Raw genomic sequence first — 55,692 nt, 5'->3', positions numbered from 1 at the left:
TCGGTGTAGGGATCAGCCTTGCCAACGCGGGCGCCTTCGGTGAACGGGTCGAACTTGCCGGTGCGGGCGCCTTCCGTGAAGGTGTCGAACTTGCCGGTGCGGAAGGTGTAGCCGTACTTGTCGCCGGTGAAGGTGCTGTCCTGCACGCCGGCCGCTTGCGCAACACCGCCCGCGAGCGCGGCGGCAAGGGTGGCGGCGGTAATCAGGGTCTTGGTGATCTTGGTCATGATGGGCTCCAGGGTGCGAAGTTTTGGGATCGCGTCGATTCGGTATCAGTGGCTGTGGCAGGTTGTTCTTTCGATCCCGCATCTACTAGTAGATAGATTCTCAGTCTCGAAAAAATGACCGCCTCCGGTCATGCAATGGGATCGCCACGTTTTCGCCTTGTCTTGCTTGTTGCCGGCGGTGCAGCGCTTCCATGAGTCAAATACTATCTACTACTAGGTAGATAGTCAAGGAAAAACATTCCTATCGGCCCGATAGTCTTTCCCTTTCTGGGGCTATGCCTTTGTTTTCAAACGATTTTATGCGATGCCCACGCAGTGCGCGGGCATCGTCAGCCTGCAAACAGAAAAGCCGTCATGCAGCTTGCGCCACAAGACGGCTTCAAACGCGCCACTGATATCGCGCGAAAAACTCAGCCGGCGACGGCGGCCATCAGCGTATCGGCGGCGGCTTCCACGCGGTCAGAGGTCCCGAACAGGCGCGCCGCAATCAGCCCGCTCTGCAGCGAGCCAAACACCACCTGCGCCAGCCGCGCCGGCGGCACCGGGAACGGCGTGCTGCGCTGCGGCTGCGCGCGCTCCAACAGGCCGGCCAGCCATTGTTCGTTCATCAGGAAGAAGCCCTGCAGCAGCTTGTGCACGGACTCTGGCAGGCACAGCGTCTCGGTCGACAACATGCCGCACAGGCAGATCTGGTCTGAGCCGCAGCTGGCGCGGAACGGCGCCAGGTAGATGGCCGCTTGCTCGGTGACCGGCAGGCTGGTGTCGATGGAGCGCATGCGCTCGGCCAGGCGGGCGCTGTATTCCTTCACCGCCTCCAGGACCAGGTCCTCCTTGGCCGGGAAATAATAGTGGATGCTGGAGGTCTTGACCCCCACCAGTTCCGCCAGGTCGCGATAGCTGAAGCCGTTGAAGCCGCGGCGGCGGATCAGGACGAGGGTGTGCTCGAGCAGTTGCTCGCGTACCGATTGCGTTTTCATGAAAGCAGTTTATCTACGCGAAGATAGGCGCTCAAGCGGAAATGCCCCGGGGCTGGGGTAATTCCCTAGCCCTGGGGCATCTGCGGCATGTGCTTTAGCCAGGCAGGACCTGCGCGGCGAAGGTGATCATCGAGCCACTCGTCACGCAAAGCACCAGCCATCCGCCAAGCAGCAGGATACTGTCACGCAAACTCATGATGGACTCCATCGGACGGCAGTCAGCGCGACCGCCGCCGTAAAGTTGTTGGCCGCCGGCCTCACAGCCGGCAGCAATCAGGCGCGGGCGCCGTCGGTGTACGGGTCAAACTTGCCGACGCGCGCGCCGTCCGTGTACGGGTCGAAGCTGCGAGCCGGCTCGGCCGACACGCCACTACGGTCCAGTCCGGCCACGGTGCGGTAGCCGTCCGTGTAGGGATCGGTCTTGCCGACGCGTGCCCCGTCGGTGTACGGATCAAACTTGCCGGTGCGGGCACCTTCCGTGAACGGGTCGAACTTGCCGGTGCGGGCACCGTCGGTAAAGGCATCGGTCTTGCCGACGCGGTAGCTGTAGCCGTACTTGTCGCCAGCCGAGGTGCTGTCTTGCGCGCTGGCGGCTTGCGCCACGCCGCCAGCCAGTGCGGCGGCAAGGGTGGCGGCGGTGATCAGGGTCTTGGCGAACTTGGCATTCATGATGGGCTCCTGGGTGCGACGTTTCGGGATCGCGTCAATTCGGTATCAGTGGCTGTGGCAGGTCACTCTTCCAGACCGCATCTACCAGTAGATAGATATAACGTGCTGAAAAAATGACCGCGCCGGTCATGCGATGGGATCGCCACTTTTCCGCCCGTTCTTGCTTGCTTCCGGCGGTGCAGCGGTGCCATGGATTGAATGCTATCTACTACTAGGTAGATAGTCAAGGCAAAAGTTTTCTATCGGCCTGATAGGCGCAATCCGAGGCTGCGCGATATGGACGAAAATTCACTTGATGCACGCGCGCGAATGAACATTTCTTCACCCGGACGCCGGCGGCCTGCTAGCCTGAAGGGAACGCCCTCCCGAAACCTCGCCATGCCTGAAGGCTCCCGCCCCGCTCAGCCGGCATCCCGCCACCGCTGGCTCGCCACCGCCGCGGCACTCGCCGTGGCCGCGGGTGTTGCGCGCCACCTACTGTTTCGTGCGGTGGAACGCAAAGCCTTTGTCACGCTGACGGATGAAACAAAGGATGCGGCAGCACCCGACATTTCAGCCCTGACAGTGCGCCATGCCACGTTTGCCAGCGGCAACCGGATCCTGCACGCCGCCTTCATGCCGGCCGCGGACCCCGAAGCGCCGGCGCTGATGGTGTGCCACGGCGACAATGAGAGCCTGCCTGACTGGACACCAGTCCAGACCATGTTGGCCGGCGCGGGCATCGCCTCCTATGTCTTCGATTACAGCGGCTACGGCCGCAGCAGCGGGCGGCCAAGCGTGCGCCGTCTGCGCGAGGATGCGCTGGCCGCCTACCGGCAATTCCTGGCGGCCACGCCGCAGGCAAAACGGCGCGTGGTGCTGGGGCATTCGCTGGGATCGGGCATCCTGCTGGAGGTGGCACAGCGCTTCAATCCGCAGCCCGATGGCTATGTCATTGCGGCGGGCTTCAGTTCGGCGCGCCTGGCCGCGGTGCAGACCGGGCGCATCCCCGCATGGGCCGCGTGGCTGCTGCCGGATCCGTGGAACAACGCCGCGCGTGCCAGCCGGCTGGAGCGGCCACTGCTGGTGGTGCACAGCCGAGACGACGCGGTGATCGTCCCACCCCACGCTGAACGCGTGGCCCGTGCGGCCAGGCATCTGCATGCCCTGGTGATGCTGGAAGCCATGCCGCATGACGCAGCCATCCTGCCGGAACATATCGATGCATTCTGGCCGCCGATCCTGCGCTTTGTGCGCGCGCAGGACGGCGATGCCGTGCAGGCACTGTTGGCAGGAAACGACGCGAAATATGAGGGCGATCCACCTGGAAACACGGATCAGGCAGGCACACCGGGCAGTCGCACAGGCACGTTGGCGACAGCAAGCGGCAAGCGCGGGCAGTAGGGTTGCGGGACGGCCGGACCCTGGCCGGACAATCTACCGCAGACGTCCGCCACCGGCAATCATCCTTGTGGGCGAGGCGCCACGGCGAGGTGCCTGAGAGACTTTCTGCCGGATTCTTGTCTATATTGGACGCCATGGCACGAGCATCGCAATTTCGCCATTGACAGCACTGGAGGTACTGCCATGCGTAGGCTTGCAAACCTGTTCAGTCCGCCGACCCCGGAGAAAATCGCCGAGAGGGAACTGCAAGACATGAGGCTGACGCTGTTCCAGGCCGAAAGACGCTTGCTCGAAGCGCAGATGCAGGTGGCCTACTACCGCGACATGGTGGCCTTCCTGGAAGACGTCGCGGCCAAGGGCGTGGAAGACGTGGTCGACAAGCGCCGCGCCACGCCGCCTGCCGTGCCGGAGCTGCCGGCACGCACGCCCGGCCTCACCACGGTCCCGATCGTTCCGTCCGCGGCCTGACGCAGCCGGGGCTGGCCCCGACCTGTGCGATACTCGCGCTGCCTGGCGCCCGTGCGGCGCGCAGGCGCACTATCCACAGGAACCAGCCCCATGAGCGAACTGCTGCCCGCGATCGAATTCGAAACCGCGCCCAATCCCGCCTGCGCCGTCATCTGGATGCATGGGCTGGGCGCCGACGGCAGCGATTTCGCCCCGGTCGTGCCTGAGCTGCGCCTGCCCGCATCGCCCGGCGTGCGCTTTATCTTCCCGCATGCGCCGGCTATCCCCGTGACCTGCAACGGCGGTTATGTCATGCCGGCCTGGTATGACATTTATTCCCTCGATGAATCAGGCCGACGCGCCGACGAAGCCGGCATCCGTGCCTCATGCGAAGCCATTCGCGCACTGATCGCGCGCGAAAACGCCCGTGGCATCCCCACGCACCGCATCGTGCTGGCAGGCTTCTCGCAAGGTGGCGCGATTGCCTACACTGCCGGTCTGAGCCATGCCGAGACGCTGGCCGGCATCGTCGCGCTGTCCACCTACATCCCCGCGCCGGCAGCGCTGGCGGGCGAGGCCAACGCCGCCAACGCCACCACGCCCGTGTTTGCCGCCCATGGCACGCAGGACGATGTGGTACCGCTGCAGCTGGGCGTCGCCGCCCGCGATTTCGTGCAGGCGCGGCAGCACCCGGTGACGTGGCACACCTATCCGATGGGCCATTCGGTCTGCCTGGAAGAGATCGCCGCCATCGGCGCCTGGCTGGCAGCGCGCTTCGCGCAGGCAGCCACGGCGCAGTCCTGATCCGCTCCCTGACAAGATGATTGCCGGCCGCTGCGCCGCGCATCGCACCACGCCGCAAGCATGACCCTCGCCCCACCGCCCAGGATCGATTTCAATACCCGCAAGGCGCTGCTGTTCGCACTGGCCGCCGAACGGCTGTCGGCCTACTACGAACACCGCCAATGGATGACCGACGCCCAGGGTGCGACGCTGGCCGGCGAATGGCTGTCGCGCTCGAAGCTGCAGTTGCCGCTGTCCGAGCGGCGTCTGTTGTCCGAACTGAGCGACCAGTTTGCACGCCAGCTGGCTGAGACCCTGTCACGCGAGGCCGGCCTCTATGCTGCGCACGAGATGATGGAAGCCCTCGATCCCAACTACCAGTCCGCGTTTGCCTACGACATGCTGGAAGAATGCGAGCGGCTGCTGCATGAAAACGGCGTGACGGAATAGCGGGCCGGGCGGCGGGCGGCGTTTGCAAAGATTGACAGTTGCATTGCGCGCGGGCGCGTAAACTTCGCGCTCTGATAACGCCCCCTACCCGCCAATCATGGAACGCAAGCACTGCCTGGGCTGGATCGCACTGAGCATGATCGCGGCAGCCTTGCTGACGCTGCTGTGCCTGATCCTGAACGACCACGCCGAGGTCCAGGCCGTGCGGCGCGTCGAACAGATGGCGACCCGCGTGAGGCCGGCGGACCCATCCGTGCTTCCGGCAAGCGCCATGTCCCGGACAACGCCATCGCGGCAGCAACTGTCGCATGCCGCGGCCACGCAGCACTGAATCCGGCGCCCACCGGTACGTGTACCAGGACCGGCGCGCCCACCGTTGCCAGGTGCGCCCCGGCCCGTAACTTCAGAACGACGACCAGTGGTTGAGAAGAACAACAGCACGGGCCGGAGCGCGGGCTTGAGTGTAGGCGAGGTGCTCACCGACGACTGCAAAAAATTGATAAGAGCACGGTAGCCGCCTGCGCCGCTGCCGCCGCAGGGCGGCCTAAGCCCCGAGCGGGGCCGGCCACGCCGCGCCGGTCAGCGCGGCGAGCGCCGAGTAGGACGTCGCCAGGTGGTACGGCGAGGTCGACGGCATCTCGGCGCGCACCACGCTGCCCGAGCGCGCCAGGCATTCATGCCAGCCGTTGCCGTGCAGGAAGCGGCTGCGGAACTGCTGCGTCCAGGCTTCAAGCGCCGCGATCGACTCCGGCGCGCCATGCACGGCGAGCGCGCGCGCGTACTCGGTCTGCGCCCAGATGCGCTGGGTGTCGTCCAGCATGGAACCATCGGCGTCCAGTGCCGCGCTGACGCCCTGCGTCGACGGCTCCACGCCGTGGCGCCGGGCAAAGGCAAAGGCCTGGTGCAGCGTATCGGCCAGCGGCAGGTCCCCGAACAGCGCCGGCCGGCCTGCCACCAGCGAGAACCACTCGAACTGGTGGCCCGGTTCGATGCGGTTGCCGGGGCTGCCCTGTGGCAGCTCGGCAATGCAGCCGCTGGACGGGTCGACAAAGCGTTCATGCACGGCCATCGCGATCTCGCGCAGGCGCTCCGCATACCACTCGTCCCCGGTCGCATCCAGCGCGGCCAGGTAGGCCTCGGTCAGGTGCATGATGGGGTTCTGCAGCACGCCGGTGCCCTTGGGCCGGAAATGCTCGGTGAGCGCGGCCTGGTACAGGCCCTCGCCATCGGCGAAGCGGTCCTCGACGATATCGACGGTTTCATCGAGCACGTCGAGCGCATCGGGGTTGCCGCGCCGCGCGTGGTAAGTGGCGCAGGCAAAGATCACGAAGGCATGGGTGTAAAGGTCGCGCGTGGCATCGAGCGCCGTGCCGGCCGGGTCGACGCTGTATATCCACGCGCCCTCGCCATTGCCGAAGTAGGCCTGCAGCGAGCCGAAGAGCGTATCGGCATGCGCATGGTCGCCGGCCAGCGAGAACACATAGAGCTGGCGGGCGCACGCCATGGCGCGATAGCGGGCCGGCGGCAACGGCGCGGCGCTGGCGCCGTCGAGTGCCTCGTAGGGCAACAGCAGGTCGGCATTCCAGCCGCTGGCGGTCCACAGCGGCAGCACGGTGGCATCGTAATGTGCCGTCAGGGCGGCGACCCGTTGGCTGAGCTCAGGCGAGATGGGCATGATCTGGCGAGGAAGTACAGGCGCGGCGGAAGCCGCAAAGGCCGTATCTTGCCATGCCGCGGCCGCAAGACAGTCATGGCATTTGCGGCGTCCAGTTGCTAGCATCAATGGCGCCCCCCACGAATGGGAGACACCCATGTCGACTTTGCCCCTCACGCTGACTGACGATCACCGCACATTGGTGCTTCACATCCTTGAAGATGCACCCGGCCAGTTCACCTGGCGCATCGTCATGGAAGAGCGCTGCGGCGCCGCCGACGAGGATTGCACCGTCGCAGCGCCATCCACCTACGGTTCCCGTGCCGAGGCCGAGGCCGCCTGCTGGGCCGCCGGCAACGGCATACTGAACGGTCCGCGCGCCGCAGGCGAACTGCACGCCACCTGAAGCGTCGGCGGCATCGCGCAACACTTGCACTACTTGCCGCGTGTCCTAGTCTGAAGGCGTGGCAGTGGCAACGCGGGGTACGCATTACCCGCGGTTTTCCGTTCCGGCCACGCCCGGGCAACCTCTGCTGCCCGGGGCGCTTCCTGCCACCTGCCTGTCATATTCCTGGCCTTAACTGACCTGGTCGCCGTGCCGCCCCTAGAAACGGGCATGGTGGGCAAGGCCGCAGGAGCATGCAATGGATAAGCCGGTCGTCACTCCGCAGCGCTTCGTTGAACTGATGAACGAGCGCCTCAGCAAGCATCCGCTCTTCCGCGAGGGCATGCACGTCTATGCCATCCCGCAGCACACCGATCATCCGCGCAGCCTGGTCTGCGTGGGGCCGCGCGGCACCGAATGCGTATGTGCCACCATTGAGAACATCGTGCGGGGCGAGTGCGAGGTATTCCCCGACATCGAGCAGGACTGGCACCGCCCGCGCAAACCTGGCATCCCTGCCGAGATGCGGGCGCGCTGAACTGCACCGAAACGCCTGACGCCCATGCCCAGCGGATGGCTTGACCAGAACGTGACATACCGCGGCCACCGCATCCATGTCGCGGCGCTGCGCTATGGTGGCCAGCACGACGGCTGGTGGACGCTGCGCGCGGAAGTCTGGCATCACGGCAACAAGCTGGCGCTGCCCTGGCCGGCCGCACAGACGCACTTTGGCTGCGCGGCCGACGCCACGCGCGCCGGCGTCGCCTGGGGGCGCGAGGCCATCGACACGCACCTTGCCACCCTGCACGATGCCGATGACGCGGCACTGCACTAGCCCATCAAACGTCGATCGCCGAATCCGATTTCACCTTGCGTCGCAGTTCGAACTTCTGGATCTTGCCGGTCGAGGTCTTGGGCAGCGGCCCGAAGTAAACCGCCTTGGGCACCTTGAAACCCGCCAGCAGCGTGCGGCAATGCGCGATCAGTTCTTCCGCGCTGACGCTGGCGCCGTCTTTCAGTTCGACAAACGCGCATGGGGTCTCGCCCCACCTGGCATCGGGCTGCGCCACCACCGCCGCGGCCAGCACCGCGGGATGCCGGTAGAGTGCGTCCTCCACCTCCACGCTGGAGATGTTCTCGCCGCCGGAAATAATGATGTCCTTGCTGCGGTCCTTGATTTTGATATAGCCGTCGGGCATGCACACGCCCAGGTCGCCGGTATGGAACCAGCCGCCGGCAAAGGCTTCGCGCGTGGCCTTCTCGTTCTTGAGGTAGCCCTTCATGCAGATATTGCCGCGGAACATGATCTCGCCGATGGTCTCGCCATCGGCCGGCACGGGCTGCATTGAATCGGGATCGAGCACCGCCACCTGCGACTGCAGGTGATAGCGCACGCCCTGGCGCGCCTTCTTGACCGCGCGGTCCTGCTCGGACAGCGTGCTCCAGTCATCCTGCTCGGCGCAGACAGCGGCCGGGCCATAGACTTCGGTCAGGCCATAGACATGGGTCAGATCGAACCCCATCGCCTCCATCTGCGCCAGCACCGCGGCCGGCGGCGGTGCGCCGGCCACCATGCCGCGCACCGGGCCGCGCACGCCCTCGCGCCACGCGGCGGGCGCATTGACCAGCGCGGTATGCACGATCGGCGCGGCGCAGTAGTGCGTCACGCCCTCTTCGCGCATCAGGTCGAACACCAGCCTGGGCTCGAACTTGCGCAGGCACACGTTGACGCCCGCGCGCGCCGCAATGGTCCACGGGAAGCACCAGCCATTGCAGTGGAACATCGGCAGGGTCCACAGGTAGACCGGGTGCTTAGGCAGGTCCCATTCGAGGATATTCGATACGGCATTGATGGCCGCGCCGCGGTGGTGGTAGACCACGCCCTTGGGGTCGCCGGTGGTGCCCGAGGTGTAGTTCAGCGCGATGGCTTCCCACTCGTCGGCCGGCATGTGCCACGCGTAGTCCGGGTCGCCCGAGGCGAGGAACGCTTCGTAATCGGCGTCGCCGAACGGCGCCTCTTGCGGGCCGAGCACGTCATGCACGGCAATGACCTTCAAGCCGGGAATTTCCAGCGCCATCCGGCGCGCCAGGTCGGCAAACTCGGTATCGGCCAGCAGAACGCGCGCCTCGCCATGGCGCAGCATGAAGACCAGGTTGGCGGCGTCGAGGCGGATATTCAGCGCATTGAGCACGGCACCGGCCATCGGCACGCCGAAATGCGCCTCCACCATGGCCGGCGTATTGGGCAGCAGCGCGGCCACGGTATCGCCCTTGCCGATGCCGGCACGCGCCAGCGCGCTGGCCAGGCGCCGTGCGCGCGCATAGGTGTCGCGCCAGTTCTGGCGCAGCGGGCCGTGCACGATGGCCAGGCGCTCGCCGTACACCTCGGCGGCGCGGACCAGGAAGTCGATGGGCGTAAGCGGCACGAAGTTGGCCGCGTTGCGGGCCAGGCCGCTGTCGAAATCGGTGGGCATTGCTTGTGTCTCCGCGTATCTGGCGGCGCTGGCGGCGGGGCCGCGCAACAGGCCGCGTGATGCTGTCAATGCGCTGCATGGGTGCAGCGATGTCCGGGGCGAGGTGACCATTGTCCGCGCCATCCGGCGCTGTCACTTTTTCTGGCACAAGGCTATCATCGCACACGCTGGCGCACTGTCGCCCAGACGACAAACCTGCCGCAAACCCGCGCCAGGCAAGGCTTACACGATTCTTACAGGGACCCGGCCCGACCCGCGCGTCCATGCCATGAGCGAACCTGCAGACCCGATTTCCGTCCCTGCCGTAGTCCTTGGCGGCCATGCCTGGTTCGGCGCACTGGCGCCGGAACACCAGGCGCTGGCCGCGCGCGAAACGCTGCTGCAGTCTTTTGCCGCCGGCGCCTTCATCGCCCGGCGCGGCGAGCCGTCGCGCCACTGGATCGGCGTGGACAGCGGCCTGATCAAGCTGGCGGTGTACACCCCCGACGGGCGCGGCTGCACCTTCTCCGGCGTGCCCGCAGGCGGCTGGTGCGGCGAAGGCAGCGTGATCAAGCGCGAAGACCGCCGCTATGACGTGATCGCAATCCGCGACTCGCAGGTGTTGCTGGTGCCAGAGCCGGTGTTCAACACGCTGCTGGCGCAGAGCCTGCCGTTCGCCAGCTTTGTCGTGCGCCAGCTCAATGAGCGCATGGGCCAGTTCATCGCCACCGTGCAGAACGACCGCCTGCTGGGCGCCGATGCGCGCGTGGCGCAGGCGATCGCGCAACTGTTCCACCCGGACCTGTATCCGCGCACCAGCCCCGTGCTGGAGCTGTCGCAGGAAGAGATCGGACTGCTGACCGGGCTGTCGCGCCAACGGGTTAACCAGGCGTTGCGCCGGCTGGCCGATGCCGGCATGGTCCACCTGTCCTACCAGAGCATCCGCGTGACCGACCTGCCCCGGCTGCGCCACTTCGGGCTGTCCGAGCTGTAACGCCGCCGTCACCGGGGCGCCGTGAACGATCAAACGGACGATGTCCGTGGCCTTGCGCGGCCCGTGGAATCCTGCGACAGTTACCGGCCGCACCCCCCGCTCAGCTTTCGGGTTGTCTTCCGCATGCCGCTTGTCAGCCGTCACCACGTCCGCTTTGCCCGCCTGCGCTTTCCTTTTGCCGTGCACGTACAAGCCCTGCACGGCACGGCCAGCCTGCGCGACGCCAATGCGCGGCGCGAGGTGCGGCCCGGCGATCCGTTCGTGGTGCACGCTTTCGCCCACTTCGACTGCGACCTGCCGGGTACCTGGCAGCAACCCTGCGCCATCGTCCTGACGGCCGTCCCGGATAGCGAATGCCCCCGCCTGGCCGGCAAGCCGGCCGACAGGCCGTGGTCGCGCCAGTTTGCCGGCCTGGTCTTTTCCCGCCCCGACACCGACTGGAACGCCGAGCGCCTTGCGGCGCAATGGCAGGTGCCGGCGCGTGTGGTGCGAGCCCGGCTCTTTGCCGAGGGCGAGGCGCTGCATCCCCTGCTGCGCGAGCAACGTGCCGCCCATGCGCTGCACGCGCTGGCCGCCGCTGCGGGCCCGGTGCCCTCGCTGGACCTGCTGGCTGCGCATGCCGGCCTGCGCTCGGCCGGCGCGCTGGCGCGCGGCTGGCAGAACTGGTTCGGCATCGATGCCGCGCGGCTGGTGGACGATTGCGGGGCCGGCAGCCGTACCGCCTCACCGCCTGCAGCCTGGCCCGGCCTGGTTCCGGCAGCCGCCTGACGCCAACCCGGAAGCAACCTTTTCGCCACACGGCGAGGCTTTTGTCAATCACCTTCACGCGGGTTGGGCGCATTGGCGCGTTTCGCGCAAAATCGCGCCCGCAGGGCGGGTTCGCCACCCTGTGGGCGGGGTCCTGCATGAGCCAGGTGTTCCTTCACCGCAGCGCCCTGCCATAACAAGAAACCACAGAAAAGCAATACAGGGATGAAAGTAAAACATCTGTTTTTGACGGGTCTGGCTGCAGCAGTACTGACGGCATGCGGCGGCGGCGGTGGAGACTCACCGGCACCGGCCAGCACCAAGATCAGCGGCACGGCCGCAGTCGGCGCGGCGCTGGGCAATGCGGCCGTGCAGGCCAAGTGCGCATCGGGTAGCGGCACGGCCACCACCGCCGCGGACGGCACCTTCACCATCAGCATCCAGGGCGCCACGCGCCCCTGCGTGCTCAGCGTCAAGGCGCCCGACGGCACCACGCTGCATTCCGTGGTCGAAGCGGGTACCGGCACCACCGCCGTAGCCAATATCACGCCGCTGACCGAACTGGTTACCGCATCGCTGGCGCAGGGCAGCACCACCGCCTTCTTCGATCAGTTCGATGCCAGCGCACAGGCCAGGCTGAGCTCCGACAATCTCGCCAGCGCGATGCAGGCCGTGCGCCTGGTGCTGTCGGGCGTGGTTGACCTCACCGGCATCGACCCCGTCAAGGATCCGCTGGTAGCCGCCAACGGCGCCAACGCCGGCAATGCGCAGGACAAGCTGCTGGACCAGTTGGGCGATCGCCTGGAAGCAAGCAAGACCACAGTGAACGAGTTGTCCTCGGCAGTTGCCGCCAATGCCGGCGCCGCCGCGATCCAGACTGCGCTGCAACCGGCAGCGGCAAGCTGCGCAGGGCTGAAGACCGGCAAGTACCATGTGGTGGAGCTGGGCACCGAGGCGGCCGAAGCTGGCGACTTCGATGCTGACGCGCTGAAGCTCCAGATCGGCGCAGAGTCGATCCCCTTCACCGCCAGCACCTCCGAGACCTGCCGCTTCACCGTGCCGGGCGCAAACAGCACTACCGACACCGTACTGGTTTCGAAGTCGGGCGTAAGCGTGGCCCTGCCGCCCGCAGGCATCCTGCCTCACCTGCCCACCCTGCTGATGCCGGCGCAGGCCATTCCGCTTGCCGACCTGGCAGGCGACTGGAACGGCCTGGGCATGGAGCGTGACGACAGCGCATCGCCGTACATGCCGCGCCGCGTGGCCTTCAGCATCGACGCGGCAGGCAAGGTAACCGCCGGCAAGGACTGCTTCGGCGTCAACACTTGCCAGGCCTGGCTGCCCAGCGAACTGCCGACGGTCAGCGCCAACACCGATGGCAGCTTCAAGATCACCGACAGCTTCGGCTCCCAGTCCGCCTACGGCTTCAAGGGCACCGACGGGCAGCTGATGGTCGTCATCACGCACGCAGACGGCTTCATGATTGCCGCCAGGCAGATCGCACGCGCGCTGCCGGTGGCGGGCACGGGTGGCTCGTACTGGGATACGGTGTTCTACTCTGGCATGAACGCCCTGCTCGCCGGCCCGTCGGCGTGGACGACAATGACCCTCTCGGTTGACGCCCAGGCCGGTACTTATACCCGCAAGCGCCTGGAAGACAGCCGCCTGGACACGTGGAAGCAGAATTTCCCGGTGAATGGCCTGCGCTATCGCGCGGCAGCCACCGGTCTTTCCGAGATGATCTCCACGACCCTCGGCAATACCGGCCTGACCCTCGGCATCGCCGTGAACGGATCGTTCTACGATATCTCGGTCGGCCGCCCGTAACCCCGCCGCAAGTCGTCAATCCGGGCCCTCCGCGCCCGGGCACGAACCCGGCCGGTGCCGCCATGCGGTGCCGGCTTTTCTTTGGTCCTTCGGAGGAAGAAGCGCTCTCGGCGCTGGCATCCTTCACCGCGCGCTGGTCCTGGCGGATTACCGGCTGCCCAGCGCACACGCGTCCGGCACCGCGCTGCTGCACAAGCCGGTGGTACATCAGGAATTGCAGGCAGCGATCGATACGGTTGCGGCGCGACTCGGCCACGCAGGGCGAAGGCGACCCCGACCATCAGCCGGCGGCCGCGGTAAAGTCAGCAGCCCCCCGCTCAGCCGGGGGCCGGCGGCGTCAGCCGCCCGAGTGCAGCGGGGACAGCGAATAGGCAAGCACCAGTCCCGCCACGATCGCCGGAGAACCCAGCCGGATCGCGGTACTGCGGGACAGCACGCCCAGATACACATACAAACACACCAGCACCATCGCAGTCACATACAGCAGGCTGTCATAGACTTGCATGGATGTCTCCCTTGCCATTGTTCTTATTGCTTTACTTCGGTGGGCTGCCGACGGGGCGTAATACGGGGGTCTTGCGGGAATGCGTGGGGGCGCTCCGTCGCCAGCATGCTATGGCTGTCTGTTGAAATGATAGTCACCACTTTGACGGAGCGTGGCAATCATGGAAATCCCTTTGCGGCACCGCACCAGTCATGATGCGGCGCCGCAAAGCAATGTCTTGATACATGGGGTACGGGCGCGCGCAAGGCGCGCACCGCGCCGGTCTCAATCCGCGGGCAGCATCTCAGGATTCCACGCGATTTCCCACAGATGCCCCTCGGGATCCTGGAAATAGCCGGCGTACCCGCCCCAGAACGTATCCTGCGCCGGCTTGACCACGCTGGCGCCCGCGGCCAGCGCCTGGGCCATCACCGCATCCACTTCCGCCTTGTCGCCGACGTTATGCGCCAGCGAGAAATCCGTTTGCGCGCGCGGCGTCACCGGCAGTCCGGTGTCATGCGCAAGACTGGTGCGCGGCCAGACTGCCAGCTTCAATCCGGCCTGCAAGTCGAAGAAGGCCACAGCGCCGTGCTCGAACTGCTCGCCGACGATGCCGGCGGTGGGCAGGCCCAGGCCGTCGCGATAAAAGCGCACCGCGCGCTGCAGGTCATCGACACCCAGCGTGATCAGCGTAATACGGGGTTTCATGGCCGGTACCTCCTGTGTCGATCGGCAGCCTAGCGCTGCCCGAAAGCCGCATCGGCGAACAGGTCCTTCAGTTCGCGCGACTGCGACCGCCAGTATTGCTTCGGCGCCTGCACGCTTGCGCCCAGCCGCGCGGCCGCATGCCAGGGCCAGCGCGGGTCATACAGCATCGCACGGGCCAGCGACACAGCGTCGGCTTCATGGTTGGCGATAATGGCTTCGGCCTGCTCCGGCTCCGTGATCAGGCCCACCGCAATGGTCGGCAGGCCAACCTCGGCCTTCACGCGCTGCGCGTAGGGCACCTGGTAGCTCGGCCCGAGCTTGATTGCCTGCTGCGGCGACACGCCGCCGGTGGTCACATGAATCGCCGCACAGCCGCGCGCCTTCAGCGCCTTCGACAACGCCACCGTTCCTTCGATATCCCAGCCGCCCGGCACCCAGTCGGTTGCCGAAATACGCATCCACACAGGTCGCTCAGCCGGGAAAGCCTCACGCACCGCGTCGAATACCTCGATCGGGAAACGCATGCGGTTCTCCAGGCTGCCGCCGTATTCGTCGTCACGATGGTTGGCCAGCGGCGACAGGAACTGGTGCAGCAGATAGCCGTGCGCGGCATGGATCTCGATCCCATCCAGGCCCAGCCGCGCCGCACGCCTCGCCGCCGCGACAAAGTCATCGCGCACCTTATTCATGCCGGCGCGATCCAGTGCGACAGGCGGGGCTTCTTCCGCGCCATGCGGTACCGCAGAGGGCGCCACGGCACGCCACCCGCCGGGCGCATCCGGTGCGATCTGCTGCCCGCCATCCCACGGCGCCTGGCTCGACGCCTTGCGGCCGGCGTGCCCCAACTGGATCGCAATGGCGATCGGCGAATGCGCGCGCATCGCCTTGACCACGCGGCCAAGCGCCGCCTCGTTTTCATCCGAATACAGGCCCAGGTCCTGCGGCGTGATGCGCCCTTCAGGCGAGACTGCGGTGGCTTCCACGATCAGCATGCCGGCGCCGGACAATGCCAGCGAGCCGAGGTGAATTATGTGCCAGTCGCCCGCATTGCCGTCCTGCGCGGAATACTGGCACATCGGGGCGATGGTGATGCGGTTGGCGATCGTAAGCTTGCCGATGGCGAGCGGTTCAAACAGATGGCTCATGCGTGCTGCTCCTTGCTGGGACCGGACAGGAAGTATCGATTCTAGGCCGGCGCCGGAATTGCTGCCGGCCCGGCTACGCCGCTATGCCGCTATGCCGCAGCCAACGGATCGCGCGCTGCCAGTCGCAGCCAGCTCGCGATCGCGGCCAGCCCGGCGAAGCCCGCGCCCAGGGCCAGTGCCATGCCGGGCCCGTGATTCCCGGCAATGCCAAAACACAGCGCTACCAGCGCCGCACCAGTAGCCTGCCCCAGCAGCCGCGCCGTGGCCACCACGCCGCTGGCGCCACCACTGCGCTCGCGCGGGGCGCTCGTCATCAACGCCTTGAGGTTGGGCGACTGGAAGAAGCCGAAACCCGCGCCGCAGATACACATGCGGATCCCGATATCGAGCGCGCTGGGATCGGCCGGCAGCATTGCCAGCGACAGCATGCCGGCGCTAAGCACCGCCAGCCCCACGCCGCCGAGAACGGCCGGCGGATAGCGGTCAGACAGGCGCCCGGCAAGCGGCCCGATCAGCGCCACCACGACGGACCATGGGGTCAGCAGGAAACCGGTCTCGACCTGCCCGCGCCCGAGCACGTGCTGGAAGTAGAACGGCAGCGACACGAACGCCAGGCCCTGCGCGGCGAAGGAGCACACTGCGGTCAGCGTCGACAGCGCGAACATGGGCCGCCGGAACAGGTCCACCGGCAGCATCGGTGCCGGATGGCCGCGCTCGCGCCACAGCAGCAGGCCGAACGTCACCACGAAGAGGCCCGCCGCCGCCAGCGACAGGTGTAGCGGCGCGCGCTGCGCGCCTTCGCCCAGCGCAAGGACCAGCGCGGCAAAGGCAACCATGCTGAGCCCCGCCGCGACGCGGTCGAAGCCGTGCGTGCTGCGCGGCGTTTGCGGCAATGCGCCGCGTCCGATCGCCAGCGCCAGCAGGCCAATCGGCAGGTTGACAGCAAACAGCCACGGCCACGTGCCGAACGAGAGGATCACCGAGGCCACCGTCGGCCCCACCGCGAACGAAACGCCGACCACCAGCGCGTTCAGCCCCAGCCCGCGCCCGAGCCGGTGCGTGGGGAAGATCGCGCTGATCAGCGCCGTATTGACGCTCATGATGGCCGCCGCGCCGATGCCCTGCAGCACCCGCGCCGCCGCCAATGTCGGCAGCGACCACGCCAGCGCGCACACCACGGAGGCGGCGGTGAACAGCACCACACCGCCAAGGTAGATGCGCCGGTGGCCCGCCACGCCGCCCAGCGCCGCGAACGGCAGCAGCGTCGACACCATCGCCAGCTGGTAGGCATTGATCACCCACACCGACGCGGCCGGCGTGGCGCGCAGGTCTGCCGCGATCGACGGCAGCGCCGTGTTGGCGATCGCGGTATCCAGGGTGGCCAGGGCGACGGCGATGAGGATGGCGGCCATGCCGCGGCGTTCGCGCGAGATCATGGCGGCGTCCGCGGCGGAGGCGGACGCTGGCTGCAAGGGTGCTGTATTGGACACTGTCTTTACCGGTTGCCACCATGCCGGGACCAGTGGTGCAAGGGCTGCACGCAGGCATGGTGATCGTCAGGTCAAGACGATACGGGAAAACCCTTCAACGTGCTGAAGACGCGTTCATATGTATGCACATTGTCTGACCCTACCCGGCCGATGACGCGGCAGCGCTGCAATAGATGATTCTCGTCATCTATTGAATAAAGTATGGTTATCATCTAAACTCCAGTCCAGGCAGAAATCCCGAAGAGGTCTTCAGATGGCACGCGTATCCCGCGAACAAACCGACAAGAACCGCGAGGCGATCGAACAGGCGTCGTCGCGCCTGTTCCGCGAACGCGGCCTGAACGGCGTCAGCGTGGCGGAGTTGATGGCCGACGCGGGCCTGACCCATGGCGGCTTCTATGGCCACTTCGCCTCCAAGGACGCGCTGGCTGCGCAGGCCTGCAAGCGCGCGTTTGAAGAATCGACCGCCCGCTGGGAACGCCGCCTGGCCCGCGCCGGCGGCGACCGCAAGGTCATGCTGGCCAACCTGGTGGAGCCGTACCTGACCGCCGCCCATTGCGCCAACCCAGGCGTGGGCTGCGCCGCCGCGGCACTGGCGGTGGACGTGGCCCGTGAGGCCGCTGGCAAGCCCGTGCGCCAGGCCTATGCGGAAGGCTTGCGCGCGATGGTCGACGACATGGCGCAGACCGTTGAATCCGATGACCCGCAGGTGCGCCACGATGAAGCGCTGGCGCGCATGGCGCTGCTGGTCGGCGCCCTCACGCTGGCGCGTGCCACCGATGGCGATCCGCTCTCTGGCGAAATGCTGAACGCCGTGCGGAGCCGCCTGTTGGGCAGCACCGCCTAAACCCCGTTTTCCCCAAGCCTGAAACACCCCCGCCGCCGTCAGACACGGCGGAGATGGCTTCGCTTTGCCCTTTGCCAACGCCTCCCGGACCCTGACAACGAGACCCCCATGTTCGCGCAAGCCCTTTCCAGCCGGCTCGACCGGCGCGGCATCCACTACGCGTGGCTGGTCGCCGCCCTGACCTTCCTGGTGATGCTTACCACCTCGGCCGCGCTTGGCCTGCCCGGTGCCTTCCTGAAGCCGCTGACCAGGGAAATGGGCTGGAACACCGACCAGATCTCATCGATCCTGGCCTTCCGTTTTGCGCTGTTCGGATTGATGGCGCCATTCTCGGCGATATTGATGGACCGCTTCGGCGTGCGCAACGTGGTCTGCGCCGCGCTGGCGCTGATTGCCGGCGGCATGGCGCTGGCCACCGTGTCGACCGAGCTGTGGCAGCTGTTTGTGGCGTGGGGCCTGATGCTGGGCGTCGGCTCCGGGCTGACCGCGCTGGTGCTGGCGGCCGTGGTCGCCAACCGCTGGTTCAGCGCGCGGCGCGGCCTGGTGATCGGCATCCTGACGGCCAGCGCGGCCACCGGGCAACTGGCCTTCCTGCCGGTGGCCGCCTGGCTGATCGAGCATATGGGCTGGCGCGTGGCCGTGCTGCCGGTGCTGGCCGCCTGCGCGGCGCTGGCGCTGCTGGTATTCGGGCTGATGCGCAACCGGCCCGCCGACGTCGGCCTGACTGCGTTCGGCGAAGTTCCGGCCCATCCCGCCACGCCGCCCGCCGCACAACCCGTCACGCCGTTCACGCTGCGCGCGCCTTTCCGGATGCTGCGCGACGCTGCCCGTACCCAGACCTTCTGGGTGCTGGCGGGCACGTTCTTCATCTGCGGCCTGAGCACCAACGGGCTGATCCAGACGCATTTCATCGCCCTGTGCGGCGACTTCGGCATGGGGCCGGTGCCGGCTGCCTCTGCGCTGGCAATGATGGGCGCGTTCGACTTTGTCGGCACCATCCTGTCGGGCTGGCTTTCGGACCGCTACGACAGCCGCAAGCTGCTGTTCTGGTACTACGCGCTGCGCGGCCTGTCGCTGTTCTGGCTGCCGCATTCGACCTTCACGCTGTACGGCCTGTCGATCTTTGCAATGTTCTATGGGCTGGACTGGATTGCGACGGTGCCGCCCACGGTCAAGCTGGCGGCAACGGCATTCGGGCGCGAACGCGCGCCGATGGTGTTCGGCTGGATCTTCGCGGCCCACCAGATCGGCGCGGCCGCGGCGGCGTTCGGCGCGGGGCTGAGCCGCACGCTGCTGCTGACCTATACGCCGGCGCTGTACGCGGCCGGTGCAGCGTGCATGGTCGCGGCGTTGCTGGCGCTAATGGTCAGCCGGACACGCGCGGTGGCAGCAGAGGCGGCGCGCGCCTGACCCAGGGCCACACGGGGGCTCCGCAAGCAATGTTTCACCCCGGAACCTGAAAGCGCGGGTTCCGGCCCCTTCAGCCTTTGCCTTTTCCCCTGGTCGCGGCGGCTTTCGCCTTAGACCGCCCGACGGTCCGTTTCGGCACCGCTTCCGGCTTCGCCGCCTGGGCCGACTTCATGAAATTGCTTTCGCTGGTGGTCACGCCCACGATCCGGGCGAGCTGCCGGCTTACGCTGATGTAGGCGTGGCCCATGCGGGCATCGAAATACAGCGCGTCGCCCCGCGCCAGGTGCACTTTCTCGCCGTTATCGAAGTGGATTTCGACCTCGCCGCTGAGCACATAGACAAACTCCTCGCCGGGATGGCGCGAGAAGTCACCGGGGCCCTCGATGCGGCGCGCATGCACGGTGCCGACCACCGGGCTCATCTGCTTGCCGACGGCCTCTGTGCCGAGGAACTCATAGGTCAGCGACGACCCCCGGTAAGTCACGCCCTCGCCGGCCCGGGTCACCACAGGCCCGCGGAACGGCGACGTTTTCGCGCCGGCACCGGCGAACATCGAGCCCATGTCCATCTGCAGCGCCTGGCCCAGCGCAGCAAAATTCTCGTAGCCCAGGGCCAGTTGCCCGCGCTCCGCACGCGAGATGGTGGTGATCGAGACGCCCGACAATTCGGCGAGGTGGGCCAGCGTCCAGCCGAAGGCCTTGCGCGCAGAGCGCAGGCGCTTGCCGAAGGTCTCGCGGTCGAGCGAGCGCGACTCGTCGCCATCGATCCCGATGCCGCTGCCGCGCCCCGGGGCGGTGTGTGTTTTCAAGCCTGCGTCCTTTTTCCGTTGGACGGAATCCTAACAGAGGAGACCGCGCCAAGGCCCATCCCCTGCCGCACACCTTAGCGCAAAATTTGCGTATCCGCAATTTGCATATCCGCAAATTCTTGCCTACACTCACTCGCAATTCCGAATGCACGAGCGTTCCCAAGGCGCTCACTTGCCACCCGATCCATGTGCCCGACTCACGCTGACTCGCCAATTCCAGCCGACTACCTCATCATCGGGGGCGGCATTGCCGGTGCTTCCGTCGCGTACTGGCTCGCGCCCCATGGCCGCGTCATCCTGCTCGAACGCGAAGCACAGCCTGGCTACCACTCGACCGGCCGCTCGGCGGCGTTGTTCATGGAAAGCTACGGCACCACGCAGGTCCGCGCGCTGACGATGGCAAGCCGCGCCTTCCTGCAGGATCCGCCACCGGGCTTTGCCTCGCACCCGCTGCTGACGCCGCGCGGCGCGCTGATGGTCGCCGGCCCCGGGCAACAGCATCTGCTTGACGCGCACTGGGAGGTGGTGCGCGCCCTGGATCCCGACGCCCGCCTGCTGAGCGCCGCGCAAGCGTGCGAGCGCGTGCCGGCGCTGCGCGCGGAGCCACTGCTCGGCGGCGTTTATGAGCCCGGCGCCGCAGACATGGATGTGGACGCGATCCACCAGGGCTACCTGCGCGGCATGCGCCAGGCCGGCGGCAAGCTGGTTTGCGATGCCGAGATCACGGCCATGGCACGCGTGCGGGACCACTGGCGCGTGGAGGCTGGCGGGGCGGTATATGCGGCACCGGTGGTACTCAACGCCGCCGGCGCCTGGGCCGACGTCATCGCGCGGCTGGCCGGCGTGCAGCCGCTGGGGATTGAACCGCGCCGCCGCTCCGCCTTTGTGTTCGCGCCGCCCGTGGACATGGACACCAGCGCCTGGCCCATGGTCTTCGGCGCCGGCGAGGACTGGTACATCAAGCCCGATGCCGGCATGTTGCTGGGCTCCCCGGCCAATGCCGACCCGGTCGAGCCACAGGACGTCCAGCCCGAGGAAATGGATATCGCACTTGCCATCGACCGCATCGAGACCGCGACCTCGCTCAAGATCCGCCGCCCCGCGCGCACCTGGGCCGGGCTGCGCTCCTTCGTCGCCGACGGCGACCTGGTGGGCGGGTTCGACGACGCCGTGCCGGGTTTCTTCTGGGTGGCGGGCCAGGGCGGCTACGGCATCCAGACTTCCGCGGCCATGGGCGAGACCTGTGCCGCGCTGGCGCGCGGCCTGCCGGTGCCGGCGCATCCCGCGTCGTTCGGCCTGAGCGCCGGGATGCTTGGGCCGGCGCGCCTGCGCCGCCTGGCCGCTTCGGCCTGAATCGCGCCTTCCCCCAACCGCAAATCCCCCGACTGACCAGGAGCCAACCATCGTGCGTGTCTTCAGTGCCTCCCTCGCTACCGAAACCAACACCTTTGCGCCGATGCCCACCGGCCTGTCGTCCTTCAGGGATCGCGGCTACTTCGCGGCCGGCCAGCATCCTGACCAGATGACATTTTTCTCGGGCCCGCTGTGGGCCGCGCGGATCCGCGGCAAGGAGCGCGGCTGGCAGCTGTGCGAAGGCATGGTGGCCGGCGCGCAGCCCAGCGGCACCACCACCCGCCATGCCTACGAAACCCTGCGCGAGGAACTGCTGGCCGACCTGCGCGCGGCGCTGCCGGTGGACATGGTGCTGCTCGGCCTGCATGGCGCGATGGTGGCCGATGGCTATGACGACTGCGAGGGCGACCTGCTGCAGCGTGTGCGCGCCATCGTCGGCCCCGAGGTGGTGATCGGCGCGGAGCTGGATCCGCACTGCCACCTGACGCCCGAGATGATGGAGTACGCCGACGTGCTGGTCGCCTTCAAGGAATACCCGCATACCGACGTGCTGGAGCGCGCCCTGGAACTGGCCGACCTGTGCGCAGCCACGGTGGAAGGCAAGGTTCGCCCGGTGGCGGCGGTGGTCGACTGCGGGATGATCGTCACGGTCCACACCTCGCGCGAGCCGGCGCGCGGCTTCATCGACCGCATCCAGTCGCTGGAAGGGCGCGACGGCGTGCTGTCAATCTCGGTGGCGCATGGGTTTTCGTGGGGCGATGTGCCGGCGATGGGTACCAAGGTGCTGGTCTACGCCGATGGCAACCAGGCCAGGGCCGATGCGCTGGCGCGGCAACTGGCCGACGAACTGATCGCCATGCGCGACGGGCTCACGGTGCACTACCCGGACCTCGACACCGCTCTCGACGAGGCGCTGGCCTTCGACGGCGGGCCGGTGGTGCTGGCCGACGGCGCCGACAATCCCGGCGGCGGCGCGGCGAGCGACTCCACCTTCATCCTGCGCCGCATGATCGAACGCGGCATCGGCAATGCTGCGGTCGGCCCGATGTGGGACCCGGTCGCGGTGCGCATCGCCTTCGATGCCGGCGTGGGCGCGCACCTGCCGATGCGCATCGGCGGCAAGATCAGTCCGCTATCCGGCGACCCGTTGGACCTGGACTGCACGGTCAAGGCTCTGCTGCCCGACATGGTGATGACCGGGCTGTCCGGCGCGCCGGTGCAGATGGGCGACTGCGCACTGGTGGAAGCCAGCGGCATCGACATCGTGCTGATCACGCTGCGCAACCAGGCCATGGACACGGACATGTTCACCCAGCTGGGCTGTGACCTGGCGCGCAAGAAGATCATCGTGGTCAAGTCCTCGCAGCACTTCTACGCCTCCTTCTCGAAAGTGGCAAGGCACGTGATCTACGCAGGTGCCCCGGGTGCCGTCACGCTTGACCTCACGACCCTGCCCTATCGCAAGATTCAACGGCCTAAGTGGCCTCTGGACGGCACTGCGGGCTGAGCGTCAGCCGCCTGGCTGCGATCACAACAACAACGACAACGACGAAAACGGAGACTGCAGATGACATCAAATCGAGCCCTGTCCGCCGCGCTCGCGGCGGGTGCCCTGGTCCTGGCAGGCGCCAGCCTTCCCGTGCTGGCGCAGACCAAGACGCTCAAGGTCGTGGCGCATGCCGACCTGAAGATCCTCGATCCGACCTTCACCACGGCCTACATCACGCGCAACTTCGGCTACATGGTCTACGACACGCTGTTCGCGCAGGACGCCAAGGGCAAGCCGCAACCGCAGATGGTCGAGAAGTACAGCAGTTCGAAGGATGGCGGGCAGTGGAGCTTCACGCTGCGTCCCGGCCTGAAGTTCTCGGATGGCAGCGCGGTCACCTCGGCGGACGCGATCGCCTCGCTGCAGCGCTGGGGCGCGCGCGACAGCCTGGGCCGTGCCATGGGCGAAGCCGGCGCCGAGTGGAAGGCGGTCGACGCGCGCACGTTCACGCTGACGCTCAAAGAGCCCTTTGGCATGGTGCTCGATGCGCTGGCCAAGCCCTCTGGCTTTCCCCCGGTGATCCTGCCGGAGCGCCTGGCCAAAATGCCCGCCACCGCGCCGCTGCCCGAGGTGCTGGGCTCCGGCCCCTTCATCTTCAAGCGCGACGAATGGGTTCCGGGCAACAAGGCGGTATTCGTGCGCAACCCGCACTACGTGGCGCGCAGCGAGCCCGCGAGCGGTCTCGCCGGCAGCAAGCAGCCCCGCGTGGACCGCGTCGAATGGCTCTACCTGCCAGACGCCAACAGCGCCATCGCGGCGCTCAAGCGCGGCGAGGTCGACCTGATCGAACAGGTACCGCCGGATTACATCACCCCGCTGCGCGGCGACGCCAGCATCAAGATCGGCTCGGGTGGCGCCTACCAGGGCGTGCTGGTGATGAACCAGCTGCATCCGCCATTCAACAACCCGAAAGTGCGCCAGGCCTTCCTGCAGGCGGTCAGCCAGGAACGCTTCACCGCGGCCATGGGCTACCCGCTTGACATGCGCATCAACTACTGCGCCACCTTCTTCATCTGCGGCGGCCCCAACGATACCGCTGCTGGCGCCGACCCGTACCGCAAGGCCGATCCGGCCCGTGCCAGACAGTTGCTGGGCGCGGCGGGCTACAAGGGCGAAAAGGTGGTGCTGCTGGTGCCGACCGACGTTCCCCAGCTCAACGCCGAAGCCCTGATGGCGGCGCAGACCATGCGCAGCATGGGCATGAACGTCGACATGCAGAACATGGACTGGGCCTCCATCGGCGCGCGCCGCGCCAGGCGGGATGCGCCCGAGGCTGGCGGCTGGAATATGTACGTGACCGTGGCGGGCGAGTTCGATGCCAATTCCCCGATCGCAAATGCCTACCTCGGCGCCCCCTGCGGCACCAGCCTGCCCGGCTGGCCCTGCGACAAGCCGCTCGACGCACTGCGCACGGCCTGGATCCGCGAGACCGTGCCCGCCAAACGCAAGGAACTGCTCGATGCCTTCCAGAAGCGCGCCTATGAGGCGGTGCCCTATGTGAACGCCGGCCAGTACTCGGCGGCCTTCGCGGCGCGTGCCAGCCTCAAGGGCATCGACACGATGTGGGCCGGCATGCCCACGGTCTGGATGCTCGACAAATAACCACGAAGCACGAACCACCGGGGGAAACACGACAATGGGCTACCTGCTCCGACGCCTGGCCGCGACGCTGCCCGTGATGGCAGTGGTGGCCGTGGTGGTCTTCCTGCTGATCCACTTGTCGCCGGGCGATCCGGCGGCGCTGATCGCAGGCGACCTCGCGACCGTTGACGACATCGCCAGGCTGCGCGGCGTGCTGGGGCTGGACCAGCCGCTGTGGCATCAGTTCTTGCTGTGGCTCGGCCGGCTCGCCACCGGCGACCTCGGCACCTCCATCTTCACCCAGGTGCCGGTGGCCCAGTTGCTGGCGCAGCGGCTGGAGCCGACCATCTCCGTCGCCGCCCTGACGATGCTGCTGACCTTGCTGGTCGCGGTGCCAATGGGAACGCTGGCCGCGTACCGCGCCGGCAGCTGGGTCGACCGGCTGGTGATGCTGTTCGCGGTGCTGGCTTTCTCGCTGCCGGTGTTCCTGGTGGGCTACCTGCTGGTCTACGCCTTTGCCATCCAGTTGCCGTGGTTCCCGGTGCAGGGCTATGCGCGCCTCGCCGACGGCGCTGGCGCATGGCTGCACAGCCTGGTGCTGCCCTGCGTCAACCTGGCGCTGGTCTATATCGCGCTGGTGACGCGCATGACGCGCGCCACCGTGCTGGAAGTGCTGCATGAGGACTACATCCGCACCGCGCGTGCCAAGGGCCTGGGCGTGCTGCCGGTGCTGGGCCACGCGCTGCGCAACGCGGCGATCCCGATCGCCACCACGGTCGGCATGGGCATCGCGCTGCTGATCGGCGGCGTGGTCGTGACCGAGACCGTGTTTGCGATCCCGGGTGTCGGCCGCCTGGTGGTCGACTCGGTGCAGCGCCACGACTACCCGGTGATCCAGAGCGTACTGCTGGTCTCCGCCGGGGTCTATGTGCTGATCAACCTGATGATCGACCTCAGCTACCGGCTGTTCGATCCGCGCATCAAGTACTGATGGCTTTTGCCGCGAGACCTGCTGACATGACCACATCCCTGCCCGCGACCGAACCTGCCGTACCGGCTCCCGACGAAGCGCCTTTCGTGCTGCCACGCTGGCACTGGGCGCGCAAGCACCCTACCCTGATCCTGGGCGCGCTGCTGCTGGCGGTGATCGCCGTGCTCTCCCTCGGCGCGCCCTGGATTGCCACCGTCGACCCGCAGGACATCGACCCGCTGGCGCGCATGCAGCCGCCATCGGCCGAGCACTGGTTCGGCACCGACGCGCTGGGCCGCGACGTGTTCAGCCGCGCGGTCTGGGGCGGCCGCGTATCCATGATCGTGGGCCTGTCGGTCGGGCTGCTCGCAACCGTGTCCGGCGTACTGCTGGGCCTGGTCGCAGGCTTCGTGCGCCGGGCGGACTCCCTGGTGATGCGCGTGATGGACGGCCTGATGGCAATCCCGGGCATCCTGCTGGCGATCGCGCTGATGGCCGTTACGCAGGCCAGCCTGGGCGCGGTGATCATCGCCATCGCCATCCCCGAGGTCCCGCGCGTGGTGCGGCTGGTGCGCTCGCTGGCGCTGACCCTGCGCGAGCAGCTCTACGTCGAGGCGGCGCATGCGGTCGGCACCCGCCTGCCGGTGATCCTGGCGCGCCACGTGGTGCCCAATATGGTGGCGCCGCTGATCGTGCAGGCCACTTTCGTGGCCGCCACCGCCGTGCTCACGGAAGCCGCGCTATCCTTTCTCGGCGTCGGCGTGCCCGCCCAGATGCCGAGCTGGGGCAACATGATGGCCGAGGGGCGCAATTTCGTGGCCGTAGCCTTCCACATCATCCTGTACCCGGGCATCCTGCTGGCCGCGATGGTGCTGGCCATCAACCTGCTCGGCGACGGCCTGCGCGACGCGCTCGATCCGCGCCTGGCGCGGCAACTCTGAATCCGGGAGCGCAACTATGACCATCACGATGTCCCGCGCGATGTCCCGTGTTACGCCGGCCACGGGCGAGCCACTGCTCGAAGTGGAGGACCTCCATACGCATTTCGACACGCTCACCGGGCCGGCCCGCTCGGTCAACGGCGTCTCGTACACCGTGCGCGCCGGCCAGACGCTGGGCGTGGTGGGCGAGTCAGGCTGCGGCAAGAGCGTGACGGCGCTGTCCATCATGCGGCTGCTGCCCATGCCGCCGGCACGCATCCGCGGCGCTGTGCGGCTGCGCGGCACGGACCTGTTGCAGCTTAGCGAACGTGAGATGCGCCGCATCCGCGGCAACCGCGTCTCGATGATCTTCCAGGAGCCGATGACCTCGCTGAACCCGGTGCTGACGATTGGCCGACAGATTGCCGAGACAGTGCAGCTGCACCAGGGCGCGAGCCGCGCCGACGCGCTCAGGCGCGCAGTGGAAATGCTGCGGCTGGTGCAGATCCCCGAGCCCGAACGCCGCGTCAACGAATACCCGCACCAGCTTTCGGGCGGCATGCGCCAGCGCGTGATGATCGCGCTGGCGCTGGCCTGCAATCCCGAGGTGCTGATCGCCGACGAACCCACCACGGCGCTCGACGTGACCATCCAGGCCCAGATCCTGGACCTGATCCGCCGCCTGCAGCAGGAACTGGGCATGGGCGTGGTGATGATCACGCACGACCTGGGCGTAGTGGCTGAATGCTGCGACCGCGTGATCGTGATGTACGCCGGGCGCAAGGTCGAGGAAGCCGGCGTCGCCGAACTGTTCGACCGCCCGCTGCACCCCTACACCCGCGCCTTGATGGCATCGATGCCGTCGATGAACACCAGCAGCCGGCGCCTGGCCGAAATCCCCGGCCTGGTGCCATCGCCACAGGAGGCGCGCCGCGGTTGTGCCTTCGCGGCACGCTGCGCGCATGCGGACGCGCGCTGCGCGCGCGAACTCCCGCAGCTCACGCGCCACGGCGGCGACCATGCGGTGGCCTGCTTCGCCGTCGAGGAAGGCCGCATCGAATGCAACCCACAAGCCCAGGAAGCCATCGCATGAGCACCACCTCCGCCACGCTGACGCCCCTGCTCAAGGTCGACCGCCTCCGGAAACACTACCACGCACCGCGGCGCTGGCTGGCACCGTGCAAGCCGCCGATCCAGGCTGTGGACGACGTGTCCTTCACCGTGGAGCGCGGCGAGACGCTCTCGCTGGTCGGCGAATCCGGCTGCGGCAAGACCACCACTGCCAAGTCGGTGCTGCGCCTGATCGAGCCGACTTCAGGCTCGGTGCGGCTCGACGGCGAGGAACTGCTGGGCCTGCCCGCAAGCGCCATGCGGCAGCGCCGGCGCGACCTGCAGATCATCTTCCAGGACCCCTATGCCTCGCTCAGCCCGCGGCTGACGGCGGGCGAGATCGTCGGCGAGCCGCTGCGCAACTTCGGCCAGCGCTCCCGAGCCGAGCGCAACGAACGCGTGCAATGGCTGTTCAGCAAGGTCGGCCTGCGACCCGAAGCCGTGCGCAAGTTCCCGCACGAGTTCTCCGGCGGCCAGCGCCAGCGGCTGGGCATCGCGCGCGCGTTGGCACTCAACCCCAAGCTGATCGTCTGCGACGAGCCGGTATCGGCGCTCGATGTCTCCGTCCAGGCGCAGGTGGTCAACCTGCTGATGGACCTGCAGGCCGAGTTCGGCATCGCCTACCTGTTCGTCGCGCACGACCTGGCCGTGGTGCGCCATATCAGCCACCGGGTGGCCGTGATGTACCTCGGCCAGATCGTCGAACTGGCCGACCGCGACACCTTGTTCTCCGCGCCGCGCCACCCCTATACGGAGATCCTGCTGTCGGCCGTGCCGGTGCCCGACCCGCGCATGCCCGCCCGGCGCCTGCTGCTGCAGGGCGATCCGCCCAGCCCGGCCAATCCGCCATCGGGCTGCCGCTTCCACACGCGCTGCCCGCATGCGCAAGCCCGCTGCAAGGAACAGGCCCCCATGCTTACCGGGCGGCCTGCCGCCACCGGCATCCACCAGGTGGCATGCCATTTCCGCTGACCGCTACGCTCCAGTCCAGGAAAGGAATCCCATGTCCGACCCCACCCCTGCACACGCCACGCACTATGACCTGCTGATTGCCGGCGGTACCGTGATCGACGGCAGCAAGGCACCCCGCTTCAGCGCCGATATCGGCGTGCGCGACGGCTGCATCGCGGCGCTCGGCGACCTTGCCGGGCACACCGCCGACCGCGTGCTGGACGCAACCGGCCTGATCGTCGCCCCTGGCTTCATCGACGCGCACACGCATGATGACCAGGCGGTGCTGTCGCAACCCACCATGCCGTTCAAGGTGTCACAGGGCGTCACCACCGTGATCGCCGGCAACTGCGGCATCAGCGCCGCACCGCTGCGTGCCGGCATGGACCTGCCGATGCCGCTGAGCCTGATCGGCACGCCGGCCGAAGGCCGCTTCACCACCTTCGCGGCCTACCTCGACGCGCTGCGCGCCACGCCGAGCTCGGTCAACGTGGCCGCCATGGTCGGGCATTCGACCTTGCGCGCGGTCACCATGGCGGCACTGGACCGGCCAGCAGATGCCGCTGAGATCGCCGCCATGCAGGCGCTGGTAGAGGAGGCCATGCGAGCCGGCGCGATCGGCCTGTCGACCGGCACTTTCTACCCGCCCGCCGCCATGGCAACGACCGAGGAGATCATCGAAGTCTGCCGGCCGCTCAGTGTCCGCAAGGCGCTCTATGTCACGCATATGCGCGACGAGTCCGACCAGGTCATGGCCTCGCTCGACGAGACCTTCCGCATCGGCCGCGAGCTCGACGTGCCGGTGGTGGTGTCGCACCACAAGGTGCAGAGGCAGGCCAACTTTGGCAAGAGCCAGGTGACCTTGCCCTATATCCGCGAGGCCATGAAGCACCAGTGCGTATCGCTCGACTGCTACCCGTACACGGCCGGCTCCACCATGATCCGCACCGACCGCGGCATGCTCGACGGCCGGGTGCTGATCGCCGCCAGCGAGCCGCATCCCGAATGCGCGGGCCGCGATCTCGACGACATCGCCAGGGAATGGGGCGTGCCCAAGGACGAAGCCGCGCGCCGCCTGCAACCGGGCACCGCAATCTACTTCCAGATGGACGAGGACGACGTCCAGCGCATCCTTGCCTTTGACGAAACCATGATCGGCTCCGACGGCATCCCCGTCGGCGCCAGCCCCCATCCGCGCCTGTGGGGCACCTTCCCGCGCATACTGGGGCACTACTGCCGCGAGGTCGGCCTGTTCCCGCTGGAGACGGCGGTCTGGAAAATGACCGGGCTGACGGCGCGCAATTTCGGCCTGCACCGGCGCGGCACGCTCGCCGTGGGCAACCATGCCGATCTCGTCGTCTTCGATGCGGCCAACGTGCGCGATGCCGCCAGTTACGAGACCCCCACCCGGGCGGCCGAAGGCATCGACACCGTGATCGTCAACGGCGCCATTACCTGGCAGCATGGCGCGCACAGCGGGGCGCGCAACGGGCAGGTCATCACGCGGCCAGCAGGACCTGAGGCGGGAAACCCGGCGCCTACCTGAGGCCCGCGGCCTGGAGCCAGAAACGAAGCCTCCGGCCGATCAGAACTTGGGAATGCGCAGCGTCTTGCTGACCATCAGCGTGCCCGACAGCGCGAACAGCAGTACCAGCGGATGCAGCACCGCCGGGCCCAGCGCCCACGCGCCGCCCGGCAGTTCGCCGCCCAACTGGCCTTGCCACGCGCACCATGCCAGCACCGCGGTCAGCAGCACGCTGGTCGGGATCGGCGTGCCTTCGAAGTAGGCCACCTTGCCGCTGTCGCTGCCCTCGGCCAGCGATTCGGCGGTGACGTTGAAGCGCGCCAGCCGGCTGACGCCGCAGCAGACAAAGTAGATCAGCACGGCCAGGTCCCAGCCGCCGCGCATGCCGGCGGCAAAGGCCAGCGTGGCCGGCCCGACGCCGAACGAGATCACGTCGGCCAGCGAATCCAGCTCGCGCCCCAGCGCGGAATGCGCATGGCGCCAGCGCGCGATGCGGCCGTCGAGCACGTCGAAGATAAAGGCCAGCGGCGCCAGCGCCGCCGCCGTGAAGAAATGCGACAGCTGCTGGTCGGCCACGTAGAACATGGCGAAGAACACCGACCCCATGCCGCAGGCCGCATTGCCCAGCGTAAAGACATCGGCCAGCTGCAGCTCGCGCAGCATCGAGAAATGGCGGGGACGTTGCGGCCGGGTGCTCATGGTGCGCGCTTACAGGACCTTGGCCACGTGATGGACGTTCGGCGGCGCGGCAAAGGTGTCGCCGACCAGGGCGCGCCATTGCTGGAACTCGGGCGACTCGCGGAAATGGACCATATGGTCTTCCACCGTCTCCCATTCCACCACCAGCGTGTAATGGTCCGGCTGTTCGATCGAGCGGAACAGCTGCACGCCGTGGCAGCCGCGCGAGCGCAGGAACAGCGGCGTGGCCTGGCTCACGCCCTGCTCCAGCTGCTTGTCCATGCCGGGCTTGATGGTGAGTTGTGCGATTTCCTTGATCATGATGTTTTAGCGATGAAGTGAATGCCGGCGCGCCGGCGGGTCTCCACTACCTTAGCACGATCGCGGCACCACATGCCTTCTGCAAGCATTCCGTTACACGCCGGGGTTAGCATCGTCCACCCTGCCACTACTTGCCGATATCGCCATGCGATTGCCCCTGCGTAAGCGCCACCCAGCCCGGGCCGGGTTGCCCGCCCTCGCCCTTGCCTGCCTGGCTGGCGCCCTGCCAGGCGCGCATGCTGCATTGCAGCCATGCGGCGCGCCCGCGACACCGATCGCCGAGATCCAGGGTGCCGCGGCGGCATCGCCGCTCGCTGGCCGCGTGGTGGAGGTAGAGGCCATCGTCACCGCTGACTTCAGCGGCGACGGCGGCCTGCGCGGCTTCTTCCTGCAGACCGCGGACGCGCAGCGCCTGCACCGGCCTGGCGTGTCCGAAGGCCTGTTCGTCTACGCGCCACGCACGACGGCACGCGCCGGCGAGCTGGTGCGCATGTCCGGAAGCGTCGAGGAAAAATTCGGGCAAATGCAGCTGGTGCTGTCTGGCGCGCTGGCGGTCTGCGCGCGCGGCATGCCGGTAACTCCGCAAGCGCTGACCCTGCCGGTCGCCGGCGAATCCGATCTTGCCGCACGAGAAGGCATGCTGGTGCGCCTGCCGCAGACGCTGACGGTTGCCGACACCCATGAACTTGATCGCTATGGCACGCTGGCGCTGAGCGACGGCCGGCCCATCGCCCCGACGCAACAGGCACTGCCGGGCACTGCCGCGCAGCAAGCCGCTGCCGCCAACGCCCGCAACCGGCTATTGCTTGACGATGGCTCGACGCGCCAGTATCCCGCCGTGGTGCCCTACCCGCCACCGCGGCTGGGCGCGGACCATCCAGTGCGTGCCGGGGACACGGTCAGCGGCGTCCAGGGGGTGCTGGAAAAACGCCACGGGCAGTGGCGCCTGCAGCCGGTGCCCGGTGCCAGTGCGCCAGTGTTCCAGGCCACCAACCCGCGGCGCGGCGCGCCGCCACGACATCCGGCCACCACGCTGCGCGTGGCCGCCTTCAACCTGCAGAACTACTTCAACGGCGACGGCCAGGGCGGCGGTTTCGAGGCGCCTGGCAATCGCGGCGCTCAGAACGCCGAAGCACTGGCGCGCCAGGAGGCCAAGCTGGTTGCCGCGCTGCGCGGGCTGGACGCCGACGTGATCGGCGTGATGGAGGTAGAGAACGACGGCTACGGCCAGTACAGCGCGATCCGCCAGCTGGCCGCGCGGCTCGGGCCGGACTGGCGCGTGCTCGACCCCGGCACGCCGGCGCTTGGCGGTGATGCCATTGCGGTCGGGCTGCTGTACAACGCCCGCACCGCCGTGCCTGCCGGGCGCGCGGCCACCACATGGCTGGGCGAGCGCAGCCGCCAGCCGCTGGCCGGCACCTTCCGCGCGACGGCTGGCGGCACGCCGGTCACGGTCGTGGTCAATCACTTCAAATCCAAGACGTGCACCGAAGCCACCGGCGCGCAGGCCGACCAGGGCGATGGCCAGGGTTGCTGGAATCCCGCGCGCGTGCAGGCAGCCCAGGCGCTGGCCGAATGGCTGGGCGCAACGCCAACGGGCGTGTCCGGCGCGGGCGTACTGGTGATCGGCGACCTGAACAGCTATGCGATGGAAGACCCCGTGCGCGTGCTGGCGCGCCGCGGCTATGCCGACATGGTTGCGGAATTCGCCGGGAAGCCGGCCTACAGCTACGTCTATAACGGCCAGGCCGGCTATCTCGATCATGTGCTTGCCGATGCCGTCGCGGCCCGGCATGTGGTGGCCGTGCACGCCTGGCATATCAATGCCGACGAGCCCCCGGCCTTCTCCTACGCCCCGGCGCCGGGTGCGCCTGCGGTGCCGGGCCACTACGCCCCCGGCCCTTACCGTTCGTCAGATCACGACCCCTTGGTGGTCGACTTCGCCAGCAGCCCCCGCGCCAGGTAAAGCACCACCAGCAGGTTGGCTGCCGCCAGCGTGCCATGCAGCCAGCTGGGGTGGACCAGGGCCTCATACAGTTCCAGCGGAATGTAGATGCCGCCTGACCACACCCCGATCCAGTTGCCCCATACAAGCCCGCGCCAGAGCCCGTACGCTTCGGCAAAGCGCATCAGCGCATAGACCGCGGCAGAGCCGCCGATGGCCCACAGGCGGGCGTTGTCGGGATGCGCAAGCAAGGACTGGAAGATGGTGGGATAGCGGCTGGCCGGATTGACGTGCAGGCGCTGGATGATGGCTTCCGCCAGCGCCTGGGCGTCGCGGTGCAGCAGTGCCGCCAGGCCCAGGCCCGCCACGATCACCAGCAAGCCCTTGGCGGCCTCGAACAATGCGATGCCCCTCAGGCCCAGTGCGCCCTGCTTTGCCATGCGGTGTCTCCGGTCGATGCAAGAATTGCAAAGCCGGTATTGTGCAACACTGGCGGGCAATGCCGCGGCGTGCATGGCGCCGGTGCGCGCTTTCACCACCCGTATTCGCGCTCGCGCATCGGCCCGTCGGCATCGATGCCGCCGCTGGCGGCAATGGGGCCGTCCACGGTCAGCGGGCCGGCCACGCTCAGGTCGCCCTTGACCACCATGTCGCCATGCACCGTCACCGGGCCGTTGAAGACCTTGAGATAGCCGCCGCCGTACGGCAGCCCCCGCGCGCTGGCGGGTCCGGTGAAGTACGCCGCGGTGAGCGGGCCGCTGGCATAGACGTGTCCGGCGACAACCAGCTTGCCGTGCACGGTCAGCGGCCCCTGCACCTGCGCCGAACCGCCGATGGTGATCGGGCCGGATTCATGTGGCTGGGCGCGCAGCGGGCCGGCCACAGCCAGCAGTGCCAGCGCCCCGGCCGCCGCCAGCCGCCACCACGGCCCACGGGCATCGAGGCGAAGCATTCGGTGCGACATGATCTAGCCTCCGGCCGCACCGCGTCCTAGCGCTGCAGCTTCTGGTAAGTGCCGATCAACTCTGCGGTGGCCAGGATATGGCCTCGCATCGCCCGCTCCAGCGCCGCCTTGTCAGGCATCCCCAGGTCCTGCAACGCCACGTCCAGCGCATACAGCTTGAAGAAATAGCGGTGCCGGCCGATCGGCGGGCACGGGCCGCCATAGCCGGTGCGGTGCCAGTCGTTGAGCCCGTCGCGCGTGCCGGCGGGCAGCCCGGCCGTCGCGATATCGGCGGGCAGCGCTTCGGCGTGGGCCGGCAGGTTGTAGAGCAGCCAGTGTACCCAGGTCATTTTCGGCGCGGCGGGGTCGGGCGCATCGGGATCGTCGGCGATCAGCGCCAGGCTGGCCGTGCCGGGCGGCAGGCCGGTCCAGGCAAGCGGCGGGGAAATATCGGCGCCTTCGCAGGTGTGCTCTGCGGGGATCTCGCCACCCGGGGCGAATGCGGTCGATTGCAGCTGGAACGGCATACGGGCCTCGCTGGATGCACTGAGGGATGGCTCCAACTTAGGCGGATTCGGTGCCCCGCGCAAGGCGATGGCGGCAGCGGGCGCCTCCAGCATCGCCTTGAGCCGGCGCACGGCTTCGGTGGACTCGGCCCGGACGCGCTCGCGCAGCATCAGGCGGTTGATCAGCGCAAAGAGCAGCGTAGGCGACCGGTAGCGGAATTCCCGCTCAATGCGCGTGCGTTCGGCCGTCGGGGTCAGCGATGGCGTCATGGCGGGCGTAAGCCGGTAGGTGATGGTGGCGACCCTGCGCCCCTCGGCCACGCCTTCGATCGACCACGTGCGCGGCCGCTGGCTTTCGATGACGGTCCAGACCACCGTGCCACCGCGCTGCGCGACCATGAAAGTCTCGGTCACGCGCTCGCCCTGCCCCAGCGGATGGTCGGTCGCTCCCGCCACCCCAAGCGAGGCAGGATGCCATTTGGGCCAATGCTGCGGCGTGGAGATGTAGTCGAAGACCTGAGCCGGCGGGCGCGCGATCACCACCTCGTCATGGATGGCGGTGCGGTCGGACCAGGGCAGCGGCGCCAGCAGCATGCCCACGGTGAGCGCGGCGAAGATCAGTCCCCAGAACGGTTTCCTGTGTCGAACAAGCATGGCGGCGGGACAGGACGCATCCGGGGCGCACCCGTGCATCCCGTACGCATGGCGCGATGCTTCCAGTGTAGTGACTGGGAAGCATCGCGCCAGTCCCGCCCGGGCTTAGCGGGCCTGAGAGGCCGGCGCGCCCTCGGCCGCCGGCGCCGGCACAGCCGCCACCGTTTCCGGCAGCGGGCCCCAGCCGCCGCCCAGCCGGCGGATCAGCGACACCGTTGCGGCAGCCCGCAGGCCGGCCACCTGGTTGGCCTCGCGCTGCGACTGCAGCACGGTGCGGTCGGCATCGATCACCGTCAGGTAATCGACCGCGCCGGCGTCATAGCGGCTGCGCGAGATCCGCGCCGCGCGCCGGGCGCCGCCAAGTGCGCCGTCCAGCGCGCCGGCCTGCTGGCTGAGCCAGCGCACGTCCGCCAGGCTGTCTTCCACCTCGCGGAACGCCACCAGCACGGTCTGCCGGTAACCGGCCACGGTCTCCTCGTGCGCGGCACGGGCACCGGCGAGGTTGGCGCTGTTGCGGCCGCCATCGAACACGGTCTGTGCGATGGTGGAGCCGATCAGCGGCCCCAGCGCCCAGGTGCGCGACGACCACTTGAACAGGTTAGACAGGTCCGCTGATTCAAAGCCGAACAGCCCGGTCAACGTGATGCGCGGGAAGAACGCCGCCTTGGCCACGCCGATGCGCGCGTTGGCCGCGGCCATCTGCCGTTCCGCCGCGGCAATGTCGGGGCGGCGCTCCAGCAACTCGGACGGCAGCCCGGCGGGAATCGCGATCGGCGCGGCGTCAAACGGGCGCGCCGGCAGCGAGAATGCCGCCGGCGGCACGCCGGTCAGTACCGCCAGCGCGTGCTCCTGGTTGGCACGGCGGCGCTCGATGCCGGCCAGGTCCGCGCGCGCGGTGCCGAGTTCAGCTTCGGCACGGGCGGGATCGAGGTCGGTGGTTTCACCGGCGTCATAGCGCTTCTTCAGCAGCGACAGCGCATCCTCGCGCAGCCTGATGGTGGCGTTGAGCAGGTCGCGCTCGCTGTCCAGCGTGCGCAGCGCAAAGTACGCCTGCGCCACGTCGGCCTGCAGCGCCAGCTGCACCGACCGGTACAAGTCCTCCGCGGCCTCGCCTTCGGCGCGGGCGGCGTTGACGCTGGACGCGACGCGGCCGAACAGGTCGAGCTCATAGCTGGCAAAGGCGCGCGCCTTCAGCACCGTCTGCGGCGACACCCGCGTGCCGTCAGGCAGGCCTTGCGACGCCGCCGACGGCTGCGAACGGGTCGGGTCCAGCCCCACGCTCAGCTGCGGGTACAGATCCGCCTCAGTGGCGCCTGTGAAGGCGCGTGCCTGCTTCAGGCGGGCAGCGGCAATCGCCAGATCCTGGTTGGAGCTGCCAGCCGCGTCGATCAGGCGGTCCAGTTCGGCATCGCCGAAGATCTTCCACCAGTCGCCGCGATGCTGGCCTTCGGCCGGCGTCGCGGTCTTCCATTGCGCGCCTTCGGCCTGGGCGGCCTCGGCTTCCTTGAAGGCCGGCACAGTGGCCGTCTCGGGCACCTTGTAAGTCGGGGCCAGCGAGCAACCCGCAAGGACTAGCGCTGCGGCCAGCGTCGCCAGCTTAGGCAGCTGATGCAGCCAATTTGTTGCCGAAAATGCAGGGGCATTCATATTCATCACCATTATTCAGCCGATGCAGTCAGTTGCGCGCCCTGCTCTTGCGTGGCCGCGCGGCGCTGGCCGCGCGTGGCCAGCAGGCGCAGCGCCACATAGAACACCGGCGTCAGGAACAGCCCGAAGAAGGTCACGCCGAGCATGCCCGCGAACACGGCCACGCCCATGGCATGGCGCATCTCGGAGCCGGCGCCGGTGGAAATCACCAGCGGCACCACGCCCATGATGAAAGCGAACGAGGTCATCAGGATCGGGCGCAGGCGCAGGCGGCTGGCTTCGATCGCGGCCTGCACCACGGTGCGGCCGTGATGCTCCAGCTCGCGCGCAAACTCCACGATCAGGATCGCGTTCTTCGCTGACAGCCCGACCAGCACGATGAAGCCGATCTGCGTGAAGATGTTGTTGTCGCCACGCGTGAGCCATACCCCGGTCATCGCCGCCAGCAGGCTCATCGGCACGATCAGGATCACCGCCAGCGGCAGGGTCAGGCTTTCATACTGGGCAGCCAGCACCAGGAACACCAGCAGTACGCACAGCGGGAAGATCCACACACCCGCGTTGCCGGCCAGGATGTCCTGGTAGGTCAGCTCGGTCCATTCGAAGCCGATGCCCTTGGGCAGGGTCTCTGCAGCAATCCGCTCGGCAGCGGCCTGCGCCTGGCCCGACGAGAAGCCGGGCCCCGGCCCTCCATTCATGTCGGCAGCGGTAAAGCCGTTGTAGCGGCTCACGCTATCCGGGCCGAAGCCCTGCTTCACCTTCACCAGAGACGACAGCGGCACCATCTCCCCGCTGGCGCTACGCGCCTTGAGCTGCAGGATGTCCTCGGCATGCTGGCGGAACTGCGCGTCCGCCTGCACCTTGACCTGGTACGTGCGGCCGAACTTGTTGAAGTCGTTCACGTAGGCCGAGCCAAGATAGGTCTGCAGCGTTTCGAACACGTCAGTCACCGGCACGCCAAGCTGCTTGGCCTTGGTACGGTCAAGCTGCACGTCGAGCTGGGGCACGTTCACCTGGTAGTTGCTGAAGATGCCGGCCAGCTCAGGCGTGGCGCGGGCCTTGCCCATGAAGGCGTTGGTGGCGTCGAACAGCGCGTCGTAGCCGAGCGCGGCGCGGTCCTCGATCATCATCTTGAAACCGCCAATCGTCCCCAGGCCCTGCACCGGCGGCGGCGGGAACACGGCGATGAAGGCATCCTGGATCGACCCATACTGCTTGTTCAGGTCCGCGGCAATCGCATTGCCCGACAGCTCCTTGCCCTTGCGCTTGTCGAACGGGTCCAGCGTGACAAAGACGATGCCGGCGCTCGGGCTGTTCGTGAAGCCGTTGATCGACAGGCCCGGGAAGGCCACGGCCGATTCCACGCCCGGGTGCTTGAGCGCGATCTCCGACATGCGGCGGATCACGTCTTCGGTACGATCGAGCGTGGCGCCGTCCGGCAGCTTGGCGAAGCTCACCAGGTACTGCTTGTCCTGCGCGGGCACAAAGCCCTTCGGCACCATCTGGAAGATGCCCCAGGTGGCCAGCAGCATTACCGCATACACGCCGAACACGGAGCCCTTGCGGCGGATCACGCCCTTCACGCCGCGGCCATAGCTTTCGGAACTGCGGCCGAAGAAGCGGTTGAAGCGTCCGAAGAACTTGCCGAACACCTTGTCCATGCCGCGCGTAAGCCAGTCCTTCGGCGCGTCATGCCCCTTGAGCAGCAGCGCGGACAGCGCCGGCGACAGTGTCAGCGAGTTGAAGGCGGAAATGATCGTCGAGATCGAGATCGTCAGCGCGAACTGCTTGTAGAACTGGCCGGTCAGGCCGGTCATGAACGCCAGCGGCACGAACACGGCGATCAGCGTCAGCGCGATGGCGATGATGGGGCCGCTGACTTCGCGCATGGCCTTGTAGGTGGCTTCCTTCGGCGTCAGCCCTTCTTCGATATTGCGCTCGACGTTTTCCACCACCACGATGGCGTCATCGACCACGATGCCGATGGCCAGCACGAGCCCGAACAGCGACAGCGCGTTGATCGAGAAGCCGAACGCATGCATCAGCCCGAAGGTACCGACGATCGACACCGGCACCGCCAGCAGCGGGATGATGGAAGCGCGCCAGGTCTGCAGGAACAGGATCACCACCAGCACCACCAGCGCGATGGCTTCGAACAGCGTATGGACCACGGCTTCGATGCTGTGGCGCACGAACTGCGTGGGATCATAGACGATGCTGTAGTCCACGCCTTCCGGCATGTTCTGCTTCAGCTCCGCCATGGTCTTGCGCACGTCGTTGGAGATCTGGATGGCGTTCGAACCCGGCGACTGGAAGATCGGCAGGGCCACCGCGGACTTGTTGTCCAGCAGCGAACGCAGCGCGTATTCCGACGCACCAAGTTCGATGCGCGCAATGTCCTTCAGGTACGTGACCACACCGTCAGGCGAGGTCTTGACAATAACGTCGCCAAACTCTTCCACGGTCTGCAGGCGGCCTTGCGCGTTTACTGACAGTTGCAGGTCGGTGCCGGGCAGTGTAGGCGACTGGCCGATCACGCCGGCCGCCACCTGCACGTTCTGCTCGCGAATGGCCTTGACCACGTCGGACGCCGACAGATTGCGCTCGGCGAGCTTCTCCGGGTTCAGCCAGACACGCATTGAGTAGTCGCCCGAGCCGAACATCTGCACCTGGCCCACGCCCTGGATCCGCGCCAGGCGGTCCTTCACGTTGATCAGCGCGTAGTTGCGCAGGTACGTCATGTCATAGCGATCGTTCGGCGAGACCAGGTGGACCACCATGGTCAGGTCGGGCGAGCTCTTGACGGTGGTGATGCCCAGGCGGCGCACGTCCTCAGGCAGGCGCGGCTCGGCCTGCGACACGCGGTTCTGCACGAGCTGCTGGGCCTTGTCCGGGTCGGTGCCCAGCTTGAAGGTCACCGTCAGCGTGAGCGACCCGTCGCTATTGGCCTGCGAGTTCATGTACAGCATGTCCTCGACGCCGTTGATCTGTTCTTCCAGCGGCGTGGCCACGGTCTCGGCGATCACCTTGGGGTTGGCGCCCGGAAACTGCGCACGCACCACCACCGACGGCGGCACCACTTCCGGGTACTCCGAGATTGGCAGCTTGAACATCGAGATGGCGCCAATCAGGAAGATCAGCACCGACAGCACCCCCGCGAAGATGGGGCGGTCGATAAAGAATTTAGAGAGATTCATCTTGGTCTCTGCAAAAAAACGCTCCCCTGGCGGCCTGCTTGTGGCGGGCACCATCAACAGCTTGGGGATCGATACAAACTACGGACGCTGGTTCTTCAGGCTCTGGCGATTGCCAATGGCGAAGACATCAACTGTTCCTCAGGCCGGCTCCCTCTCCCCTCAGCGGGAGAGGGGAGCAGCCATTGGCTTGCCTCAGCTCACCGGCTTCACATCAGCTTCGCTTTTCTCGCTGGCGGCCTGCTTGCGGTCGGGCATGGCGCCGCGCGGCTCCAGCTCGCTGCGGTAGGCCATCGCGACTGGCTTGGGCTGCACCGTGTCGCCCGGGCGCACGCGCTGCAGGCCGTTGACGACGATGTTCTCGCCTGGCTTCAGGCCCTTGCGGATCACGCGCAGGCCGTCATGGTTGGGCCCCAGTTCCACTTCGCGGTAGACCAGCTTGTTGGCCTTGTCGACCACCAGCACGAACTTCTTGCCCTGGTCGGTGCCGACGGCGCGGTCGTTGACCAGCACCGCGGCATGTGGCGCACCGCCGCCCAGCTTGACCTTGGCGTACAGGCCCGGCAGCAGGCGACCGTCTTCGTTCTGGAACACCGCACGCACGCGGATGGTGCCGCTGCGCGGGTCCAGTCGGTTGTCGACCGACTGGATCTTGCCCTCATGCGGATTGCCGTCCTCGTTGGCCAGGCCCAGGTAGACCGGCAGGTTGGGCTGGCCACCGCCGGCACCCGGCGCGGTGTAGCGCAGGTAGCTCTGCTCGTCGATCTCGAAGCTGGCATAGACCGGCGACACCGACACCACCGTGGTCAGCGGCGGCGAGGCCGTGCCCGCCGCCACCAGGTTGCCGACGGTGATCTCGGCGCGCGATACGCGCCCGGCCACCGGCGCGGTGATGCGGGTGTAGGCCAGGTTCAGGCGTGCGGTTTCCAGCTGCGCCTGGGCAGCACGCACGTTGGCGCTGGTTTCGCGGGCCGCGTTGATGCGTTCGTCGAACTCGCGGCGCGAGATGGCGTTGTCGTCCAGCAGCCGCTGGGCGCGCGCCTGTTCGGTCTGGGCGTGGGCGGCGCGCACTTGCGCCGCGGCCAGCGCGGCATCGGCACGGGCGACTTCCGCGGCATAAGGACGCGGGTCGATGGTGAAGAGCGGATCGCCCTTCTTTACCAGCGCGCCTTCGCGGAAGTGCACGGCGTCAATGGTGCCGCCGACGCGCGGGCGGATCTCGACGCGCTCCACGGCCTCGACCCTTCCGGAGAACTCGTCCCACTCGGTGATGGTCTGGCCGACCACAGCGGCCACTTCAATCGCCGGCGCGGGCGGCGGGGTGTTGGCGTGGGCTTCACCGCTATGCCACGGGCGCAAGATCGAGCCGGCCACGCCGGCGCCCAGCACCACGACGATGGCGAGGGCAATCAGGGTACGTCGTTTCTGCTGCTGCATTTCTCAAACTCCTGGATCGGGTTTTCTTCAACCGGAAAAGCAAATGGCCGAACGCCGCCTGCCGGTCCGCGTGGGCGGACCGGAACCATGGCCAAATCGATGGTCGGACTTAGGACCGCTTGGGTGTTGCGGCGGTCCTGGCTCTGGCCGAAACAGAGCCGGCTGGCGGTGGTCTGGAGCGGCTCAGCCGGCGGGCTTGGCTCCAGGCCGGCTGGCGTTGGCGTCAGCGCGGCGTTCAGTCAGGGATGAGGTATCGTCGGCCGCGGCCAGACATCGCCGCAGGAACCGCGCACCTTCGTCGACCCATGCCTGACAGCTGTCATGGGTCTCTTCCACGCCGTCGCCGCAGGCGCCGGGCATGATCATGGCCTGGGCCGGCACACCGGCCTTGGCCAGGCGCCCGGCGAAGGCTTCGCCTTCGGCACGCAGCGCGTCGTATTCAGCCACCTGGACCAGCGTGGGCGGCAGCCCGGCCAGGCGCGAGGCCAGCGCCGGGGCGGCATACGGATGCACCGTATCCGCCGGCGTCGGCAGGTAGTCGCGATAGTTGTCGGCCAGGCGCCGCAGGGTGTCCATCGGCACCTGCCCGCCGTCGAACCCCGCGCAAGAAGCGTGCTGCAGGCACGGGTCCGTCACCGGACGGATCAGCCATTGCCCGCGCGGTTGCGCGGTGCCGCGGTCGCGCAGCATCTGCGCCAGCGCGATCGCCAGGTTGCCCCCGGCTTCCTCGCCCACCAGCGCAAAGCGGGTCTTGTCCAGCTTGAGCCGCCGGGCATTGCGCAGCACCCACTGCACCGTGCTGTGCGCGTCTTCCGGCGCCGCCGGGAACGGATGGTCCGGCGCCAGCGAATACGCCGGCGTTACCACCACCGCCGGCACCGTGGTGGCCAGGTCCTGCACCAGCTGGCATGCGTGTTCCAGGCCACCTTCGACGAAGCCGCCGGCATGCAGGTACACCAGCCAGGGCAGCAGCGCCGCGCCCTCGGCGCCCGGCGCCGGATAGCCCGCCGGGTAGCACACCCGCACCAGGATCTCGCGTCCGTCGCTGGTCACCGTATGCTCAGCCACGCGCGCCTGCCCCTGCCCGGCTGCCGTGGGGGCAGTGGCGGCGCTGGCTGCATCAGGGCGTTGGCCTGGCTTCCGGGACATGGCATGCGGCGCACGCGGAAAACAATGCGCTTGAGTGTTGCGATGCAACGGATTATGGTGATTGACGAGGATGGGATAAAGCGAGAGATCGCCAATGCACTGTTCCGGGATTGGAATAATCGCAAACGGCCTCGTCATGCCACTGAAACTCCATATCCCCATGCATGACAAGGTCTTGGATTTTGTGATTCACTCCGGCTCTCGGCACGCGCGGCGGTCTGCCAGGCCGGTGCGCGCCCGGTCGGAAGCGGGAATGGACCCCGCGGCACCGGACGCCCTGACAAACCCATGCCGGAACCCGCGCCCAGCCAGCGCGCAGCTCCGGTGCCAGCCAGCAGGCGGATTCCCCACAACCACAATCAGCAGGGCCGCACGCGCCACGAGCGCGCGCGGCACGCCGTTCGGATCTATCGTCGGAACCTCATCATGGACCGTCTCGTATCAATGCAGGCATTCACCCGGGTCGTGGACGTCGGCAGCTTTGCGCGCGCCGCGGAATCGATGGACTTGCCCAAGGCCACGCTGACCCGCCTGATCCAGAACCTGGAAACCCACCTGGGCGTCAAGCTGCTGCACCGGACTACCCGCCGCATCAGCGTGACCAACGACGGCGCGGCCTATTACGAACGTTGCGTGCGCATCCTGGCCGATGTCGAGGAGGCCGAGCAGTCGCTGACGCGGCATAACAACTCGCCGCGCGGCACGCTCTCGGTGGACACCACCGCGGGACTGGCGCAGCTGGTGCTGGTGCCCCACCTGCACGAATTCTTCCAGGCCTACCCGGACCTGAAGCTGGACCTGACCATCAACGGCAAGCCGATCGACCTGTTGCAGGAAGGCGTGGACGTGGTGCTGCGCGTGGGCACGCCGGTGGAGGAATCCATGGTGGCCCGCCGCATCGGCCATGTGCAACTGGCGTTCTACGCCTCGCCGATCTACCTGAACCGCTTCGGCACCCCGCACGACCTGGCCGAGCTGGCCCAGCACAAGGCAGTCAATTTCCTGTCCAACCGTACCGGCCGTGAGATGCCGTGGCCGATGGCGCGCGGCATGGAGCGCAGCGAGGTGCTGCTGCCATCGGCCATTTCCACCAACGATGCCGAGGTCTACCTGGGCTGCACGCTGGAAGGCCACGGCGTGGCGCGGATCTCGCGCGCCATGGCCGAGCCCTATGTGGCCAGCGGCCGGCTGGTGGAGATCCTGGCCGACTGGCAGACCGACGAGCTGCCGATCTCGGCGATGTATCCACAGAACCGGCACCTGTCGGCCAAGGTGCGGGTGTTCGTCAACTGGGCGGCGGACCTGTTCTCGCGCCACCCGCACTTTGGTGCAGCACAGCAGCGGCTGGCGGTCGCGGCCTGATGGCGTGATTGGCTAGCGGCCTCGCCTGGTCCATTGAATCACTGAAATTGGTCGGTGCCTGCCATGTCAATGATTCAGCGGACTAGTGCGGCATGTAGGACAAAACCGGAAATCGGCCTGGTGCCGGCCAGCCTATACTGTTTCTTCCGAAATCACGATAAGAAGAGGAGTCCGATGAAACAAGTGCTTACCCCCCTGGCAGCCTGCGTTGCCGCGACCCTTGCACTGGCCGGTTGCGCCGGCTCCGGCATGACCTCCTCATCTGCAGCCAGCGCATCCGGTACCAGCGGCAGCGGCAGCGCCAGGGCGACGGCCACGCTCCAGCCCAAGAGCGGCGCCAATACCGGCGGCACCGTGACCTTCCAGCAGCAGCCGGGCGGCGTGATGATGACCGCGGCGATCACTGGCCTGCCGCCCAACTCGGTGCACGGCTTCCACGTCCATGAGAAGGGCGACTGCTCCGCGCCTGACGCGATGAGTGCGGGCGGCCACTTCAACCCGGGCGGCAAGCCCCACGGCCAGATGACCATGCCCGATCACCACGCCGGCGACATGAACAACGTCACCGCGGACGCCAGCGGCAACGTGCGCGTCAGCATGCTGCTGCCGGACCTGACCGTAGGCACGGGCGCCAACGGCGTGATCGGGCGCGCGGTGGTGGTGCACAAGGATCCGGACGACTACAAGACGCAGCCGACCGGGAATGCGGGCGGGCGGATTGCTTGCGGGGTGGTCGCGGCTTCGTAAGCCGCAGGCCCGCTACCGGCGCGTCCAGCGACTGCGGGGTGGGCTCCCTCTACCGCTTGCGGGAGAGGGAGCCCACCATCGGCATGGAAGTTCTTTCCGCCTCTCAATACCCTTTGAAATTCGCATTCACCCGCTGCCGCAGGTAATCCCCCGCGCTGATCGGCGGATACTTGCCCCCCGGCCCTTCGATCATCGCACCGCGGTTGGCCTGGCAGAAGAACGCCATGCTGTAGCGCGGGCCCATGTATTCATCCGGCGCGGGATTGCGCACGCGGTGGAAGTTCGACGGCAGCCGGTCGTCACTCCAGCGCATCAGCATGTCGCCAATATTGCAGGTGATGACTTCCTCGTCCGGCTCGATCGGGGTCCATGCCTGCGCCGCCATCTCCTTGCCGGGGCAGACCTGCAAGCCGCCCTGGCCGGGGCGCTGGAACAGCAGCGTCAGGCAATCGAAATCCGTATGCGCGCCGGCGCGCCAGAGGCCCAGCTGGTCGCGCAGTTCGGGCGGGATCGCGTAGTAGTGCAGCAGCCGCAGCGTGCTCTGGTAGTCCGGCGCCCGCGGATCGTGCGCCTGCGTGAAAAAGTCGCTGGCAAAGCCGAGCTTGCCGGCAAAGCACGACAGCACCTTCATGCCCACCTCCCAACATTGCGCCTCGAAGTCAAGCATGGTGGCGCGGAAGCCTTCCAGTTCGTCATCGCCGGGCCACAGTCCGGCCATATGCGGGCGCGTGATCTGGTAGGACTCCTTCTGGTCCGGGGTGCCGGTCGAGGGGCGCACCTGCGCGCGGCTTTCCCAGCCGGCGTTGTTGGCCTTCTGCAGCGGGTATTGCGCCTTGACGGCGTCGGGCAGCGCGAAGAAGTGCTCGGTCATGGCAAAGGCTTCGCGCACCCTGGCCAGGTCGATGCCGTGGTTGGCGATCTGGAAGAAGCCGACGTCGACCGATGCCTGCCACAGTTCGTCGGCAATTTGCGCCTTGCGCCGCGCGTAGTCGGACAGGTCGATGCGGCGGATCTCGCGCTGGCGCGTTTCCGAACCGAACGCGCCCATGCGCGATTCGCGATGGAGTTCGGCCAGGGCGTAGGCGGTGTCTGGTTGGCTCATGGTGTTCCTTGTGCAAAGCGGGTCAGGGATTGGCCCCTCGCCGGCACAGGCAGACCACCGATGACAACGCACGCCGGGACCACGCGCTCCTGAGGTCGCCTGTGCCAGCCTGCGCGATGGCGAGCGGGGCACGGACTTCAAGAGCAATTCCCGGCCATCTGGCGTGCGTCTGTGACGCGCCGCGGGAATGGTGAACGCTTCTACTCTTGCCTGAGGTTATGCAGGTTCCGGGCCAGGGGTTTTGCACCAGGATCGGAGCAATTGCGCCGGGGATTTCGCCGTGATGGCGCATGCCGGGCAACCGCTTGGTGCATGGCGCCGCGCAGCGCCCGGCACGGATCCTGCTGAGATCGCAACGGAGTAGAAGCGTTCAGCGGCACGCCGCCCGGAAATTGCTCCCGATGATGTGCACGGTCCCCGCGCATGCCCTGGCCGCATGCCGGCGCGGCGTGGTGCCGGCGTCTCGGGAGGCCACGCTCTCCTTCTGCACCCGCGCCAACCGCCCGCGCACGCATCGTCCAGTTACCTTCGTTCCGGAGAATGACATGCGTCGCCGTTCCTTCCTGCGCGCCACTGGCGCCACCGCCCTGCTTGCCGCCACCCCGTTCGCGGTGCCCCATGTCCGCGCGGCGGGCTCGCTGCAGAAGTTCAGGTTCAATCTCGGCTGGAAGGTGGAGGCCTCGGGCGCGGGGTTCCTGCTGGCGCACCAGCGCGGCTACTACAAAGACGCCGGGCTGGACGTCACGATCGATACCGGCAACGGCTCGGCTTCGGCCATCAGCCTGGTCGCGGGCGGCGCCTATGACTGCGCCTCGGCCGACCTGGCGGCAATGATCGAATTCAACACCACCAATCCGTCCGCCGCGCTCAAGGCGGTGGCCATCCAGTACGACCTGAATCCGAACGCGATCCTGGTGCGCAAGGGCAGCGGCATCGTCAGGCCCGCGGACCTGGCCGGCAAGTCCATCCTGGGCCAGCCGTTCAATGCCTCGCGCAAGCTGTTCCCGGTCTTCGCCAAGGCGCAGGGCTTCGACCCCGGCGGCGTGAAGTGGGAGAGCGTCACGCCCGATATCGGCGACACGCGCTTCGTCAAGGGCGACTTCGATGCCGCCGCCTATTTCTTCTTCACCGGCCTGCTGAACCTGAAGGCACGCGGCATGGGGCCAGAGAAGATCACCGTGTTCCGCTTCTCGGACTATGGCATGAAGTCCTACGGCAACGGGCTGGTGGCCAACCGCAAGAGCATGGCATCCGATCCGGAGGTGATGAAGGCCTTCATCAAGGCCTCTACCCGCGGCTGGCTCGACGCCATTGCCGATCCCGCCGCGGGCGGTGCCGCGGTCAAGGCACGCGAGCCGCTGGCCGACCAGGCGCTGGAGACGGAGCGCCTGCGCCTGATCGTCGATGGCACCATGAAGACGCCCGACACCCGGCGCGACGGCTGGGGCGCGGCCACGCCGGCACGGCTGCAGGCAACGCTGGATGAAACCGTCGGCGCCTTCGGCATCAAGGCGCCGCTGACGGTGGCGGACATCTGGACTGACCAGTTCCTGCCCGCACCGCCAGACCGCCGCCTCAAGGCGTAAGGAGCGCACGCCCATGTCTATCTCGTCCTTGGCCGCAGCGATGCGCCGGAGCCCGGCGGCGCGCCGGCACTTCCCGCTCCCGATGCGTAATTGAGCCCGCCGCCCGCGCGGCATGGCAACATGACGGCATTGCCGTAACGATCGGGCCCCGCGAGGGGTCCGACAAGACCGCCATGCCATTGCCGACAGACGCCGCGTTCGTCCCCCACCGCCGCCTGCGCGCCAATTCGCTGCTGCTGTGCTGCGCCGCCCTGCTCGGCGGCTGCGCCTTGCCGCCGCTGGATCACCGCACCGAATCCTTTGCGCTGACGCCCGCCGAATCCCAGGCCACGCCGCTGGGCCAGGCAGTGGCCGGCGAGGTGGCGCGCCATCCGGGGCTGAGCGGCATCCATCCGCTCGAGAACGCCTATGCCGCCTTTGCCGCGCGCGTGCACCTGGCGCGCACCGCGCAGCGCACGCTCGACGTGCAGTACTACATCTGGCGCGACGACCTGACCGGCACCCTGCTGCTGGAAACCTTGCACGAAGCCGCCGACCGCGGCGTGCGCGTGCGCCTGCTGCTGGACGACAACGGCATCGCCGGCATGGACGAATTGCTGGCGGCCATGGACGCGCATCCGCAGGTCGAGGTGCGGATCTTCAACCCGTTCGTGATCCGCCACCCCAAGACACTCAATTTCCTGACGGATTTCCGGCGCCTGAACCGGCGCATGCACAACAAGTCCTTCACCGCCGATGGCGTCGCCACCATCATCGGCGGGCGCAATGTCGGCGACGAATACTTCGGCGCCACCAATGGCGTGCTGTTTGCCGACCTCGACGTGATCGCCGTGGGACCCGCCGCCGGCGACGTGGCGGACGATTTCGACCGCTACTGGTCCAGTGCGTCGGCCTACCCGGTGAACCGGCTGGTGCCGCCGGTCAGCGTAGAACGGCTGCAGGCGCTGGTCAGCAATGCCCGCTCAGTCGAGCACAACCCCGCTGCCGCCACCTACCTCGCGGCGGTGCGCGACCTGCCTGACGTGCAGCGGATGCTGGATGGCACGCTGCAGTTCCAGTGGGCAAGAACGCGCATGGTCAGCGACAACCCCGCCAAGGCGCTCGGCGAGGCGTCGCGCAACACCCTGGTGGCGCACCAGCTGCGTGAAATCCTGGGCGACCCGCAGCGCGAGCTTGACCTGGTCTCGCCCTACTTCGTTCCATCGACGGGCGGCACGTCCTACTTCGCCGACATGGCAAAGCGCGGCGTGGCCGTGCGGGTGCTGACCAATGCGCTGGAAGCCACCGACGTAGCCGCCGTGCATTCGGGCTATGCCAAGCGGCGCAAGGCGCTGCTGGAAGCCGGCGTGGACCTGTATGAGCTGCGGCGCTCGGCCGCGCCCGGCATGAAGGAAGAGCGCGCCGGCCCCTTCGGCAGCTCGGGCTCGAGCCTGCACGCCAAGACCTTTGCCGTCGACGGCACCCGGGTCTTCGTGGGCTCGTTCAATTTCGACCCGCGCTCGGCCACGATCAACACCGAACTGGGCTTCGTCATCGACAGCCCGGAACTGGCCGGCCGGATCGAATCCACCTTCGCCAGCGTGGTGCCGCGCGCGGCCTACCAGGTCAAGCTCGATGAAACCGGCAAGCTGTACTGGCTGGAACGGCGCGGCGACGAAGTCATTCGCCACGATACCGAGCCGAACACCAGCTGGTGGCGCCGGCTTGGCATCTGGTTCCTGTCGATTCTGCCGATCGAGTCGATGCTGTAGAACGGGTTCCCGGGAGCGCGGCCCGTCAGATCTGGTCGAGCAGGCTGCGCACCACATCGGCCAGCCGGCCGGCGCGCTCGCGCCCCTTGGTGTCCAGCGCCATGCCGCTGCCGCCGGCCAGCGCTTTCAGGCCAAACAAGGCATCGCCAAGGTCACGCCAGGCCGGGTAATCGGCATGGATTTTTTCCAGCGCAGCGGCGCCGGCGGCCACCTGCGCGGGTGCGGGGGTGCGGCCGGCAGCCAGGTCTTCCAGTGCCGTGGCCGCATCCAGCAAGCCTTTGCGGTTCATCTGTGTCTCCCCCTGCGATGTCTCTTTTGTCATGGCCGCCGCATGCGGGCAGCCATGACACTGTAGCAGGCTTGCCGGGAGAGGCAACCAGGCTCTGGCAACGCAGGCCTGGCGGCACCGCCTCAGTTGCGCCCGATATCCTGCAGGATGCGGGTCATCAGGTACAGGCGCGGCACGATCGAGTCCAGTTCGATGTACTCGTCGCGGGCGTGATAGCCGAAGCCGGCCAGCCCGAAGCTTTCCACCACCGCGGGCTTGCCCGAGCGCGCGGCATAACTGGCGTCAGTGGCGCCGCCGGTGCCTTCGGCCAGGGCCAGCGTGCGGCCGTCCAGCTCGGCGTAGATCTCCTGCGCGTGCTTGGCCAGCGCGCGGCCGCGCGCGTCGGCCACGAACGGCGGGCGGCCCTCTTCCATCGTCACCGTGGTCTGCGTCTCCGGCACCAGCTGGCTGGACTTGACCTTGTCCTGCAGCGCCAGCTTCAGTTTCTCGGCGGCACCGGCCGCCGTGGTGCGCACATCGCCGTAGGCGACAGCGCTTTCCGGGATCTGGTTGCGCACCGTGCCGGCCTGCGCCTGCGTCCAGTTCAGCTGCGAGCCCGGCACCTGGCTGGCGGTGTCGCGCGTCTGCTGCAGCTGGTGGGCGAGTTCGAGCAGCGCATTGCGGCCGCGCTCCGGCGCGGCGCCGGCGTGGGCGGCGCGGCCCTTGACCTGCATGGTGGCGGTGGCGGTGCCGGAGGCGCCCAGCAGCAGCGACTCGGCCTTGACCACGTCCTTGGCCGCGGTGGGCTCGCACGACAGCACCACGTCGTGCTGCGCGGCAAGCGCGGCAATGGCTTCGCCGGAGCCGACCGAGCCAACCTCCTCGTCCGGGTTGAGCAGCACCGTGATCTGCGCGTAGTCGCGCCAGCCCTGGTTCTTCAGGATCTCCAGCGAATGCAGGATCACGGCGATGCCGCCCTTGTCGTCGGCAATGCCCGGCCCGTAGAGCCGGTTGCCTTCCTCGCGGATGGGCTGCGTGGCCAGGGTGTTGTCCGGGTACACCGTGTCCATGTGGGCGATCAGCATGATGCGGCGTTTGCCGGTACCGGTGAACGTGGCCCTGACCATGGCGCCCGGGCCCTTGGTGACGGGCATGCGTTCAACCTTCGCGCCCAGCGCCTGCAGGCGCTTCTCGGTATAGCCGGCCATCTGCGCCAGCCCCTTCGCGTTGGCGCTGCCGGATTCGATCGACACCATCTCCTTGAGCGACTGCACCAGCGCGGGCTGGGCCGCCTGCGCGGCCGACAGCAGCGCGGCATCGGGCTGGGCGGCACTGGCCAGGGTGCCGGCCCCGGCAAGCGTCAGGGCGGCGGCAACGGCAACATGGCGAACGGAAAACGGCATGGAATCTCCTCGGATTGGTCTTGTTGGTGCCATGCCCCGGCGCATGGGCGGCGTCGCGGCACAACTGCACGATGCTAGCCCTTGCCAGAACCTTAGGGGAGGGTCAATATCGCCAATCGGGATGCCGATCCCGCCACCACATCCTGCTCCTGCCCCACTCATCGCTCCATGCACCCGACCACGCCCCCAGGCATGCCAGCCGCCATCGAGCCGCCGTCACAGATCATCCCGCTGCATGTCCGCCTGCTATGGCTGCCGCAAGCCATGCCGGGCAGCCTGTTCACCACGCTAGACGTGCTCCGCACCGTGGCCGGCGTAGCCAGCCTGCAGCGGCCCGACGCCGCGCCCACGCTGAGCTGGCAGCTGTGCGGCAGCAACGGGCGTACGCTGGCGGCAGACCTGCCGGGACTGGTGTCCTCCACCCGGCGCGCACGCGCCGCGGACAGCCGCACGCTGCTGGTGATTCCGGCCCTGCTGGCCAGCAACGCGCTGCAGCTCGGCGAGATCGTGCAGCGCGATGCCGCGGCGCTGCGCCTGGTGGAGCGCCATGCGCAGGCCGGCGGCTGGATCGCGGCGTGTTCGTCGGGGATGGTCTTTGCGCTGCAACTGGGGCTGCTCGACGGCGCCAGGACCGGCGCGCCGTGGATGTTCCAGAGCTGGATGATGCGCCAGTATCCGCATTGCGACCTCGGCAGCGACCAGGCCATGAGCGTGCACCAGCGTGTGTTCTCGTGCGTGGCGCCGGCGCTGCAGGTGGAATTCATGCTGCGCGTGCTGGGCCACCTGCACAGCCCGGACCTGGCGCAGGCGGCGTCGCGGCTGATGCTGTTCCAGCCCGAGCGCCAGCGCAGCGTGCCGGCGCTGGTGTCGCAACGCTGGCTCAGCCGCACCGCCGACAGCCCGGTGTACCGCGCCATCCAGTGGCTGCAGGACCATGTGTCCGAGCCCTACAAGCTGGCCGCGGTGGCCCAGGCGGCGGCGGTCAGCGAACGCACGCTGCTGCGGCATTTCCGCCAGGTCACCGGGCTGAGTCCGCTGGACTACCTGCACACGCTGCGCGTGGAACGCGCGCGCATGCTGCTGGAAGTCACGCTGCACGGCACGCAGGGCATTGCAGAAGCCTGCGGCTACAGCGACGCCGCCGCGTTCCGGCGCCTGTTCCAGCGCACCACGGGCATGTCAATGTCAGACTATCGCACCCGCTTTGCACTGCGGGCGCGGCGGCGCTACTGGCGCATGGAAGATGCGGCGGTACGGCGCGGCACCGGGGAGTGACCGCGCCCAAGGCAGCGCTCAGGTGCGCAAGGCGATGTGGTTGACCACGTTCTCCACGCCCTGTACGTACCAGGCGTCGCGCTCGGCCTGGCGCCGCGTGTTCTCGCTGGTGACGCAGCCTTCCAGCGTCACCACGCGGTTCTCGGTATGCACGCTGACCTGGCCGGCATCGACGAAGGGATCGGTCTCCAGCACCAGCATCAGTGCCTCGGTGATTTCATCGTCGCGGTCGGCTTCGGCGGGCGCTACCACCAGCTCATTGACCACGCAGCGGCAACCGCGCGACCACCAGGCCAGCACACCTGCCAGGCGCATGTGCGACAGGCTGATCACCTGCCCCCACAGCGTAACCACGCCGTCGTGCACTTCGACTTCAATCCAGCCGCTGCGCTCGCCCACGGCTTCGCGCATGGCCTCGGGCTTGCCCTTGACGCGCGCGCAGATCTTGCAATTGCGGAAATCGATGGCATTGAGCAGGCGCTCGCACACCGCGTCACGCAGTTCGCCGTCGCCTACCTGCATGCCGCCGTCGGCCACGCGCAGGTGATCAATCACGCTGGTTACGCCGTCCACGCGCCGCACCGTCGCCGCGGCCCGGGTCTTGTCGACGATATCGGCCACCTCGCCTTCCAGGATCAGCGCGCCGTCAGAAAGCCGCAACTGGATGATGGGATGGAGGACATGACCCTGATAAGGCACATGCGCCAAGGCTGCGCGCGCCTGCGTCAGCACCGCTTCGCTACTCTGCATTTTGTTCGCCTCGCCCGATTGGTCTGGAGATGGAAGACGCGCGCCCCTGCCTGCAGGCGCGCCTGGCGCGGCGCCGCAGGCTCCTTCACCCCCGGGGCCCTGGCAACCGCTTCCTCATTATAGGAAGCGGTCCGGGAACGGCTCAGGTCTCAGCCAGCGGCTGCCGCGCGCGCGCGGGCCACTTCCTGGTTGCGCAGGATAAAGCGCTGGACCTTGCCGCTGGGGGTCTTGGGCAGTTCGGCGACGAACTCGATCTCACGTGGGTAGGCATGGGCGGCCAGGCGCTTGCGCACGTGCTGGCGCAGCGCCTCGGCCAGTTCCGGCGCGGCGCGGTGTTGCGGGTCCAGCACGACAAAGGCCTTGATCAGTTCAGTGCGCTCAGGATCGGGCTTGCCGATCACCGCGGCCTCGACCACGGCCGGGTGTTCGATCAGCGCGCTTTCCACGTCGAACGGGCCCACGCGGTAGCCCGAGGTGGTGATGACGTCGTCGGCCCGGCCGATGAAGCTGATGCTGCCGTCGTCATTCAGCTCGGCGGAATCGCCGGTCAGGTAGTAGCCGCCGGCAAACCCGCTGGTGGGCGTGCCATGATAGCCGCCGAACCAGCACATCGGCGAGCGCTTCAGGTCCAGCGCCAGCGTGCCCGGCTGGCCCGGCGGCAGTTCGCGCTGTTCATCGTCCACCACCACCACGCGGTGCCCCGGGCTGGCAAAGCCGGCTGCGCCCATGCGCACCGGATGCGCCAGCGCATGGTGGTTGCACAGCACCATGCCCAGTTCGGTCTGGCCGTAGTGGTCGTGGATGGTCACGTCCAGCTCGCTGGCGAACCAGCGGATCACCTCCGGGTTGAGCGGCTCGCCCGCGCTGCTGACCGCACGCAGCCGCCCGCGCAGCGGGCCTGACACGGCCTCGCCCGCGGCGATCAGCAGCCGGTATGCCGTGGGCGAGCCAGCCAGATTGGTGATGCCGTACTTGCGGATCACACGGCATGTGCTCTCCACGGTGAACGGACCATCGTAGAAGGTGGTGGGATGGCCCAGCGCCAGCGGACCCGTGACCGCGTAATACAGGCCGTAGGCCCAGCCCGGATCAGCCAGATTCCAGAAAGCGTCTTCCGCGCGCAGGTCGACCGCGTCGCGCATATAGCCGGCAAACGCAGCGATGGCCTTGAGCGGCACCAGCAGCGGCTTGGCCGGGCCGGTGGTGCCGGAAGTGAACATCATCAGGAAGGGGTCGTCGCCCCGGCGCGGCACCGGCTCGAACGACGCCGGCTGGCGTTCCAGCTCGGCCCAGAAGCTGAAGTCGCCGCGCACCAGGCCGCGGCCTTTGTCCCCGGCCACGGTGACGATGGCGGGGCAGCCATCCACGTCATCCAGCTTGGGGCGGTTGGCGCCATCGGTGACCACCACCTTCGCGCCGGACGCATTGAGCCGGTGCTCGATGGCCTTGGGGCCGAAAGCCGTGAACAGCGGCTGGTACACCGCGCCGGCGCGCCAGGTGCCGAGAATCGTCACCAGCAGTTCCGCATTGCGCGGCAGCAGGCCCGCCACGCGGTCCCCCGGCTGCACGCCCTGCGCCTTCAGGAAGCCGGCAAACTGCGCGGACAGTGCCTGCAGCTCGGTAAACGTCCAGCTGCGCGAATTGCCGTCGCGCCCTTCCCAGAACAGCGCGATACGGCCCGGCAGCGCGTGCCGGTCGCAGCATTCGACGCAGGCATTGATTGCGTCGAGGCTGCCGTGCAGCTGCCGTGCCACGGCGTCGTCATAAGAAAATCCGTCGAAGGCTTGGGCGTAGTCGCGCATGGTGTCTCCTGTATTCCGGCTTGTGCCTTTTGGTAGGTGGCCGCTGCGCGCGGCGTGGCGGCGCGCAGCGGCTGCCGCAAGAGTGTGCGCGAGCGCCAGGGGAGCAGGCAATAACCGATTCCGCCAGCGCGGCTGACGGTTTTTGCCATCCCTGCCGTGAGCCCTGAGGCGTTCCCCGTGGCATCCTTGACGCGGCACCGCCCGGCGCCGACGATACGGGCATCACCGCCAGGAGACAGCGCATGTGCACCAACTACGCCCCGGTCCAGCGCCGGATCCTGCGCGAAATCTTCGGCGTGGAACCGCCGCCGGGGCTGTACAAGGCTGAAACGTATCCGGACTACGCAGCGCCGATCGTGCGCGCCGCGGACGATGGCGCGCGCAGTGGCGCACTGGCCTCGTTCGGCATGGTGCCGCGCCCGCGCATCGCGCCCGGCGCACGGCGCTTTGACACCACCAATGCCCGCAGCGAGACCGTCGGCGAGCGTCCCGCCTTTGCGCGCTACTGGCGCCAGGGCCAGTTGTGCCTGGTGCCGGCCACGGCGTTCTATGAGTTTGCGTATCCCGACGATGCAGTGCCCGGCGGCCCGCCCGGCAAGCCGGTGCGCTGGCGCGTCTGGCTGCCCGGCGAGCCGGCCTTCGGCATTGCTGGCTTGTGGCGCAACTGGCCGGACCAGTCGCTGTCCTTCACCATGCTGACCATCAACTCGGCCCAGCACCCGGTGATGCAGCGCTTTCACAAGCCGGGCGAGGAAAAGCGGTCAGTGGTGATCGTGCCGCGCGCGCAATGGGACGACTGGCTCGCCTGCCGCGATCCCGAGGTGGCGCGCACCTTCCTGACGCTCTTGCCCGCGGCCGCGATGCAGGCCGAACCGGCGCCCAAAGTGCAGGGAGCGCCGATCCCCGACTCGGAGTAGGCGCGCCGCTATCGCCGCCATCGCCGCCAAATTTGCACGGAAATTTCGCGACGACACCCCAGCGCACCCCGCCGCGGGCGACAAAGCCCAGCACGCCAAACAGTTTGAAGCGATAGGGACGATTGGGAAGCCGGCCTCTGCAGAGCGATCGGTTTTCCACTTTTCTACGATGTCAGGTCTATTTTTAACGCTGTAGCATAAAAATGCTGTTCGACCCCATTTCTTGCTGCTACAGTAAATCTGAATGGAAATCGAGTTTGACCTGCCAAAGGACGCTATCAACCAACGTCATCACGGGTTGTCACTGGCCGCCGCGGGGTTGATGGACTTTGGTAGCGCCCTGCTGAAGATCGATGACCGCAAGCCTATGGCGAAACCCGCTACATCGCATACGGGCCGATTGGTCCG

General features: G+C 67.7%; 53 protein-coding genes (2 of these 53 cut by a window edge). 29 read left to right on the top strand and 24 right to left on the bottom strand.

Annotated elements, in window-relative coordinates; genetic code table 11:
• The 3 genes from A3A5_RS0133225 to A3A5_RS0133210 form a co-directional block, all read right to left on the bottom strand.
• Positions 1-227, bottom strand: partial view of an acute metal response CopQ/CzcJ/MmrQ/MmtQ/MmmQ gene (locus tag A3A5_RS0133225; RefSeq protein ID WP_018314761.1) — the 5' end (the start) only. It extends 358 nt beyond the left edge of the window; only the first 227 of its 585 coding nucleotides appear in the window; it begins with the start codon at positions 225-227; the stop codon falls past the left edge of the window.
• 410 nt (positions 228-637) lie between these two features.
• Positions 638-1,204 carry a TetR/AcrR family transcriptional regulator gene (locus A3A5_RS0133220; RefSeq protein WP_018314760.1) on the bottom strand — a complete coding sequence of 189 codons (567 nt, stop codon included), beginning with the start codon at positions 1,202-1,204 and terminating at the stop codon, positions 638-640.
• A gap of 273 nt (positions 1,205-1,477) precedes the next feature.
• A complete protein-coding gene (locus A3A5_RS0133210) occupies positions 1,478-1,873 on the bottom strand; it encodes a hypothetical protein (RefSeq protein ID WP_018314758.1) in 396 nt (131 codons plus the stop codon).
• Between the two features lie 378 nt (positions 1,874-2,251).
• Here A3A5_RS0133210 and A3A5_RS0133205 point away from each other — a divergent pair, with 378 nt between their 5' ends.
• From A3A5_RS0133205 to A3A5_RS0133185, 5 genes are all read left to right on the top strand, one after another.
• The gene (locus tag A3A5_RS0133205; RefSeq protein WP_018314757.1) at positions 2,252-3,256 is read left to right on the top strand and encodes an alpha/beta hydrolase; all 1,005 of its coding nucleotides are present in this window, start codon (positions 2,252-2,254) and stop codon (positions 3,254-3,256) included.
• A 183-nt stretch (positions 3,257-3,439) separates the two neighbouring features.
• Positions 3,440-3,724, top strand: coding sequence for a hypothetical protein (locus A3A5_RS0133200; protein ID WP_026201383.1), 285 nt, complete (start codon positions 3,440-3,442; stop codon positions 3,722-3,724).
• 90 nt (positions 3,725-3,814) lie between these two features.
• Positions 3,815-4,507: an alpha/beta hydrolase gene (locus tag A3A5_RS0133195; protein ID WP_018314755.1), complete on the top strand. Its 693-nt coding sequence runs from the start codon at positions 3,815-3,817 to the stop codon at positions 4,505-4,507.
• Positions 4,508-4,567: 60 nt separating this feature from the next.
• On the top strand, positions 4,568-4,936 hold the full coding sequence (locus A3A5_RS0133190; RefSeq protein ID WP_018314754.1) for a hypothetical protein: 369 nt from the start codon (positions 4,568-4,570) through the stop codon (positions 4,934-4,936).
• Between the two features lie 97 nt (positions 4,937-5,033).
• Positions 5,034-5,267: a hypothetical protein gene (locus A3A5_RS0133185; protein ID WP_018314753.1), complete on the top strand. Its 234-nt coding sequence runs from the start codon at positions 5,034-5,036 to the stop codon at positions 5,265-5,267.
• A 213-nt stretch (positions 5,268-5,480) separates the two neighbouring features.
• Here A3A5_RS0133185 and A3A5_RS0133180 read toward each other — a convergent pair whose 3' ends face one another.
• Positions 5,481-6,611: an AGE family epimerase/isomerase gene (locus tag A3A5_RS0133180; RefSeq protein ID WP_018314752.1), complete on the bottom strand. Its 1,131-nt coding sequence runs from the start codon at positions 6,609-6,611 to the stop codon at positions 5,481-5,483.
• A gap of 136 nt (positions 6,612-6,747) precedes the next feature.
• On the opposite strand from A3A5_RS0133180, the gene A3A5_RS0133175 reads away from it, so the two are divergent.
• The 3 genes from A3A5_RS0133175 (at position 6,748) to A3A5_RS0133165 (ending at position 7,810) form a co-directional block, all read left to right on the top strand.
• On the top strand, positions 6,748-6,996 hold the full coding sequence (locus A3A5_RS0133175) for a hypothetical protein (RefSeq protein WP_018314751.1): 249 nt from the start codon (positions 6,748-6,750) through the stop codon (positions 6,994-6,996).
• A 238-nt stretch (positions 6,997-7,234) separates the two neighbouring features.
• Positions 7,235-7,513, top strand: coding sequence for a hypothetical protein (locus tag A3A5_RS0133170; RefSeq protein ID WP_018314750.1), 279 nt, complete (start codon positions 7,235-7,237; stop codon positions 7,511-7,513).
• Between the two features lie 24 nt (positions 7,514-7,537).
• Entirely contained in the window at positions 7,538-7,810 is a 273-nt protein-coding gene (locus A3A5_RS0133165; protein WP_018314749.1) for a DUF6566 family protein, read from the top strand.
• Between the two features lie 4 nt (positions 7,811-7,814).
• Here the strand turns inward: A3A5_RS0133165 and A3A5_RS0133160 are convergent, their stop codons facing one another.
• Positions 7,815-9,449 carry an acyl-CoA synthetase gene (locus A3A5_RS0133160; protein ID WP_018314748.1) on the bottom strand — a complete coding sequence of 545 codons (1,635 nt, stop codon included), beginning with the start codon at positions 9,447-9,449 and terminating at the stop codon, positions 7,815-7,817.
• 268 nt (positions 9,450-9,717) lie between these two features.
• Between A3A5_RS0133160 and A3A5_RS0133155 the strand changes: the two genes are divergently transcribed.
• The 3 genes from A3A5_RS0133155 (at position 9,718) to A3A5_RS0133145 (ending at position 12,996) form a co-directional block, all read left to right on the top strand.
• On the top strand, positions 9,718-10,422 hold the full coding sequence (locus tag A3A5_RS0133155) for a Crp/Fnr family transcriptional regulator (protein WP_018314747.1): 705 nt from the start codon (positions 9,718-9,720) through the stop codon (positions 10,420-10,422).
• A gap of 123 nt (positions 10,423-10,545) precedes the next feature.
• Positions 10,546-11,190: a hypothetical protein gene (locus A3A5_RS0133150; protein ID WP_018314746.1), complete on the top strand. Its 645-nt coding sequence runs from the start codon at positions 10,546-10,548 to the stop codon at positions 11,188-11,190.
• Between the two features lie 204 nt (positions 11,191-11,394).
• Entirely contained in the window at positions 11,395-12,996 is a 1,602-nt protein-coding gene (locus A3A5_RS0133145; RefSeq protein WP_026201381.1) for a hypothetical protein, read from the top strand.
• Between the two features lie 337 nt (positions 12,997-13,333).
• Here A3A5_RS0133145 and A3A5_RS44205 read toward each other — a convergent pair whose 3' ends face one another.
• The 4 genes from A3A5_RS44205 to A3A5_RS0133125 all read right to left on the bottom strand — a co-directional run bounded on the left by A3A5_RS44205 (position 13,334) and on the right by A3A5_RS0133125 (position 16,769).
• Complete coding sequence (locus A3A5_RS44205; RefSeq protein WP_010812488.1) at positions 13,334-13,501, bottom strand: hypothetical protein; 168 nt, start codon at positions 13,499-13,501, stop codon at positions 13,334-13,336.
• 264 nt (positions 13,502-13,765) lie between these two features.
• The gene (locus tag A3A5_RS0133135; RefSeq protein WP_018314744.1) at positions 13,766-14,188 is read right to left on the bottom strand and encodes a VOC family protein; all 423 of its coding nucleotides are present in this window, start codon (positions 14,186-14,188) and stop codon (positions 13,766-13,768) included.
• A gap of 29 nt (positions 14,189-14,217) precedes the next feature.
• Positions 14,218-15,333, bottom strand: coding sequence for an NADH:flavin oxidoreductase/NADH oxidase (locus tag A3A5_RS0133130; protein ID WP_018314743.1), 1,116 nt, complete (start codon positions 15,331-15,333; stop codon positions 14,218-14,220).
• Positions 15,334-15,422: 89 nt separating this feature from the next.
• Positions 15,423-16,769, bottom strand: coding sequence for an MFS transporter (locus tag A3A5_RS0133125; protein WP_018314742.1), 1,347 nt, complete (start codon positions 16,767-16,769; stop codon positions 15,423-15,425).
• Positions 16,770-17,076: 307 nt separating this feature from the next.
• On the opposite strand from A3A5_RS0133125, the gene A3A5_RS0133120 reads away from it, so the two are divergent.
• Together A3A5_RS0133120 and A3A5_RS0133115 are read left to right on the top strand one after the other, a co-directional pair.
• Positions 17,077-17,670: a TetR/AcrR family transcriptional regulator gene (locus tag A3A5_RS0133120; RefSeq protein ID WP_018314741.1), complete on the top strand. Its 594-nt coding sequence runs from the start codon at positions 17,077-17,079 to the stop codon at positions 17,668-17,670.
• A gap of 108 nt (positions 17,671-17,778) precedes the next feature.
• Entirely contained in the window at positions 17,779-19,080 is a 1,302-nt protein-coding gene (locus tag A3A5_RS0133115) for an MFS transporter (RefSeq protein WP_018314740.1), read from the top strand.
• Positions 19,081-19,150: 70 nt separating this feature from the next.
• On the opposite strand, the gene A3A5_RS0133110 is transcribed toward A3A5_RS0133115, so the two are convergent.
• Positions 19,151-19,888, bottom strand: a complete 738-nt coding sequence (locus A3A5_RS0133110; RefSeq protein WP_018314739.1) for a helix-turn-helix domain-containing protein — start codon at positions 19,886-19,888, stop codon at positions 19,151-19,153.
• Positions 19,889-20,074: 186 nt separating this feature from the next.
• Between A3A5_RS0133110 and A3A5_RS0133105 the strand changes: the two genes are divergently transcribed.
• From A3A5_RS0133105 to A3A5_RS0133070, 8 genes are read left to right on the top strand one after another with little or no spacing between them, the layout of a single operon-like run.
• Complete coding sequence (locus A3A5_RS0133105) at positions 20,075-21,241, top strand: FAD-binding oxidoreductase (RefSeq protein WP_018314738.1); 1,167 nt, start codon at positions 20,075-20,077, stop codon at positions 21,239-21,241.
• A gap of 52 nt (positions 21,242-21,293) precedes the next feature.
• On the top strand, positions 21,294-22,748 hold the full coding sequence (locus A3A5_RS0133100) for a M81 family metallopeptidase (RefSeq protein WP_018314737.1): 1,455 nt from the start codon (positions 21,294-21,296) through the stop codon (positions 22,746-22,748).
• Between the two features lie 60 nt (positions 22,749-22,808).
• Complete coding sequence (locus A3A5_RS0133095; RefSeq protein WP_018314736.1) at positions 22,809-24,392, top strand: ABC transporter substrate-binding protein; 1,584 nt, start codon at positions 22,809-22,811, stop codon at positions 24,390-24,392.
• Between the two features lie 34 nt (positions 24,393-24,426).
• Positions 24,427-25,362 (top strand): ABC transporter permease, encoded by a 936-nt coding sequence (locus A3A5_RS0133090; RefSeq protein WP_018314735.1) that lies wholly within the window; start codon positions 24,427-24,429, stop codon positions 25,360-25,362.
• Between the two features lie 26 nt (positions 25,363-25,388).
• Entirely contained in the window at positions 25,389-26,282 is an 894-nt protein-coding gene (locus tag A3A5_RS0133085; protein WP_018314734.1) for an ABC transporter permease, read from the top strand.
• Between the two features lie 16 nt (positions 26,283-26,298).
• Complete coding sequence (locus A3A5_RS0133080) at positions 26,299-27,354, top strand: ABC transporter ATP-binding protein (protein ID WP_018314733.1); 1,056 nt, start codon at positions 26,299-26,301, stop codon at positions 27,352-27,354.
• Positions 27,351-28,343 (top strand): ABC transporter ATP-binding protein, encoded by a 993-nt coding sequence (locus A3A5_RS0133075; protein ID WP_018314732.1) that lies wholly within the window; start codon positions 27,351-27,353, stop codon positions 28,341-28,343. The genes A3A5_RS0133080 and A3A5_RS0133075 overlap by 4 nt, the downstream gene beginning before the upstream one ends.
• Before the next feature lie 31 nt (positions 28,344-28,374).
• The gene (locus A3A5_RS0133070) at positions 28,375-29,868 is read left to right on the top strand and encodes an amidohydrolase family protein (RefSeq protein WP_018314731.1); all 1,494 of its coding nucleotides are present in this window, start codon (positions 28,375-28,377) and stop codon (positions 29,866-29,868) included.
• A 39-nt stretch (positions 29,869-29,907) separates the two neighbouring features.
• Here the strand turns inward: A3A5_RS0133070 and A3A5_RS0133065 are convergent, their stop codons facing one another.
• Together A3A5_RS0133065 and A3A5_RS0133060 are read right to left on the bottom strand one after the other, a co-directional pair.
• Positions 29,908-30,546 carry a phosphatidylcholine/phosphatidylserine synthase gene (locus tag A3A5_RS0133065; RefSeq protein ID WP_026201380.1) on the bottom strand — a complete coding sequence of 213 codons (639 nt, stop codon included), beginning with the start codon at positions 30,544-30,546 and terminating at the stop codon, positions 29,908-29,910.
• 9 nt (positions 30,547-30,555) lie between these two features.
• Positions 30,556-30,846 (bottom strand): antibiotic biosynthesis monooxygenase, encoded by a 291-nt coding sequence (locus A3A5_RS0133060; RefSeq protein WP_018314729.1) that lies wholly within the window; start codon positions 30,844-30,846, stop codon positions 30,556-30,558.
• Between the two features lie 244 nt (positions 30,847-31,090).
• On the opposite strand from A3A5_RS0133060, the gene A3A5_RS0133055 reads away from it, so the two are divergent.
• Positions 31,091-32,812 (top strand): ExeM/NucH family extracellular endonuclease, encoded by a 1,722-nt coding sequence (locus tag A3A5_RS0133055; RefSeq protein ID WP_018314727.1) that lies wholly within the window; start codon positions 31,091-31,093, stop codon positions 32,810-32,812.
• On the opposite strand, the gene A3A5_RS0133050 is transcribed toward A3A5_RS0133055, so the two are convergent.
• The 7 genes from A3A5_RS0133050 to A3A5_RS0133015 all read right to left on the bottom strand — a co-directional run bounded on the left by A3A5_RS0133050 (position 32,764) and on the right by A3A5_RS0133015 (position 42,321).
• Positions 32,764-33,231: a DUF2127 domain-containing protein gene (locus A3A5_RS0133050; RefSeq protein WP_018314726.1), complete on the bottom strand. Its 468-nt coding sequence runs from the start codon at positions 33,229-33,231 to the stop codon at positions 32,764-32,766. The genes A3A5_RS0133055 and A3A5_RS0133050 overlap by 49 nt on opposite strands.
• Positions 33,232-33,323: 92 nt before the next feature.
• On the bottom strand, positions 33,324-33,755 hold the full coding sequence (locus tag A3A5_RS0133045; protein WP_026201378.1) for a hypothetical protein: 432 nt from the start codon (positions 33,753-33,755) through the stop codon (positions 33,324-33,326).
• 26 nt (positions 33,756-33,781) lie between these two features.
• A complete protein-coding gene (locus A3A5_RS42480) occupies positions 33,782-34,894 on the bottom strand; it encodes a YbhB/YbcL family Raf kinase inhibitor-like protein (RefSeq protein ID WP_081624043.1) in 1,113 nt (370 codons plus the stop codon).
• Between the two features lie 105 nt (positions 34,895-34,999).
• Positions 35,000-36,541 (bottom strand): efflux transporter outer membrane subunit, encoded by a 1,542-nt coding sequence (locus A3A5_RS0133030; RefSeq protein WP_035814219.1) that lies wholly within the window; start codon positions 36,539-36,541, stop codon positions 35,000-35,002.
• Between the two features lie 11 nt (positions 36,542-36,552).
• The gene (locus A3A5_RS0133025; RefSeq protein WP_018314722.1) at positions 36,553-39,738 is read right to left on the bottom strand and encodes an efflux RND transporter permease subunit; all 3,186 of its coding nucleotides are present in this window, start codon (positions 39,736-39,738) and stop codon (positions 36,553-36,555) included.
• A gap of 192 nt (positions 39,739-39,930) precedes the next feature.
• The gene (locus tag A3A5_RS0133020) at positions 39,931-41,172 is read right to left on the bottom strand and encodes an efflux RND transporter periplasmic adaptor subunit (RefSeq protein ID WP_018314721.1); all 1,242 of its coding nucleotides are present in this window, start codon (positions 41,170-41,172) and stop codon (positions 39,931-39,933) included.
• 183 nt (positions 41,173-41,355) lie between these two features.
• Entirely contained in the window at positions 41,356-42,321 is a 966-nt protein-coding gene (locus tag A3A5_RS0133015; RefSeq protein WP_026201377.1) for an alpha/beta hydrolase, read from the bottom strand.
• A gap of 426 nt (positions 42,322-42,747) precedes the next feature.
• Between A3A5_RS0133015 and A3A5_RS0133010 the strand changes: the two genes are divergently transcribed.
• Both A3A5_RS0133010 and A3A5_RS0133005 read left to right on the top strand, forming a co-directional pair.
• Entirely contained in the window at positions 42,748-43,683 is a 936-nt protein-coding gene (locus A3A5_RS0133010; protein WP_026201376.1) for a LysR family transcriptional regulator, read from the top strand.
• A gap of 174 nt (positions 43,684-43,857) precedes the next feature.
• Entirely contained in the window at positions 43,858-44,430 is a 573-nt protein-coding gene (locus A3A5_RS0133005; protein WP_018314718.1) for a superoxide dismutase family protein, read from the top strand.
• Positions 44,431-44,533: 103 nt separating this feature from the next.
• Here the strand turns inward: A3A5_RS0133005 and A3A5_RS0133000 are convergent, their stop codons facing one another.
• A complete protein-coding gene (locus tag A3A5_RS0133000; protein WP_018314717.1) occupies positions 44,534-45,532 on the bottom strand; it encodes an isopenicillin N synthase family oxygenase in 999 nt (332 codons plus the stop codon).
• 545 nt (positions 45,533-46,077) lie between these two features.
• On the opposite strand from A3A5_RS0133000, the gene A3A5_RS0132995 reads away from it, so the two are divergent.
• The gene (locus A3A5_RS0132995; protein WP_026201375.1) at positions 46,078-47,118 is read left to right on the top strand and encodes an ABC transporter substrate-binding protein; all 1,041 of its coding nucleotides are present in this window, start codon (positions 46,078-46,080) and stop codon (positions 47,116-47,118) included.
• A 173-nt stretch (positions 47,119-47,291) separates the two neighbouring features.
• Positions 47,292-48,869 carry a phospholipase D family protein gene (locus A3A5_RS0132990; RefSeq protein WP_026201374.1) on the top strand — a complete coding sequence of 526 codons (1,578 nt, stop codon included), beginning with the start codon at positions 47,292-47,294 and terminating at the stop codon, positions 48,867-48,869.
• Positions 48,870-48,894: 25 nt separating this feature from the next.
• Here the strand turns inward: A3A5_RS0132990 and A3A5_RS0132985 are convergent, their stop codons facing one another.
• Together A3A5_RS0132985 and A3A5_RS0132980 are read right to left on the bottom strand one after the other, a co-directional pair.
• The gene (locus A3A5_RS0132985) at positions 48,895-49,158 is read right to left on the bottom strand and encodes a hypothetical protein (protein WP_018314714.1); all 264 of its coding nucleotides are present in this window, start codon (positions 49,156-49,158) and stop codon (positions 48,895-48,897) included.
• Between the two features lie 122 nt (positions 49,159-49,280).
• Positions 49,281-50,540 (bottom strand): M20/M25/M40 family metallo-hydrolase, encoded by a 1,260-nt coding sequence (locus A3A5_RS0132980; RefSeq protein WP_018314713.1) that lies wholly within the window; start codon positions 50,538-50,540, stop codon positions 49,281-49,283.
• 192 nt (positions 50,541-50,732) lie between these two features.
• Here A3A5_RS0132980 and A3A5_RS0132975 point away from each other — a divergent pair, with 192 nt between their 5' ends.
• Complete coding sequence (locus A3A5_RS0132975; RefSeq protein WP_018314712.1) at positions 50,733-51,815, top strand: GlxA family transcriptional regulator; 1,083 nt, start codon at positions 50,733-50,735, stop codon at positions 51,813-51,815.
• Positions 51,816-51,833: 18 nt separating this feature from the next.
• Here the strand turns inward: A3A5_RS0132975 and A3A5_RS0132970 are convergent, their stop codons facing one another.
• Together A3A5_RS0132970 and A3A5_RS0132965 are read right to left on the bottom strand one after the other, a co-directional pair.
• Positions 51,834-52,565: a BON domain-containing protein gene (locus A3A5_RS0132970; RefSeq protein ID WP_018314711.1), complete on the bottom strand. Its 732-nt coding sequence runs from the start codon at positions 52,563-52,565 to the stop codon at positions 51,834-51,836.
• 149 nt (positions 52,566-52,714) lie between these two features.
• On the bottom strand, positions 52,715-54,367 hold the full coding sequence (locus A3A5_RS0132965; RefSeq protein ID WP_018314710.1) for an AMP-binding protein: 1,653 nt from the start codon (positions 54,365-54,367) through the stop codon (positions 52,715-52,717).
• 242 nt (positions 54,368-54,609) lie between these two features.
• On the opposite strand from A3A5_RS0132965, the gene A3A5_RS0132960 reads away from it, so the two are divergent.
• Both A3A5_RS0132960 and A3A5_RS45835 read left to right on the top strand, forming a co-directional pair.
• On the top strand, positions 54,610-55,284 hold the full coding sequence (locus tag A3A5_RS0132960; protein ID WP_018314709.1) for an SOS response-associated peptidase: 675 nt from the start codon (positions 54,610-54,612) through the stop codon (positions 55,282-55,284).
• A gap of 384 nt (positions 55,285-55,668) precedes the next feature.
• Positions 55,669-55,692: the 5' portion of a BrnT family toxin gene (locus tag A3A5_RS45835; RefSeq protein ID WP_081624045.1), read on the top strand. 105 nt of this gene lie beyond the right edge of the window; only the first 24 of its 129 coding nucleotides appear in the window; the start codon lies at positions 55,669-55,671; its stop codon lies off the right edge, out of view.

The organism is Cupriavidus sp. UYPR2.512 (genome assembly GCF_000379565.1).
Lineage (GTDB): Bacteria > Pseudomonadota > Gammaproteobacteria > Burkholderiales > Burkholderiaceae > Cupriavidus.
This window is presented reverse-complemented; position numbering and strand designations above follow the sequence as displayed.

Coding starts and splice junctions, on each gene's coding strand:
- A3A5_RS0133220 (WP_018314760.1), bottom strand. CDS start 1,204: ATGAAAACGCAATCGGTACGCGAGCAACTGCTCGAGCACACCCTCGTC.
- A3A5_RS0133210 (WP_018314758.1), bottom strand. CDS start 1,873: ATGAATGCCAAGTTCGCCAAGACCCTGATCACCGCCGCCACCCTTGCC.
- A3A5_RS0133205 (WP_018314757.1), top strand. CDS start 2,252: ATGCCTGAAGGCTCCCGCCCCGCTCAGCCGGCATCCCGCCACCGCTGG.
- A3A5_RS0133200 (WP_026201383.1), top strand. CDS start 3,440: ATGCGTAGGCTTGCAAACCTGTTCAGTCCGCCGACCCCGGAGAAAATC.
- A3A5_RS0133195 (WP_018314755.1), top strand. CDS start 3,815: ATGAGCGAACTGCTGCCCGCGATCGAATTCGAAACCGCGCCCAATCCC.
- A3A5_RS0133190 (WP_018314754.1), top strand. CDS start 4,568: ATGACCCTCGCCCCACCGCCCAGGATCGATTTCAATACCCGCAAGGCG.
- A3A5_RS0133185 (WP_018314753.1), top strand. CDS start 5,034: ATGGAACGCAAGCACTGCCTGGGCTGGATCGCACTGAGCATGATCGCG.
- A3A5_RS0133180 (WP_018314752.1), bottom strand. CDS start 6,611: ATGCCCATCTCGCCTGAGCTCAGCCAACGGGTCGCCGCCCTGACGGCA.
- A3A5_RS0133175 (WP_018314751.1), top strand. CDS start 6,748: ATGTCGACTTTGCCCCTCACGCTGACTGACGATCACCGCACATTGGTG.
- A3A5_RS0133170 (WP_018314750.1), top strand. CDS start 7,235: ATGGATAAGCCGGTCGTCACTCCGCAGCGCTTCGTTGAACTGATGAAC.
- A3A5_RS0133165 (WP_018314749.1), top strand. CDS start 7,538: ATGCCCAGCGGATGGCTTGACCAGAACGTGACATACCGCGGCCACCGC.
- A3A5_RS0133160 (WP_018314748.1), bottom strand. CDS start 9,449: ATGCCCACCGATTTCGACAGCGGCCTGGCCCGCAACGCGGCCAACTTC.
- A3A5_RS0133155 (WP_018314747.1), top strand. CDS start 9,718: ATGAGCGAACCTGCAGACCCGATTTCCGTCCCTGCCGTAGTCCTTGGC.
- A3A5_RS0133150 (WP_018314746.1), top strand. CDS start 10,546: ATGCCGCTTGTCAGCCGTCACCACGTCCGCTTTGCCCGCCTGCGCTTT.
- A3A5_RS0133145 (WP_026201381.1), top strand. CDS start 11,395: ATGAAAGTAAAACATCTGTTTTTGACGGGTCTGGCTGCAGCAGTACTG.
- A3A5_RS44205 (WP_010812488.1), bottom strand. CDS start 13,501: ATGCAAGTCTATGACAGCCTGCTGTATGTGACTGCGATGGTGCTGGTG.
- A3A5_RS0133135 (WP_018314744.1), bottom strand. CDS start 14,188: ATGAAACCCCGTATTACGCTGATCACGCTGGGTGTCGATGACCTGCAG.
- A3A5_RS0133130 (WP_018314743.1), bottom strand. CDS start 15,333: ATGAGCCATCTGTTTGAACCGCTCGCCATCGGCAAGCTTACGATCGCC.
- A3A5_RS0133125 (WP_018314742.1), bottom strand. CDS start 16,769: ATGATCTCGCGCGAACGCCGCGGCATGGCCGCCATCCTCATCGCCGTC.
- A3A5_RS0133120 (WP_018314741.1), top strand. CDS start 17,077: ATGGCACGCGTATCCCGCGAACAAACCGACAAGAACCGCGAGGCGATC.
- A3A5_RS0133115 (WP_018314740.1), top strand. CDS start 17,779: ATGTTCGCGCAAGCCCTTTCCAGCCGGCTCGACCGGCGCGGCATCCAC.
- A3A5_RS0133105 (WP_018314738.1), top strand. CDS start 20,075: ATGTGCCCGACTCACGCTGACTCGCCAATTCCAGCCGACTACCTCATC.
- A3A5_RS0133095 (WP_018314736.1), top strand. CDS start 22,809: ATGACATCAAATCGAGCCCTGTCCGCCGCGCTCGCGGCGGGTGCCCTG.
- A3A5_RS0133090 (WP_018314735.1), top strand. CDS start 24,427: ATGGGCTACCTGCTCCGACGCCTGGCCGCGACGCTGCCCGTGATGGCA.
- A3A5_RS0133085 (WP_018314734.1), top strand. CDS start 25,389: ATGACCACATCCCTGCCCGCGACCGAACCTGCCGTACCGGCTCCCGAC.
- A3A5_RS0133080 (WP_018314733.1), top strand. CDS start 26,299: ATGACCATCACGATGTCCCGCGCGATGTCCCGTGTTACGCCGGCCACG.
- A3A5_RS0133075 (WP_018314732.1), top strand. CDS start 27,351: ATGAGCACCACCTCCGCCACGCTGACGCCCCTGCTCAAGGTCGACCGC.
- A3A5_RS0133070 (WP_018314731.1), top strand. CDS start 28,375: ATGTCCGACCCCACCCCTGCACACGCCACGCACTATGACCTGCTGATT.
- A3A5_RS0133065 (WP_026201380.1), bottom strand. CDS start 30,546: ATGAGCACCCGGCCGCAACGTCCCCGCCATTTCTCGATGCTGCGCGAG.
- A3A5_RS0133060 (WP_018314729.1), bottom strand. CDS start 30,846: ATGATCAAGGAAATCGCACAACTCACCATCAAGCCCGGCATGGACAAG.
- A3A5_RS0133050 (WP_018314726.1), bottom strand. CDS start 33,231: ATGGCAAAGCAGGGCGCACTGGGCCTGAGGGGCATCGCATTGTTCGAG.
- A3A5_RS0133045 (WP_026201378.1), bottom strand. CDS start 33,755: ATGTCGCACCGAATGCTTCGCCTCGATGCCCGTGGGCCGTGGTGGCGG.
- A3A5_RS42480 (WP_081624043.1), bottom strand. CDS start 34,894: ATGCTTGTTCGACACAGGAAACCGTTCTGGGGACTGATCTTCGCCGCG.
- A3A5_RS0133030 (WP_035814219.1), bottom strand. CDS start 36,541: ATGAATGCCCCTGCATTTTCGGCAACAAATTGGCTGCATCAGCTGCCT.
- A3A5_RS0133025 (WP_018314722.1), bottom strand. CDS start 39,738: ATGAATCTCTCTAAATTCTTTATCGACCGCCCCATCTTCGCGGGGGTG.
- A3A5_RS0133020 (WP_018314721.1), bottom strand. CDS start 41,172: ATGCAGCAGCAGAAACGACGTACCCTGATTGCCCTCGCCATCGTCGTG.
- A3A5_RS0133015 (WP_026201377.1), bottom strand. CDS start 42,321: ATGTCCCGGAAGCCAGGCCAACGCCCTGATGCAGCCAGCGCCGCCACT.
- A3A5_RS0133010 (WP_026201376.1), top strand. CDS start 42,748: ATGGACCGTCTCGTATCAATGCAGGCATTCACCCGGGTCGTGGACGTC.
- A3A5_RS0133005 (WP_018314718.1), top strand. CDS start 43,858: ATGAAACAAGTGCTTACCCCCCTGGCAGCCTGCGTTGCCGCGACCCTT.
- A3A5_RS0133000 (WP_018314717.1), bottom strand. CDS start 45,532: ATGAGCCAACCAGACACCGCCTACGCCCTGGCCGAACTCCATCGCGAA.
- A3A5_RS0132995 (WP_026201375.1), top strand. CDS start 46,078: ATGCGTCGCCGTTCCTTCCTGCGCGCCACTGGCGCCACCGCCCTGCTT.
- A3A5_RS0132990 (WP_026201374.1), top strand. CDS start 47,292: ATGCCATTGCCGACAGACGCCGCGTTCGTCCCCCACCGCCGCCTGCGC.
- A3A5_RS0132985 (WP_018314714.1), bottom strand. CDS start 49,158: ATGAACCGCAAAGGCTTGCTGGATGCGGCCACGGCACTGGAAGACCTG.
- A3A5_RS0132980 (WP_018314713.1), bottom strand. CDS start 50,540: ATGCCGTTTTCCGTTCGCCATGTTGCCGTTGCCGCCGCCCTGACGCTT.
- A3A5_RS0132975 (WP_018314712.1), top strand. CDS start 50,733: ATGCCAGCCGCCATCGAGCCGCCGTCACAGATCATCCCGCTGCATGTC.
- A3A5_RS0132970 (WP_018314711.1), bottom strand. CDS start 52,565: ATGCAGAGTAGCGAAGCGGTGCTGACGCAGGCGCGCGCAGCCTTGGCG.
- A3A5_RS0132965 (WP_018314710.1), bottom strand. CDS start 54,367: ATGCGCGACTACGCCCAAGCCTTCGACGGATTTTCTTATGACGACGCC.
- A3A5_RS0132960 (WP_018314709.1), top strand. CDS start 54,610: ATGTGCACCAACTACGCCCCGGTCCAGCGCCGGATCCTGCGCGAAATC.